At 64.8% G+C, this 56460-nt stretch carries 53 protein-coding genes and 1 other RNA gene (2 of these 54 cut by a window edge); 28 read left to right on the top strand and 26 right to left on the bottom strand.

Going from position 1 to position 56460, the window contains the following annotated elements; translation table 11 throughout:
* Both QTI66_RS15535 and QTI66_RS15530 read right to left on the bottom strand, forming a co-directional pair.
* Window positions 1–521, bottom strand: partial view of a TIGR01777 family oxidoreductase gene (locus tag QTI66_RS15535; protein ID WP_286560683.1) — the beginning only. Its footprint begins 976 nt before the window's first position; only the first 521 of its 1497 coding nucleotides appear in the window; it begins with the start codon at window positions 519–521; the stop codon falls past the left edge of the window.
* A gap of 2 nt (window positions 522–523) precedes the next feature.
* Window positions 524–1186, bottom strand: coding sequence for a DUF4166 domain-containing protein (locus tag QTI66_RS15530; RefSeq protein WP_286560682.1), 663 nt, complete (start codon window positions 1184–1186; stop codon window positions 524–526).
* A 188-nt stretch (window positions 1187–1374) separates the two neighbouring features.
* On the opposite strand from QTI66_RS15530, the gene QTI66_RS15525 reads away from it, so the two are divergent.
* On the top strand, window positions 1375–3183 hold the full coding sequence (locus tag QTI66_RS15525; RefSeq protein WP_286560681.1) for a sensor histidine kinase: 1809 nt from the start codon (window positions 1375–1377) through the stop codon (window positions 3181–3183).
* Window positions 3180–4550: a sigma-54-dependent transcriptional regulator gene (locus tag QTI66_RS15520; protein ID WP_286560680.1), complete on the top strand. Its 1371-nt coding sequence runs from the start codon at window positions 3180–3182 to the stop codon at window positions 4548–4550. Before QTI66_RS15525 ends, QTI66_RS15520 begins: the two co-directional genes overlap by 4 nt.
* A gap of 37 nt (window positions 4551–4587) precedes the next feature.
* On the opposite strand, the gene QTI66_RS15515 is transcribed toward QTI66_RS15520, so the two are convergent.
* Window positions 4588–5709, bottom strand: coding sequence for a helix-turn-helix domain-containing protein (locus tag QTI66_RS15515; protein ID WP_286560679.1), 1122 nt, complete (start codon window positions 5707–5709; stop codon window positions 4588–4590).
* Window positions 5710–5902: 193 nt separating this feature from the next.
* Here QTI66_RS15515 and QTI66_RS15510 point away from each other — a divergent pair, with 193 nt between their 5' ends.
* The 7 genes from QTI66_RS15510 to QTI66_RS15480 all read left to right on the top strand — a co-directional run bounded on the left by QTI66_RS15510 (window position 5903) and on the right by QTI66_RS15480 (window position 13599).
* Window positions 5903–6373, top strand: coding sequence for a (2Fe-2S)-binding protein (locus tag QTI66_RS15510; protein WP_286560678.1), 471 nt, complete (start codon window positions 5903–5905; stop codon window positions 6371–6373).
* Window positions 6374–6389: 16 nt separating this feature from the next.
* The gene (locus tag QTI66_RS15505) at window positions 6390–8831 is read left to right on the top strand and encodes a xanthine dehydrogenase family protein molybdopterin-binding subunit (RefSeq protein WP_286560677.1); all 2442 of its coding nucleotides are present in this window, start codon (window positions 6390–6392) and stop codon (window positions 8829–8831) included.
* A 20-nt stretch (window positions 8832–8851) separates the two neighbouring features.
* A complete protein-coding gene (locus tag QTI66_RS15500) occupies window positions 8852–9640 on the top strand; it encodes an FAD binding domain-containing protein (protein WP_286560676.1) in 789 nt (262 codons plus the stop codon).
* A gap of 194 nt (window positions 9641–9834) precedes the next feature.
* The gene (locus QTI66_RS15495) at window positions 9835–10761 is read left to right on the top strand and encodes an AAA family ATPase (RefSeq protein ID WP_286560675.1); all 927 of its coding nucleotides are present in this window, start codon (window positions 9835–9837) and stop codon (window positions 10759–10761) included.
* Window positions 10762–10814: 53 nt separating this feature from the next.
* Window positions 10815–11966 carry a vWA domain-containing protein gene (locus tag QTI66_RS15490; protein ID WP_286560890.1) on the top strand — a complete coding sequence of 384 codons (1152 nt, stop codon included), beginning with the start codon at window positions 10815–10817 and terminating at the stop codon, window positions 11964–11966.
* A gap of 32 nt (window positions 11967–11998) precedes the next feature.
* Window positions 11999–12568: an SRPBCC family protein gene (locus tag QTI66_RS15485; RefSeq protein ID WP_286560674.1), complete on the top strand. Its 570-nt coding sequence runs from the start codon at window positions 11999–12001 to the stop codon at window positions 12566–12568.
* Between the two features lie 20 nt (window positions 12569–12588).
* A complete protein-coding gene (locus tag QTI66_RS15480) occupies window positions 12589–13599 on the top strand; it encodes an XdhC family protein (RefSeq protein WP_286560673.1) in 1011 nt (336 codons plus the stop codon).
* A gap of 25 nt (window positions 13600–13624) precedes the next feature.
* Here QTI66_RS15480 and mnhG read toward each other — a convergent pair whose 3' ends face one another.
* The 21 genes from mnhG to gyrA all read right to left on the bottom strand — a co-directional run bounded on the left by mnhG (window position 13625) and on the right by gyrA (window position 35915).
* Entirely contained in the window at window positions 13625–14005 is a 381-nt protein-coding gene (mnhG, locus tag QTI66_RS15475) for a monovalent cation/H(+) antiporter subunit G (RefSeq protein WP_286560672.1), read from the bottom strand.
* The gene (locus tag QTI66_RS15470; RefSeq protein WP_286560671.1) at window positions 14002–14280 is read right to left on the bottom strand and encodes a K+/H+ antiporter subunit F; all 279 of its coding nucleotides are present in this window, start codon (window positions 14278–14280) and stop codon (window positions 14002–14004) included. The genes mnhG and QTI66_RS15470 overlap by 4 nt, the downstream gene beginning before the upstream one ends.
* Window positions 14277–14768, bottom strand: a complete 492-nt coding sequence (locus QTI66_RS15465; RefSeq protein WP_286560670.1) for a Na+/H+ antiporter subunit E — start codon at window positions 14766–14768, stop codon at window positions 14277–14279. The genes QTI66_RS15470 and QTI66_RS15465 overlap by 4 nt, the downstream gene beginning before the upstream one ends.
* Window positions 14765–16483, bottom strand: a complete 1719-nt coding sequence (locus tag QTI66_RS15460) for a monovalent cation/H+ antiporter subunit D (RefSeq protein WP_286560669.1) — start codon at window positions 16481–16483, stop codon at window positions 14765–14767. Before QTI66_RS15460 ends, QTI66_RS15465 begins: the two co-directional genes overlap by 4 nt.
* On the bottom strand, window positions 16480–16824 hold the full coding sequence (locus QTI66_RS15455) for a Na+/H+ antiporter subunit C (RefSeq protein ID WP_286560668.1): 345 nt from the start codon (window positions 16822–16824) through the stop codon (window positions 16480–16482). The genes QTI66_RS15460 and QTI66_RS15455 overlap by 4 nt, the downstream gene beginning before the upstream one ends.
* The gene (locus QTI66_RS15450) at window positions 16824–19787 is read right to left on the bottom strand and encodes a monovalent cation/H+ antiporter subunit A (protein ID WP_286560667.1); all 2964 of its coding nucleotides are present in this window, start codon (window positions 19785–19787) and stop codon (window positions 16824–16826) included. Before QTI66_RS15450 ends, QTI66_RS15455 begins: the two co-directional genes overlap by 1 nt.
* 66 nt (window positions 19788–19853) lie before the next feature.
* Entirely contained in the window at window positions 19854–20228 is a 375-nt protein-coding gene (gene crcB, locus QTI66_RS15445) for a fluoride efflux transporter CrcB (protein WP_286560666.1), read from the bottom strand.
* A 4-nt stretch (window positions 20229–20232) separates the two neighbouring features.
* Complete coding sequence (locus tag QTI66_RS15440) at window positions 20233–21546, bottom strand: TRAP transporter large permease (protein ID WP_286560665.1); 1314 nt, start codon at window positions 21544–21546, stop codon at window positions 20233–20235.
* An 8-nt stretch (window positions 21547–21554) separates the two neighbouring features.
* Complete coding sequence (locus QTI66_RS15435; protein WP_286560664.1) at window positions 21555–22088, bottom strand: TRAP transporter small permease; 534 nt, start codon at window positions 22086–22088, stop codon at window positions 21555–21557.
* 35 nt (window positions 22089–22123) lie between these two features.
* Window positions 22124–23089 (bottom strand): TRAP transporter substrate-binding protein, encoded by a 966-nt coding sequence (locus tag QTI66_RS15430; protein ID WP_286560663.1) that lies wholly within the window; start codon window positions 23087–23089, stop codon window positions 22124–22126.
* A gap of 153 nt (window positions 23090–23242) precedes the next feature.
* Window positions 23243–23596: a ComEA family DNA-binding protein gene (locus QTI66_RS15425; RefSeq protein WP_286560662.1), complete on the bottom strand. Its 354-nt coding sequence runs from the start codon at window positions 23594–23596 to the stop codon at window positions 23243–23245.
* A 120-nt stretch (window positions 23597–23716) separates the two neighbouring features.
* Window positions 23717–24895 carry a lipopolysaccharide assembly protein LapB gene (gene lapB, locus QTI66_RS15420; protein WP_286560661.1) on the bottom strand — a complete coding sequence of 393 codons (1179 nt, stop codon included), beginning with the start codon at window positions 24893–24895 and terminating at the stop codon, window positions 23717–23719.
* Window positions 24885–25184, bottom strand: coding sequence for a LapA family protein (locus QTI66_RS15415; protein WP_286560660.1), 300 nt, complete (start codon window positions 25182–25184; stop codon window positions 24885–24887). The genes lapB and QTI66_RS15415 overlap by 11 nt, the downstream gene beginning before the upstream one ends.
* A 39-nt stretch (window positions 25185–25223) precedes the next feature.
* Window positions 25224–25538, bottom strand: a complete 315-nt coding sequence (locus tag QTI66_RS15410) for an integration host factor subunit beta (protein ID WP_286560659.1) — start codon at window positions 25536–25538, stop codon at window positions 25224–25226.
* A 68-nt stretch (window positions 25539–25606) separates the two neighbouring features.
* Complete coding sequence (gene rpsA / locus QTI66_RS15405; RefSeq protein WP_286560658.1) at window positions 25607–27295, bottom strand: 30S ribosomal protein S1; 1689 nt, start codon at window positions 27293–27295, stop codon at window positions 25607–25609.
* Between the two features lie 250 nt (window positions 27296–27545).
* Window positions 27546–29564 carry a bifunctional 3-phosphoshikimate 1-carboxyvinyltransferase/cytidylate kinase gene (locus QTI66_RS15400; protein WP_286560657.1) on the bottom strand — a complete coding sequence of 673 codons (2019 nt, stop codon included), beginning with the start codon at window positions 29562–29564 and terminating at the stop codon, window positions 27546–27548.
* A 4-nt stretch (window positions 29565–29568) separates the two neighbouring features.
* Window positions 29569–30450 (bottom strand): prephenate dehydrogenase, encoded by an 882-nt coding sequence (locus QTI66_RS15395; RefSeq protein ID WP_286560656.1) that lies wholly within the window; start codon window positions 30448–30450, stop codon window positions 29569–29571.
* 11 nt (window positions 30451–30461) lie between these two features.
* Window positions 30462–31580, bottom strand: a complete 1119-nt coding sequence (gene pheA / locus QTI66_RS15390; protein ID WP_286560655.1) for a prephenate dehydratase — start codon at window positions 31578–31580, stop codon at window positions 30462–30464.
* A gap of 5 nt (window positions 31581–31585) precedes the next feature.
* A complete protein-coding gene (gene serC / locus QTI66_RS15385) occupies window positions 31586–32653 on the bottom strand; it encodes a 3-phosphoserine/phosphohydroxythreonine transaminase (RefSeq protein ID WP_286560889.1) in 1068 nt (355 codons plus the stop codon).
* A 50-nt stretch (window positions 32654–32703) separates the two neighbouring features.
* Window positions 32704–33273, bottom strand: a complete 570-nt coding sequence (locus QTI66_RS15380; RefSeq protein ID WP_286560654.1) for a DUF2059 domain-containing protein — start codon at window positions 33271–33273, stop codon at window positions 32704–32706.
* On the bottom strand, window positions 33270–35915 hold the full coding sequence (gyrA, locus tag QTI66_RS15375; protein WP_286560653.1) for a DNA gyrase subunit A: 2646 nt from the start codon (window positions 35913–35915) through the stop codon (window positions 33270–33272). Before gyrA ends, QTI66_RS15380 begins: the two co-directional genes overlap by 4 nt.
* Window positions 35916–36139: 224 nt before the next feature.
* Between gyrA and ompA the strand changes: the two genes are divergently transcribed.
* The 16 genes from ompA (at window position 36140) to ntrC (ending at window position 52711) form a co-directional block, all read left to right on the top strand.
* On the top strand, window positions 36140–36790 hold the full coding sequence (gene ompA / locus QTI66_RS15370) for an outer membrane protein OmpA (RefSeq protein WP_286560652.1): 651 nt from the start codon (window positions 36140–36142) through the stop codon (window positions 36788–36790).
* A 94-nt stretch (window positions 36791–36884) separates the two neighbouring features.
* A complete protein-coding gene (gene ubiG, locus QTI66_RS15365) occupies window positions 36885–37604 on the top strand; it encodes a bifunctional 2-polyprenyl-6-hydroxyphenol methylase/3-demethylubiquinol 3-O-methyltransferase UbiG (RefSeq protein WP_286560651.1) in 720 nt (239 codons plus the stop codon).
* Complete coding sequence (gene gph, locus QTI66_RS15360) at window positions 37604–38311, top strand: phosphoglycolate phosphatase (protein WP_286560650.1); 708 nt, start codon at window positions 37604–37606, stop codon at window positions 38309–38311. Before ubiG ends, gph begins: the two co-directional genes overlap by 1 nt.
* A 12-nt stretch (window positions 38312–38323) precedes the next feature.
* Window positions 38324–38710, top strand: a transfer-messenger RNA (tmRNA) gene (gene ssrA, locus QTI66_RS15355).
* A gap of 244 nt (window positions 38711–38954) precedes the next feature.
* Entirely contained in the window at window positions 38955–40553 is a 1599-nt protein-coding gene (locus QTI66_RS15350; RefSeq protein ID WP_286560649.1) for a class I SAM-dependent methyltransferase, read from the top strand.
* Between the two features lie 60 nt (window positions 40554–40613).
* Window positions 40614–42323: a gamma-glutamyltransferase gene (ggt, locus tag QTI66_RS15345; protein ID WP_286560888.1), complete on the top strand. Its 1710-nt coding sequence runs from the start codon at window positions 40614–40616 to the stop codon at window positions 42321–42323.
* Between the two features lie 5 nt (window positions 42324–42328).
* Window positions 42329–43057: a 16S rRNA pseudouridine(516) synthase gene (locus tag QTI66_RS15340; protein ID WP_286560648.1), complete on the top strand. Its 729-nt coding sequence runs from the start codon at window positions 42329–42331 to the stop codon at window positions 43055–43057.
* Between the two features lie 125 nt (window positions 43058–43182).
* Window positions 43183–44133, top strand: coding sequence for a YVTN family beta-propeller repeat protein (locus tag QTI66_RS15335; protein WP_286560887.1), 951 nt, complete (start codon window positions 43183–43185; stop codon window positions 44131–44133).
* Window positions 44120–44929 (top strand): polysaccharide deacetylase family protein, encoded by an 810-nt coding sequence (locus QTI66_RS15330; protein ID WP_286560646.1) that lies wholly within the window; start codon window positions 44120–44122, stop codon window positions 44927–44929. The genes QTI66_RS15335 and QTI66_RS15330 overlap by 14 nt, the downstream gene beginning before the upstream one ends.
* Before the next feature lie 12 nt (window positions 44930–44941).
* Entirely contained in the window at window positions 44942–45943 is a 1002-nt protein-coding gene (locus QTI66_RS15325; RefSeq protein ID WP_286560645.1) for a sterol desaturase family protein, read from the top strand.
* 71 nt (window positions 45944–46014) lie between these two features.
* Complete coding sequence (locus QTI66_RS15320; RefSeq protein ID WP_286560644.1) at window positions 46015–46884, top strand: EI24 domain-containing protein; 870 nt, start codon at window positions 46015–46017, stop codon at window positions 46882–46884.
* On the top strand, window positions 46881–47681 hold the full coding sequence (locus QTI66_RS15315) for a competence/damage-inducible protein A (protein ID WP_286560643.1): 801 nt from the start codon (window positions 46881–46883) through the stop codon (window positions 47679–47681). The genes QTI66_RS15320 and QTI66_RS15315 overlap by 4 nt, the downstream gene beginning before the upstream one ends.
* Before the next feature lie 149 nt (window positions 47682–47830).
* Entirely contained in the window at window positions 47831–49246 is a 1416-nt protein-coding gene (gene glnA / locus QTI66_RS15310; protein WP_286560642.1) for a type I glutamate--ammonia ligase, read from the top strand.
* Between the two features lie 270 nt (window positions 49247–49516).
* Window positions 49517–50014 (top strand): hypothetical protein, encoded by a 498-nt coding sequence (locus tag QTI66_RS15305; protein WP_286560886.1) that lies wholly within the window; start codon window positions 49517–49519, stop codon window positions 50012–50014.
* A gap of 35 nt (window positions 50015–50049) precedes the next feature.
* Entirely contained in the window at window positions 50050–51126 is a 1077-nt protein-coding gene (glnL, locus tag QTI66_RS15300) for a nitrogen regulation protein NR(II) (protein ID WP_286560641.1), read from the top strand.
* 22 nt (window positions 51127–51148) lie between these two features.
* Window positions 51149–52711, top strand: coding sequence for a nitrogen regulation protein NR(I) (gene ntrC / locus QTI66_RS15295; RefSeq protein WP_286560640.1), 1563 nt, complete (start codon window positions 51149–51151; stop codon window positions 52709–52711).
* An 18-nt stretch (window positions 52712–52729) separates the two neighbouring features.
* On the opposite strand, the gene QTI66_RS15290 is transcribed toward ntrC, so the two are convergent.
* Complete coding sequence (locus tag QTI66_RS15290; RefSeq protein WP_286560638.1) at window positions 52730–53230, bottom strand: hypothetical protein; 501 nt, start codon at window positions 53228–53230, stop codon at window positions 52730–52732.
* A 146-nt stretch (window positions 53231–53376) separates the two neighbouring features.
* Window positions 53377–54150 (bottom strand): exodeoxyribonuclease III, encoded by a 774-nt coding sequence (xth, locus tag QTI66_RS15285; protein WP_286560637.1) that lies wholly within the window; start codon window positions 54148–54150, stop codon window positions 53377–53379.
* Between the two features lie 320 nt (window positions 54151–54470).
* Between xth and QTI66_RS15280 the strand changes: the two genes are divergently transcribed.
* The 3 genes in view from QTI66_RS15280 to QTI66_RS15270 are tightly spaced (each overlapping or abutting the next) and all read left to right on the top strand, a layout consistent with a single transcriptional unit that may run on beyond the window.
* A complete protein-coding gene (locus QTI66_RS15280; protein ID WP_286560636.1) occupies window positions 54471–55412 on the top strand; it encodes a restriction endonuclease in 942 nt (313 codons plus the stop codon).
* Window positions 55409–56197 (top strand): sensor histidine kinase, encoded by a 789-nt coding sequence (locus tag QTI66_RS15275; protein ID WP_286560635.1) that lies wholly within the window; start codon window positions 55409–55411, stop codon window positions 56195–56197. Before QTI66_RS15280 ends, QTI66_RS15275 begins: the two co-directional genes overlap by 4 nt.
* Window positions 56185–56460: the beginning of a response regulator gene (locus QTI66_RS15270; RefSeq protein WP_286560634.1), read on the top strand. 312 nt of this gene lie beyond the right edge of the window; 276 of the gene's 588 nt are visible here — the first part of the coding sequence; the start codon lies at window positions 56185–56187; its stop codon lies off the right edge, out of view. The genes QTI66_RS15275 and QTI66_RS15270 overlap by 13 nt, the downstream gene beginning before the upstream one ends.

Raw genomic sequence — 56460 nt, 5'->3', positions numbered from 1 at the left:
GTGGGTTGCATGCTGGCCATCCTTGCGATGCGGTTCAGCGCGATCACTGCGAGCGTGTTGCGAACGCTCCACGCTACCACGCCAATGCCGTAGGCTGTGAATAGCCATGACACCCATCCGTGCGGCACCAGCGCCAGCTCTGAGGGCTGCCGGGCCCAGCCAAACCACACCGGCGCGAAGAGGCCGATGAAGAGCCCATAGCTGATCGTCAGGAGCGTGTGCAGTGCGCGCTCGAAAGGCGGCAGCCGGCGCGTGCGGTCTTCTTCCAGGAAGTCGGCCAGCGTGATCGCCACCTCCGTCAGCAGCAGCGCGGCCAGGCCGAAGGCGAAGGCGCCGCGCCATTCGAACCAGCTTAGTCCGATGAACACGATGCCGTAGATGGCTTCGCGCGCCGCGTGCAACGCGAGTTCGCGCCGCGCCGACACGCGTTGCGGCAACCGGGCCGCGAGTTCGTGATGCCAGAGATTGTCGAAGGCGCCCAGCAGCGCCTGGACGGAGAGCAGGGTGAAGACAAGGGACATGATCAGCTTTCGCAGGCAACGGGGTCGGTGAAGACACCGGATTGGAAGAAGGTCTGGCCCCACAGCGGATGCACCATGGTCAGCGTGAAGCGGAACAGGCCGCCGCCGAGGTCGGTGTGCACGACGCGGCAGGTGCCGGGTGTCAGCAGCATCGGCACGCCGATGCGCCAGCGGCCACGCACCAGGGCGAACCGGCGGCTCTGGAAGACCAGCGATCCCGCTTCCTCGAAGACGTCCAGCGTCATCGTCAGGCCGCCGTCGGTGCGTTCGCGCAGGCCGCCGTCGGGGCCCATCTCCTTGGTGGAGCGAACCATGCGGTCGCCGCCAAGGCTGGCGCGATGGAAGCAGCGCTCCCACACCATTCCGCCCTGGGGGTCGCCGTGCACGCGGACGGTGGTTGGCATGTCCGAGGCGTTGGTTCGCGTCAGCGGGCCGCCGAAGGCATGCGCCATCCGCGCGAAGAGGCGGCCGATGGGCGAGCAGCGCAGTTCCAGATGGCCGGCATAGGCCGTGTCACCGTGGGCCACCCCGAAGCGGCGTTGCACATTGGCCGGCAGCCGTGCCCAGCCCTCGGCGCCGACCAATGCGGGCAGGTCGAGCGGGGCAGCCACAGGCGTCGGCGTGCTGCGAAACAGGTGGGGCAAGAGGTTCGACAGGGCGGTCATCGTGAGGCTCGTTCGGGTTGCGGATGCCACCCTTATTGCCAAAATCGGGCCACCTCCGATGGCGCACGCAAGTCGTTGATTTCATTGAAGATCGACTTTCGAACTGCATACTTCGTATACAGTGCGCAAAGCCCGGGTCGTCAACGTCGTTGACAGGCGATCCGCGGCCCAACCCAAGCTCGCTGCACATGCTGATTCACGTCTTTCTGGCCTTTGCCCTGTTCGAAACGCTCGCGCTCATTGCCGTGCTGCTGGTGTGGGCCGACAGGGTGGCGGGCGCCCGCTTGCTGGCGATGTTCCTGGCCGGCATCGCGGTGTGGATCACGGGAAACGAGTTGCCCAACTGGTTCGGCCCGCAGGTCGAGGCGGCTGCGCTGGCGTTGCTCGGTACCGCGCCCTTGACCTCGGCCTTCTTCTTTCACTTCTGCGTGGTGTTCTGCCGCGTCGACATCGGCCGCGCGGGCGTCGTTGCGGCCTATGCGCTGGGCGCGGCGGGCTCGCTGATCGCCGAGATCCTGGTGCCCGGCCAGATCGTGCCGCAGCGCTACGTGGGCTGGATCGCCGTCGCCAACACGGTCGGCTGGGCCGCCAGCATGGCGTGGGTCATCCTGGGCATCGGAGGCATCTCGGTGCTGCTGACTGCGCTCATGCGTTCGCGGCCGCCGGCGCGCAGCCAGATCGCCGCTGTCACCGCTTCTTGCCTTTGGGGCATGGTGTGCCTGACGGGCTACGGCATGGCGGTGCTGGATTGGCCGGTGTATCCGTTCCCGCTGCTGGGCTTGCCGCTCTATCCGCTGATCCTGGTCTACGGCATCCTGCGCTACGGCGTCTTCGTGGCGAATGCGTGGGCACGGCGTGCGCTGGTGTGGGCGCTGCTGCTGGCCTTGGCCGCAGCCATCGTGGCCTTGATGCCGCTCCTGCCCATCGAATCGCGATGGCTCGGCGGCTTGGCCGTCGCGGCTGGATGCCTTGCATTGAACGGGCCGGTGCGGCGCTTTGCCGAGCGGCTGATCTATCCAGGCGGCGAGGTCACGGTGGCCGATCTGGGTCACTGGCGCCGTGCGCTCCAGGGAGCCGAAACGCCGCAGGCCTTGGCGCAGCAGGCGGCGACGCTGCTCAGCCATCGCATCGGCACGCAGGTCGAGGTGCGCATCGGCGACGCGGCGCTGCACGACGATGGCACGCCGCAACTGCACTGCACCCGCTCCGGCGGCGCATGGACGACGACCCTGCACGGCTGGGACGCCGCGCCGCCCGGTCCGCGCCATGTGGCCGAACTCTTCGGCAGTGTGGTCGAAGAAGCAGCATCGAACGTCGAGCAGGCCCAGCAGATCGCAGCACGCGAACGCGAGCGGCAATTGCAGGCGCGGCTGGCCGAACTCGGCTCGCTCGCGGCCACTGTGGCACATGACATCCGCAATCCACTCAACATCATTGCGATGGCTGTTGCCGGCGCGCCCAGCGACACGCGGCGCGAGGTGGCGGACCAGGTCGCCCGCATCTCCCACCTCACACGCGACCTGCTGGACTACGCCAAACCGTGGAAACTCGCGCCCGCCCGTATCGACCTGGCGGCCCATGTGCGGACCGCGGCGATGCGCTTGCCCGACGTGAGCCTGGGCGCAGGGCTGAACGGTCCATGGATGATCGAAGCCGACCCGCGCCGCGTCGACCAGGCGCTGACCAACCTGTTCGAGAACGCGCGCACGGCGGTCGCGTCCAGCGACAACGGCGCGGCGACACAGGGCCACGTGCACATCGACGCCGAAGCCCGGGACGGCGACGTGCTGCTGCACGTGTGCGACAACGGGCCCGGCGTGCCGGCCGAGATCCGCGACCGCCTGTTCGAGCCCTTCGCGTCCCGCAGCCCCGGCGGCACGGGGTTGGGCCTGGCGATCGTGGCCCGCATCATGAACGCGCACGGCGGCTCGGTCGCGCTGACCGAGCGCGCGCCGTGGCGCACCTGTTTCACCTTGACCTTTCCGGGAACGCCATGACCGATGCACCCGAAACCGGCAGCGTGCTGCTGGCCGACGACGAACCCGCCTTCCAGCGCCTGGGCGGCAACTTCCTGCGCGACCTGGGCCACGAGGTCACCGTTGCCGGCGATGGCGAGCAGGCGCTGGCTGCTTTCGACAAGCACAAGCCCGAACTGGTGCTGCTCGACCTGGCCATGCCCCCGCACATGGATCCGCAAATCGGCCTGGAGCTGATCCCGCGATTTGCACGCGTGCCCGTGGTCGTGCTCACCGGCCACGGCGAGCACGACCTCGCCCTGCGCGCCACGGAACTCGGTGCCTGGGACTTCCTGACCAAGCCCATCGACCCCGACATGCTGCGCATCGTCGTGGCCCGCGCGCTGCGCAAGGCGCGGCTGGACGCCGAACTCGCCCTGCTGCGCGCGGAGCAGGCCACGGACGACCTCGGCATGGTGGGGCAGGCGCCGGCCACGATGCAGTTGCGCGCGCTCGTGCGCCGCGTGGCGCAGACCACGGTCAGCGTGCTGGTGCTGGGGCCCACGGGCACGGGCAAGGAATTGGTCGCCCGCGCCTTGCACGCCTGCAGCGCGCGCAGCAGCGGCCCCTTCGTGGCGATCCACTGCGGCGCGCTGTCGGCCGAATTGCTGGAGAGCGAACTCTTCGGCCACATGAAAGGCAGCTTCACCGGCGCCTACCGCGACCAGCCGGGCCTGGTGGAAGCGGCACACGGCGGCACGCTCTTCCTCGACGAAGTGGGCGAGATGCCGCCGCCCATGCAGGTCAAGCTGTTGCGCTTCCTGCAGGAAGGCTCTTTCGTGGCGGTGGGCGGGCGGGTGCAAAAGCATGCCGACGCCCGCGTGGTGGCCGCCACGCACCGCGATCTGGAGGCCATGGTGCGCGAGGGCACTTTTCGCGAAGACCTGTTCTACCGCCTCAAGGGCGTGGTGCTGCGCACGCCCGCGCTGTCTGAGCGCCCCGGCGACGTGCCGGTGCTGGCCACGCGCTTCCTGCACCGCGTCGCACCGCGCGCGGGCCTGTCAGCCGGTGCGCTGGCATGGCTCACGGCGCGCGAGTGGCCCGGCAATGTGCGCGAACTCAAGGCCATCGTCGAATCCGCCGGTGCGCTGCTCTTGCCTGACCAGCGCGAGGTCGATGCGCAACTGTTGCGCCTGGCCAGCGGCGACATGGGCGATGACGCGCGGCCCGAACCTGCTGCATCGTCCCAAGGCATCGGCCCGCTGGACGCGGCGATCAACGAACTGGAACTGCGCCTGGTCCGCGATGCCATGACGGCCGCGGGCGGCAATCAATCCGAAGCGGCGCGGCGCCTGGGCATCTCGCGAGTGGGGTTGATCAAGAAACTGACGCGGCTGGGCTTGCGCTAGCGAATGCGCTGGGCGCTACTTGGGTCAAGCCGACGCCTCACCCCTGCCTGCGCACGTGCCACAGCTTCCGGTAAACCGTCGCCCTGCTGATCCCCAACGCGCGCGCTGCCTCGGCCACGTTGCCCCGCGCGTCGTCCACCGCGCGCCGGATCAGATCTGTCTCCACCTCGCGCAGCCTCGGCCTGGCCTCCGCCGCTTCCGGCTCCGACCGGCGCCCCGCCAACTGCACGCGTGCCCGCACGCGCAAGCCGGACCACAAGGGCACTTCCAGCGCCACGTCATCGCGCTTCGCGGCGTCAAAGAGCATTCCAAGCGGCATCGCGAACAGGTCGTTGCTGTGAAGCGCCACCTGCGAGCGAAGAATGGGCTGGTGCAGCATCTGGCGGGCGGCCGCATTGGCGCCGACGACGTAGCCTTCGGCGTCCAGGCACAGCAGCCCCATCGCCTCCGCGCCGATGGTGTAGCCCGGCCATGCCAGGTGCAACAGCAGCGCGCAGCGGTGCTGCTGAACGAGCGCGTTCTCGATGCTGCGCGCCGACATCTCCGCCAAGTGGCGAAGCTCGGGCCGCTCGACGACGCTGACGCCCGTCAGGTCGAGCATGCCGATGCATGCGCCATCCGGTCCGAAAAGCGGTGCGCCGGCGCAGCTGTAGATGCCGGTGTCGTCAAAGAAATGTTCGCCCCGGTGCAGCCACACCGATTCGTGCTCGGCCAATGCCGCACCGATGGCCGAGGTGCCCACTGCCTGCTCCGACAAGTCGACGCCGATGCGGGCAATGTCCAGCGCGCGCCGTCCCTGGGTGTCGGACACCACGGGCAGGGCGCCCACGTCCACCACGATGCCGCGCGCGTCGGTCAGGATGGGGAAGTAGCGCGTGTCGGCCAGCGTGCGCGACAGGCGGTCGAGCACGGGTCGCGCGGCAGTCACCAGTTGGCGGTTGCGCTCGCCGATTTCGCGTGCCTTCTGCCGGGACACGGCGTCGAAGCTGATGCGCTGGCGCGGTTGGCGGCCGGCCGTCAGGCATCGTTCCCATGAACGGGTGATCCACGGTTCCACCTGCGCGCCGCGCGGCGCTTCGCCTTCGATCCACTCCCGGCGCGCTTGCTCGATGGTCGCCATGCGTTCGGGCAGGTGCTGGGGGAGGGCAGAGGTGAGCATTTGCTAGCTGTTTTTCAGGATGGGCCCCGCAGTCATTGCGAAGTCGTGGGGCCGGCGGTGGCTTGTTTCATTTTGAGAATTTCGGCGGCGCAGCGCAATGTGTCCAGGGTTTTGCCCAGGATCACAGTGTTGGGCGGCGTCCAATATGCCATTCGCCAACAAGCCATCACCTACTACGTACGGAGACAGCCAAATGCAGGTTCCCCTCACAGTCAACGGTCAGGCAGTCACGATCGACGCGCCGCCCAACACGCTGCTGGTCCACGCCATCCGGGAGCATCTCCAGCTCACCGGTACCCATGTCGGATGCGACACGGCGCAGTGCGGCGCCTGCACCGTCCACGTGAACGGTCGCGCGGTCAAGTCCTGCAACGTCCTGGTGGCGCAGGTCCAGGGAGCCGAGATCACGACCATCGAAGGCATCGCCCAGACAGACGGCACCATGCACCCCATGCAGGCCGCCTTCAAGGAATGCCACGGCCTGCAATGCGGCTTCTGCACGCCCGGCATGGTCATGAGCGCCATCGACCTTTGCAAGAACCATCCGAACGCGAGCGAGACCGAAGTGCGCGAGCTGCTCGACGGCAACCTGTGCCGCTGCACGGGCTACCAGAACATCGTGAAGGCCGTGCAGATGGGCGGCAAAGCAATGGCTTCGGCCTGAAGAAGGAGCACACATCATGGGTGCATCCGACTTCTCGAAACTCCCGCACATCGGCGAGGCGCTCCGTCGCAAGGAAGACTATCGCTTTCTGACCGGCCGGGGCCAGTACACCGACGACGTGGTCATGGCCAAGCAGACGCATGCGGTGTTCGTGCGCTCGCCGCACGCTCACGCAAAGATCAACTCGGTCGACATCGAGGCCGCCAGCAAGATGCCCGGCGTGGTCGGCATCTTCAGCGGCAAGGACATCGACGGAAAGATGGGCGGGCTGCCCTGCGGCTGGCTCATCAACAACCCCGACGGCACGCCGATGAAAGAGCCGCCGCACCCCATTCTCGCCATCGGCAAGGTGCGCTACGTGGGCGACCACGTTGCGATGGTCGTCGCCGAAACGCAGGAGCAGGCGAAGAACGCCGCCGAGGCGGTAGTGGTCGACTATGACGTGATGCCTGCCCTCGTGCACGTGGCCGACGCGGCGAAGAAGCAAAGCGGCGTCACCCTCCACGACGCAGCGCCCGACAACCAATGCTACAAGTGGACGCTGGGCGACAAGGCGCTGGTCGATGCCGCTTTCGCCAACGCCGCGCATGTCACCAAGCTGGATTTGGTCAACAACCGCCTGATCCCCAACCCGATCGAGCCGCGCGTGGCCATCGGCAGCTACAACCGCGCGACCGAGGAATACACGCTCTACGTCGCCAACCAGAACCCGCACGTCGAGCGCCTGCTGATGACGGCCTTCGTGCTGGGCCTGCCCGAGCACAAGGTGCGCGTGATTGCGCCGGACGTGGGCGGCGGCTTCGGCTCGAAGATTTACCTCTATGCCGAAGACGTAGCGCTGACCTGGGCGTCCAAGCAGCTGAACCGCAGCATCAAGTGGGTGGGTGACCGCTCGGAGTGCTTCCTGTCCGACGCGCATGGCCGCGACCATGTGAGCCACGCCGAAATGGCGATGGACAAGGACGGCAAGTTCCTCGCGATGCGCGTGCACACCGACGCCAACTTGGGCGCCTACCTCTCGACCTTCGCGACGGCGGTGCCAACGATCCTCTACGCCACGCTGCTGGCGGGCCAGTACACGACGCCGCAGATCTACGTGGAAGTCGACGCCTGGTTCACCAACACCGCGCCGGTCGATGCGTACCGCGGGGCCGGGCGCCCCGAAGCAACTTACCTGCTGGAGCGCCTGGTCACGCGCTGCGCCTGGGAAATGAACCTCGCGCAAGACGAGATCCGCAAGCGCAACTTCATCACCAGCTTCCCGTACCAGACGCCGGTGGCGCTGCAATACGACACGGGTGACTTCCACGCCGCGATGAACAAGGCGAACGAACTGGCCGAAGTCAGTGGCTTTGCCGCGCGCAAGGCCGCCACCGAAGCCAAGGGCAAGCTGCGCGGCATCGGCTACTCCAGCTACATCGAGGCCTGCGGCATCGCGCCGTCGAACATCGCCGGCGCGCTCGGTGCGCGTGCGGGCCTGTTCGAATGCGGCGAGATCCGCGTGCACCCGACCGGCAGCGTGACGGTGTTCACCGGCTCGCACAGCCACGGACAGGGACACGAAACGACCTTCGCGCAAGTGGTCGCCGCACGCCTGGGCATCCCGGTCGAGAACGTCGACGTGGTGCACGGCGACACGGGCCGCGTGCCCTTCGGCATGGGCACCTACGGTTCGCGCTCCATCTCGGTGGGCGGCGCCGCCATCATGAAGGCGCTCGACAAGATCGAGACCAAGGCCAAGAAGATCGCGGCGCACCTGCTGGAAGCCAGCGACGCCGACATCGACTTCGCCAATGGCGAGTTCACCGTGAAGGGCACGGACAAGAAGCTTCCCTTCGGCGCGATTGCCCTGACGGCCTATGTGCCGCACAACTACCCGCTCGACAAGCTGGAGCCGGGCCTGAACGAAACCGCCTTCTACGACCCGACCAACTTCACCTTCCCGGGCGGCACCTACATCTGCGAAGTCGAGATCGACAAGCAGACCGGCGAAGTCAAGGTCGACCGCTTCACCGCGGTGGACGACTTCGGCACCATCATCAACCCGATGATCGTGGAAGGGCAGGTCCACGGCGGCCTCGTGCAAGGCATCGGCCAGGCGCTGATGGAAAACTGCGTGTACGACAACGAAGGCCAGTTGCTCACCGGCAGCTTCATGGACTACGCCATGCCGCGCGCCGGCGACTTCCCGCAGTTCAAGCTCGACACCGTGTGCACGCCCTGCACGCACAACCCGCTGGGCACCAAGGGTTGCGGCGAAGCGGGCGCTATCGGATCGCCGCCGGCCGTCATCAACGCGGTGCTCGACGCGCTGGCGCCGCTGGGCGTCAAGGACTTCGACATGCCCGCCTCGCCGCACCGCGTGTGGGAAGCCATGCAAAAAGGCAGCACCACGCCGACGCAACAGCCCGAAACCCCCGCGATGACCGCCAGCACGCAAGGCCGTCCGGCCGCCTGAACACAGAAGGAAACCACAACATGTACGCCTTCACTTTCGAACGTCCCGCGACGGTGGCCGACGCGGTCAAGCTGGCGGCGGCCGGTGGCAAGCCGCTCGCCGGCGGCCAGACGCTGCTCGCTTCCATGAAGCTGCGGCTCTCGGCGCCTGATCAACTGGTCGACCTCGCCGGCATCAAGGAACTCACCGGCATCAAGAAGGACGGCAACACGCTGGTCATCGGTGCGATGTCGCGCCATGTCGACGTGGCCACCAATGCCGATGTCAAAGCCGCGTTCCCCGCGCTCGCGTGGCTCGCTGAGCACATCGGCGACCGGCAGGTGCGGGCCATGGGCACCATTGGCGGCTCGCTGGCCAACAACGATCCGGCCGCCTGCTACCCGAGCGCGGTGCTGGGCTCGGGCGCGACGGTCGTGACCTCGCAGCGCGAAATCGCGGCAGACGACTTCTTCCAGGGCCTGTTCGCCACGGCGCTCAAGGAAGACGAGTTGATCACCGCCGTGCGCTTTCCGGTCCCCAAGCGCGCGGTGTACGAAAAGCTGCGCCAGAAGGCGTCGCACTTTCCACTGGTGGGCGTGTTCCTCACGCAGTCCGACAGCGGCGCCGTGCGCGTGGCCGTCACTGGCGCGGGCAACGGCGTGTTCCGTCACAAGGGGCTGGAAGACGCGTTGACCAAGAGCTTCACCCCCGAGTCGGCCGCCAGCGTGAAGATCGATTCGGGCGAGCTCAACAGCGACCTGCATGCGTCGGCGGCGTATCGGGCGAACCTGATCAGCGTGCTGACGCAACGCGCCGTCGCGAAAGCCTAGTGTGCTGTCCCACAAATAACTGTGGGACAGTGCACTAGCCGCGCCCAGGCTGCGCGCACGTCGTGCCGCAACGCCAGCCATCCGATCGGGGCAACACGAGCGGCCGGGCAATGCCGGTTGCGCCGTGTTCCCCGTCGAACTTCCTTCCAAGCGCGCTCCACGAGCGACCGCGCGAATCGCGGTAAAAAGACGGTATGACATCTTCCACGCCGGCCGCTCCCTTCTCTTCCATCGACGCGGTCGCGCAGGCGCTTCAGGCGGCGGGCTACTTTGCCGATCGCCGGCTGGCGACGGCGGTGTTCCTGGCGCTCAAGCTGCAGCGGCCGCTGTTGCTCGAAGGCGAGCCGGGCGTGGGCAAGACCGAACTTGCCAAGGCGCTGTCGGTCGCACTCGGCAGGCAACTGTTGCGCCTGCAGTGCTACGACGGCCTGGAGCAGCGCGAGGCGCTCTATGAGTGGAACTACGCCGCGCAACTGTTGCACATGCGCGCAGCGGAAGCCCTGCACGTGGCACGCGACATCGAGTCGGAGGTCTACCAGCCGCGCTACCTCGTGCGCCGGCCCTTGCTGCAGGCGCTGGAAACGCCGCCGCCCGGCGCCGTTCTGCTCATCGACGAAGTCGACCGCGCCGATGAACCCTTCGAAGCCTTCCTGCTCGAATACCTTGGCGAGTACCAGGTCAGCATTCCCGAACTGGGGACGGTGCAGGCCATCGTGCCGCCGGTGACCATCCTCACCAGCAACCGCACGCGTGACCTCAACGATGCGGTCAAGCGGCGTTGCCTCTATCACTGGCTCGACTATCCCGAGCGCGACCGCGAACTGGCCATCGTCCGTGCCCAGGTGCCGCAGGCGGGCGAGGTGCTGTCGGAACAGGTGGCGAACTTCGTGGGGCGCCTGCGCAGCATGCCGCAAGGCACCGCCTTCCAGCGATCGCCCGGTATCGCCGAAAGCGTCGAGTGGGCGCGGGCGCTGGTGGCGCTCGACACGCTGGAACTCGATCCTGAAGTGGTGGTCGACACGGCCGGCATCCTGTTCAAGCAGCGCGACGACGTGGCTGCGCTCACGCAGGCCGTGGCCGGCGATCTGCTCAAGCCGGAAGCGGAAGACGCGACACCGTGACCGGCTCCGTCCAGCAGCTCGGCGACGCGCGGCGCGGCAAGCTGGCCGGCAACATGACGGCCTTCGGGCGTGCGCTGCGTCGCGCGGGCGTGCGCACCGACGCGGCGCGCATCGCCTTGGCCGCGCAAGCCGCCATGCTGGTCGGCGTTGAAACCCGGGCGGATCTGTGCGCCGCCATGGAAGCCGTGATGGTCAGCCGCGAGCAGGACCGCATGGTGTTTCGAGAACTGTTCGAGGCCTGGTTCCAGGACCCCGAACTCGCCAACAAGATGCTCGCGCAGATGCTGCCCAGCGCCGAGGGCAAGATGGAGCCCGTCAAGCGCCGTCCGCGCGTGCGCGAGGCGCTGGCCGCCCCCAAGCCGCCCAAGCAGGCCGCCCAGACCGATCGCGAAGTCCAGTTCGACGCCGCCATGACGGCCAGCGACCGCGACCGCCTGCAGCACGCCGACTTCAACGCGCTGGGTGCCAGCGAATACCTGCTGGTCGAACGGTTGGCGCGCGACGTCACCTTGCCAGTGCCTTCGATCCCCGCGCGCCGCCTGCGCGCGGCTGGCATGGGGCGCCGCCCGCATTCGCGCATGCATTGGCCGGGTGTCTTGCATGAAGCCGGGCGCACCGGCGGCGAACTGGTTCGCCTGCCCCGGCTGTCGCGGCGCGATCAGCCCTTGCCGCTGCTGGTGCTGGTCGACGTGTCGGGCTCGATGGAGCGCTATGCCCGGTTGCTGCTCGCCTTCCTGCACGCCGCCACGCGCCGCGCGGGACGCCGCGATGTGTTCGCCTTCGGCACGCACCTGTCCGACCTGACGCCGGCATTTCGCCTCGCCGACACCGACGACATGCTGGTGGCCGCCAGCGCGGCCATCGACGACTTTGCGGGTGGCACGCGACTGGGCGCGTCGCTGGCCCAACTGCGCGCGAAGCATGCGCGCCGACTGACCGGGCGGCGCACGCTGGTGCTGGTCATCAGCGACGGCCTGGACACCGGCGAGCCGGAGATGCTGGAGCAGGAACTGCTCTGGCTCAAGCGCCACGCGCGGCGCGTGCTGTGGCTCAACCCCTTGCTGCGCTTCGAGGGCTACGCCCCCCTTGCCCGCGGTGCGGCCATGTTGCACCGCCATGCAGACGCGATGCTGGCGGTCCACAATCTGAATGCCCTCGAACAACTGGCCACGAGTCTCGCCGCGCTCATGCGTGCGGGCCGCTGACAAGAACGACACCGCACACAAGGAAGAACAACATGGACATGCAAGGTACACGGCAGCTGGGCGTCACGCAGCAGCAGGCATGGGAGGCGCTCAACGACCCCGAGACGTTGAAGAAGTGCCTTCCGGGCTGCGACAAGTTCGAGAGCACGGGCGAGAACCAGTACGCCGTCGGCATGGCCGTGAAGGTGGGGCCGGTGTCGGCCAAGTTTTCCGGCAAGGTCACGCTCAGCGACATCCAGCCGCCGAGCGGCTACAAGCTGGCCTTCGAGGGCCAGGGCGGCGTGGCGGGATTCGGCAAGGGATCGTCGAGCGTCTCGCTAGTGCCCAACGATGCCGGCTGCGAACTCGCCTACACGGTGCAGGCGCAAGTGGGCGGCAAGATCGCGCAGCTCGGACAGCGCCTGATCGATGGTGCGGCCAAGTCGATGGCCGACGATTTCTTCAAGCGTTTCGACAACGAAATGCAGGAACGCTACCCGCCGCCTGCAGCTGCAGCTGCGCCCGCTTCGGCGGCTGACACGATGTCGCAGAAGGCACCCGCAGAATCGCCGGGCTGGTGGGCGCGTCTGCTTCGCTGGCTGGGCATCGGCCGCAAGGATTGAATTCAGGGAGAGAAAGTCAAATGGAAAATCTGGACGTCATGGTCTTGCGCACGCTGCGCGACTGGCGCACCGAAGGCCGGCGGGCACTGCTCACGACGGTGGTGCGCACCTGGGGCTCGTCACCCCGGCCGGTCGGTTCGATCATGGCGCTGGCGGACGACGGCGCGGTGATTGGCTCCGTGTCCGGCGGCTGCATCGAAGACGACCTTATTGCGCGCTACAGCCGCGCCCACGGCGCCGCGCAGGACATGCCCAGCGGCAAGCCGGTGCTCGTCAAGTACGGCATCACGGCGGACGAGGCGCATCGCTTCGGCCTGCCGTGCGGCGGCACGCTCGAACTGCTGATCGAATTCGACCCCGAGCCCGAATCGCTCAAGACGCTGGTCGCAGCGCTGGAGGAAGGGCGCCTCATGCAGCGCACGGTGTCGCTGGCCGATGGCAGCGTGAAACTGGCGGAATCGAAGGCGCCTGCGGAGCTCACGGTGAACGAGGTCGAACTCGTCAACACCTTCGGGCCGGAATACCGCATGCTGCTGATCGGCGCCGGCCAACTCGCCGAATACTTGGCCACCATGGCGCGCTTCAGCGGCTTTGCCGTGACGCTGTGCGACCCGCGCGCTGAATACCACACGACCTGGTCCATCCCCGGCATTGCCCTCAGCACCGAGATGCCGGACGACGCCGTGAAGGCCTTCAAGCCCGACCGCCGCACCTGCGTGGTCGCGCTCACGCATGACCCCAAGCTGGACGATCTTGCGCTGCTGGAAGCCCTGGAAAGCGAAGCCTTCTACGTGGGCGCCATCGGTTCGCGGCGCAATGCGGACGCGCGCCGCGCGCGGATGATCGAGCACTTCGACCAGACTGCCGAATCGCTTTCGCGGCTGCGGGGGCCCATCGGCATTTATGTAGGGAGCAAGACGCCGCCGGAGATTGCGGTGAGCGTCATGGCTGAGATCATTGCGGTGAAGAACGACGTGCGGTTGCCGCGGGAGATCGAAGTCGCGCACGCGAAGGCGCTGCAGGACGCCTGAACGGCATCCGCACCGGCTTGGCGATTCAGCGCCGGTCGGTGGTCTTCGGCGAAACCGACGCCGGCGGCACCTGCAGGCCCGAATCCTTCGTCCGCTCGCGAAACAGCGCCGCCCGCATCAGGAAGATGGTCGTCACCGGGGCCGTGACCGCAACGAACAGCGCAATCAACACCGCGTGCAGGAACAGGCTGAACCCCTGCACCGAGAAATAGACGATGGTCGCGATCGTCATGCACCACACGCCCACCGTCGCCCCCAGCGTCGGCGCGTGAATACGCCTGAAGAACGTCGGCAGCCGCACCAGCCCGAAAGAGCCGATGGCCGCGAACGCAGCCGACGCCACCACGAAGACCGCCGTCGCAATTTCGGCCCACAGCGGCAGGGGCCCGATGATGAAGTCGTTCATTCGATCACCTCGCCGCGCAGCAGGAACTTGGCCAGCGATGTCGAGCCCACGAAGCCGAAGAGCGCGATCAGCATCGCCGCCTCGAAGTACACGCTGCTTGCGTAGTTGATGCCCAGCACCAGCATCATCAGCATGCCGTTGATGTAGAGGCAGTCGAGCGCCATGACGCGGTCTTGCGCCGTCGGGCCGATCAGCAAGCGCGCCAGTGCGCACAGCATGCCGACGGCCAGCAGGAAGAGGGCCAGCTTCACGGCCCAGAGCAGGAAGGGCGTCATGACTCGAAGATCTCCATGAGGGGCCGCTCGTAGCGTTGCTTGATGAGGGCGATGAAGGCCGCGTCGTCGCGGTGGTGAAACACGTGGATGATGAGCGAGCTGCGATCAAAGGCCAGCTCCGCCCACGCCGTGCCGGGCGTGAGGCAAAGGATCATCGCCAGCATGGCCAATGCATAGGGGTCGCGCATGTCCAGCGGCACGGTGACGAAGTGCGAGGAGATGTCCCGCGTGCGGCGCGTGAGCAATAGCCGCGTCACCTCCAGCGCCGACTCCACCAGGTCGACCACGATGTGGCCAGTCAGCCCGATCAGCGCCCTTGGCCTGCGCACGCTTGCCCAAGCCGGGCGAAGGCTGCGCGTGAGCAGCGGCACGCCCACCGCAAGGATGGCGGCCAGCAGCAGCGTGGCCGGATGAATCGACTGGTTGAGCAGGATCCACACGACGAACAGCACCATCGACAAGGGCGGCGAGGGCATCCAGCGTTTCATGGCGTGCCTTTCGCGGGAGAAGCGGTCGAAGGGGTCTTGGCCGGCGACGGAACCTGCCGCGCATTCATTACCGCACGGCGATAGGCGGTCGGCGCATCCAGGCCCCGCGCCGTGGCCGTGGCGTGTTCCATCACGCGCTCGGCCTGGATCGACAGCGCAAGGCAGGCGGCCAGCAGCGCCGCCACGGGCAACACCTCGACCGCGCGCAAGGCGGGCAAGGAACTCTGCGGCGCCGTCCAGAAGTGGCGGATGCCGGCACGGCTCAACGCGATCAGCGTGAAGAGGCCCGACACCAGCACCAGCGCCGCAAAAGCCCACGCCGATGGGCTGATGGCCGGGGCGTCGAACACACTCGACAGCATCGCGAACTTGCCCACGAAGCCCGAGAGCGGCGGCAGTCCCGCCAACAGCAGGGTGCAGGCCACGAAGCTCAGGCCGAGGAAGGCGACGCCGGCCGGAATGGCGCGGCCGTAGAGCGCCTGCTGTTCGTCGTCGAGGTTGACCTCTTCCAGCGGCTTCAGGTCTTCCGCCAGGAAGGGCGCGGTGCCGTGCGCTTCGTGCGCCGCGATGCTGGCGCCCGCGTTGCGCCAGCGCTCGACCATGTCGATCAGCAGAAAGAAGGCGCTGGCAGCCAGCGTCGAATTCAGCAAGTAGTACAGCGCGCCCGCCCACACCGCGGGCTGCGACAGCCCCACGGCCGCCAGCAAAATGCCCGCGGACATCAGCACGCCGAAGCCCGCCAGGTTGGACAGGCGCTGCGTGCCGATGACGCCCAGCGCACCCACGAAGAGCGTGGCCAGACCGATGGCGATCAGCACGTTGTGGCCGAAGCCGATGGCGCCGCCCGTGGCGCTGGCGAACAGCACCGTCCACAGCCGAAGGATGGTGTAGACCCCCAGCTTGGTGAGCAGGGCAAACACCGCGCTGACCGGCGACACCGCGGCGCTGTAGGCCGGCACGAGCCAGAAGTTGAGCGGCCAGGCGCCCGCCTTGGCAAAGAAGGCAACGCCCAGAATGGCCGCGCCCGCATGCACCAGTCCGCGCTCGGAAGGATCGAGCGCCGCGATGCGCATGCCCATGTCCGCCATGTTGAGCGTGCCCGTCACGCCGTAGAGCATCGATGCGCCGATGAGGAACAGCACCGAGGCGGCAAGGTTGATCGCGATGTAGTGCAGCCCGGCGTGCACGCGCAACTTGCCCGATCCGTGCAGCAGCAATCCGTAGGAAGCCGCCAGCATCACTTCGAAAAACACGAAGAGGTTGAACAGGTCGCCCGTGAGAAAGGCGCCGTTGAGCCCCATGATCTGCAACTGCAGCAGCGGATGGAAATGCACGCCCGCACGGTCCCAGCGCGAGGTGGAGTAGATGGATGCGGCAAAGGCCACCACGCCCGTCAGCGTCACCATCATGGTCGACAGGCGATCGGCCACCAGCACGATGCCGAAGGGCGAGCGCCAGTTGCCCGGCAGGTAGACGCCGATGGAGCCCGGGCCGCCGCCGGTGTCGGGCGCATTCACCCAGCGCAGCAGCGCCAGCGCCACCAGCAGGCCGACGAGCCCCGAGATCACCGTCAGGACCGACTTGGTGCGGCGGTGGCGCTCTTCGAGCGTCAGCATCAGCGCGGCGGTGAGCATCGGCACCAGGATCGGCGCGGCCACCAGGTGCGGCATGGTAGCGTCGAGCATGCGGTCGAGGAAGGCGAAGACTTCGTTCATGTGTCGCCTTCTTCGCCGTCGACGTGGTCGGTGCCGTTCAGGCCGCGCGAGGCGAGCACCACCACGAGGAACAGGGCCGTCATCGCAAAGCCGATCACGATGGCCGTCAGCACCAGCGCCTGCGGCATCGGGTCGGCCGTGTTGGCCATGGTCGACGTGATGCCCGCAATGAGGATGGGTTCACTGTCGACCTTCAGGCGCCCCATGCTGAAGATGAAGAGGTTCGCCGCATAGGACACCAGCGTGAGGCCCATGATGACCTGGAAGGTGCGCGGGCGCAGCAGCAGGTACACGCCCGACGCGGTGAGGAAGCCGATGGCGATGGCGAGCACGGCTTGCATCAGGTACTCGCCCCCGCAGTGGCAGTCGTCGCTTCGGCTTCGCGCGCTGCTCGTTCCTCCTCGGCGCGTTCTTCCTGCTCGCTGACCCAGCGATGGCTTCGAATCGATTGGTGGGCGAGCGCGGTCAGGATCAGCATGGTGGCGCCGAGCACGAGCGTGAACACGCCCATGTCGAAGAAGAGCGCGCTCGGCACGTGCAACTCGCCCAGCACCGGCACGTGCAGGTGTGCCGTGTGCGTGGTCAGGAAGGGATAGCCCAGCACCACCGCGCCGCCACCCGTGGCCAGCGCGAGCAACAGCCCCACGGCGATCCAGCGTCGTGGATAGATGCGCAGATGCTCTTCGACCCATTCGGTGCCCGAGACGATGTATTGCAGCAGCAGCGCCACCGACATCACGAGGCCCGCCACGAAGCCGCCGCCCGGCTGGTTGTGGCCGCGCATGAAGAAATACACCGACACCAGAACCGACAACGGCAGCAGCAGGCGCACCAGCACGGCCGGCACCATGAGGTAGCCCACGGCCGTGTCGTGCGCCAGCCGCGGATTCACCAGGTCGCTGCTGCCATCGTCCGGCTGCGCGCGTTGCTGCGGCGGAAGGGCCATCGACTCGATGGCGGGCCGAAAGCGCCGAAGCAGCGCATAGACGGTCAGCGCGACGATGCCCAGCACCGTGATCTCGCCAAAGGTGTCGAAACCGCGAAAGTCCACCAGCATCACGTTCACGACATTGGTGCCGCCGCCGTCCGGCAGCGCGTGCTCCAGGAAGAAGCCCGAGATGCTCTGCGGGAACGGGCGCGTCATCATCAGCCAGGACAGCGCCGCCATGCCCGTGCCGGCTGCGCCGGCCGTGAGCAAGTCGCGGCTGCGCCGGGCCCATCGGCGCAGTCGCACGCCCACCGGTTGTTCAGTCGCCTTGCGCAGCGGCAGCCAGCGCAGGCCGAGCAGGATCAGCACGGTGGTCACGACCTCCACGACGAGTTGCGTCAACGCCAGGTCCGGCGCAGAGAACCAGATGAAGGTGATGCAGCAAACCAGGCCCGCCGCCGATGCCAGCATCAGTGATGCAAGTCTGTGGAACTTGGCCTGCCAGGCAGCCGCCACCGCGCAGGTCGCGCCGATGACCCAGGTCATCGCGAACATCGGCGAAAAGGCGATCAACTCCGCGTTGCCGCGCGATGCCGGCGCAAACCACAAGGATGCGCAGGCACCCGCGATGGCCAGGAGCACCATGATCAGCAACTGCATCTGCAGGCGCCGCGTGCCGAGCATCCGGCGGCCGCGACGGCCCGTTTCGCTCAGGCGGGCCAGCATGTTTTCAAAAAGACGCTGCCCGTCGAAGCGATGCAACAGCGGCGTGACCTCGAGCCAGCCGTGTGCGCGCATGCGCCGCTGCACGAAATAGATGATCGCCCCCCCGGCCAGGGCCACAAAGCTCATGGCCAGCGGCAGGTTGAAGCCGTGCCACAGGGCCAAGCTGTAGTCCGGCAACTCGCCACCGACCACAGGCGACGCAGCCGCCGCAAGCAACGGCCCCACCGACCATGCCGGTGCAACGCCCACCACCAGGCAGATCAGCACCAGAAGCTCAACCGGAACGCGCATCCAGTGCGGCGGCTCGTGCGGCTTGCGCGGCACTTCGTCGCCACACGGCGGCCCGAAGAAGACATCGACCGACAGATGCAGTGAATAGGCCACGCTGAACATGCCCGCCAGCGTGGCGATGAACGGCAAGGCCACGTCGACCCACGGGTTCGCGTCGATGAACACCGTCTCGGCAAAGAACATTTCCTTCGAGAGAAAGCCGTTGAGCAGCGGCACGCCCGCCATCGATGCGCTCGCAATGATTGCGAGCGTGCCGGTGATCGGCATGAGCTTGATGAGGCCGCTGAGCTTGCGGATGTCGCGCGTACCGCTTTCGTGGTCGATGATGCCGGCCGCCATGAAGAGCGAGGCCTTGAAGGTCGCGTGGTTCATCACGTGGAACACCGCCGCCACGGCCGCCAGCGGGCTGTTCAGCCCCAGCAGCAGCACGATCAGGCCCAGGTGCGAGATGGTCGAATAGGCCAGCAGCGCCTTGAGGTCGCGCTGGAACATCGCCACGTAGCCGCCCAGCAGCAATGTGATGGCACCCGCACCGCCAACGAGCCAGAACCACGCCTCGGTGCCCGAGAGCACGGGCCACAGGCGCGCGAGCAGGAACACGCCCAGCTTCACCATCGTGGCCGAATGCAGGTAGGCCGAGACCGGCGTGGGCGCCGCCATGGCGCGCGGCAGCCAGAAGTGAAACGGAAACTGCGCACTCTTCGTGAACGCGCCGAGCAGGACCAGCACCAGCATCGTGAGGTACAGCGGATGCGCCTGAATCGCCTTGCCCGAGGCCAGCACCTCATCGAGCTCGTAGCTTCCCGCCATGCGCCCGAGCAACAGCACGCCCGCCAGCAGGCACAGCCCGCCCGCGCCCGTCACCGTGAGCGCCATGCGTGCGCCGCGCCGTGCGTCGCGCCGGTGATGCCAGTAGCCGATCAGCAGGAACGAGAAGAGGCTGGTGAGTTCCCAGAACACCACCATCTGGACGATGTTGCCCGAGAGCACCACGCCCATCATCGAACCCATGAAGGCCAGGAAGAACGAGAAGAAGCGCGGCACCGGGTCAGACGGCGACATGTAGTAGCGCGCATAGAGCACCACCAGCGCACCAATGCCGAGCACGAGCATGCTGAACAGCCACGAGAAGCCGTCCAGCCGGAAGATGAGATTGAGCCCCAGGGCGGGAATCCAGGTGATCTCCTGGCGGATCACGTTGCCATTGGCAATCCCCGGAAAGAGCCACGCCATCTGAATGGCGCAACCGAGCGCGACGAGACCCGCCAGCGTGGACTCCCGATTGCGGGCGTCGGACGGCAACAAGGCAGCCAGGACGCTGGCGAGAAATGGAAGCGCAACGGCAAGGACCAGTGGCATTGCGGTCGATTCTATCGACCGGCTCCTTGGCGCTGGCTTAAATGAGCCGGTGGAGGCTCGGGAAAATCAGCCCGCGAACATCCTCACGCTGCGCACGCCGAGCCATGTCAGCACGAGCGAGCCACCGAGGTGCGCCGCAGCGGTGAGAAGCGCAACGCCGATCCGGTCTTCCAGAAGCATCGTGACCACCTCGGCCGAGAAGCTGGAGAAGGTGGTGAGTCCACCCAGGAAGCCGGTGACGATGGCCAGGCGCCAGATGGGCGAGAGTTCGGGTATGAACTGGAAGGTCGCGATCATGATGCCGATGAGGTAGCCGCCAATGAGATTGGCCGCCAGCGTGCCCCAGGGCATGACGCCGACGCCCAGCCAGAGCCCGAGCCCCCAGCGCGACAGCGCGCCCAGTGATGCACCAAGGGAGATCGCAATGACGGCAGGAAGCATCCCGCTATTTTTCCACGCCCATCACCATGTTCGGCAACACGGTCACGATGCTGGGGAACAGCGTGATGATCGCGATGCATACCACCAGGCAGAAAAAGAACGGAATCGCGGCCTTGGCGATCACGTTGCTGTCCTTGCCCGTCATGTTCTGCAGCACGAAAAGGTTGAAGCCCACGGGCGGCGTGACTTCGGCAATCTCGACCAGCAGCACGACGAAGATGCCGAACCACACCAGGTCGAAGCCGGCCTTCTGGATCATCGGCAGCACCACCGCGCTGGTCAGCACGATCATCGAGATGCCATCCAGGGCCGTGCCCAGCACAAGGTAAACCACCACCAGGGCGCTGATGAGCGCGTAGGGCGACAGGTGCATGCTGTCCACCCATTCGGCCAGTTCGCGCGGAATGCCGGTGAAGGCCATCGTCTTGGTGAGGAAGGCGGCGCCGGCCAGGATGAACATGATCATGCAACTGGTGCGCGTGGCGCCCATCAGGCCGTCCTTGAAGTTCTGCCACGTCAGGCTGCGGCCCCACGCCGCAATCCCCAGCGAGCCCAGCACGCCGAAGGCCGCGCATTCCGTGGCCGTGGCCCAGCCCGCGACCAGCACCCAGACGATGAAGACGATCAGGAGGCCGCAAGGAATCAGGTTGCCCGACAGGCGGATCTTTTCCTTGAAGCTGGTCGGCGGATCGGCCGGCGGCACCTGGTCGGGGTTGCGCAGGCTCCACCAGCCGATGTAGCCCGAGAACAGCAGCATGAGCAAGAAGCCCGGCAGGAAGCCCGCCAGGAAGATGCGGATGATGGAAGCATCGGCCGCCACCGCGTAGACCACCATCGTGATCGAAGGTGGAATCAATATGCCGAGCGTTCCGGCCGTTGCAAGCGATCCGATGGCAAGCTTCTCGTTGTAGCCGCGGCGCTTGAGTTCAGGCAGCGCCACCTTGGCGATGGTGGCGCAGGTGGCCGCGGAGGAGCCCGAGACGGAGCCGAACACGCCGCAGCCCAGGATGGTGGTGTGCATCAGCCGGCCGGGCACGCGGTTGAGCCACGGGCGCAGGCCTTCGAACATCTCTTCGCTCAGCTTGGTGCGAAACAGGATCTCGCCCATCCAGATGAACAGGGGCAGCGCCGCCAGCTCCCAGCTCGCATTGCTTTCCCAAAAGGCGGAAAACAGGTTCTTGCCCGGCAGCGTGTTGGTGAAGAAAGCCTGACCGACCCAGCCGACGATGGCCAGCGTCATCGCAATCCACACGCCGCCGGCCAGCAGCACCAGCATGATGACGAGCAGCAAGGCGCCCATGAGAAGTGTTTCGAGCATGGGCGTGATCAGATGTCGGAGGAAAAATCGCCGGCCGCGTGCCGCTCTTCGACCGCGCGCTGGTAGCTCGGCTTTTCGCCGCGCACCACGCCGACCAATTCGTCGATCAGCGCGATCATGAACAGCCAGCAGCCGATGACGAAGGTCGATTGCGGAATCCAGATGGGAATCACGAGCAGGCCCGTGGCCATTTCGGCGAACTCATAACTTTCCCAGGTGAAGCTGGTCGCCCACCAAGTGAGATAGCCGACCGCCACCGTGGCGATCAGCAGGCAGGTGACGTCGAGCGCGCGCCGCGTCTTGAGCGGCACGGCCTCCAGCAACAGCGTCACCCGCACGAAGTCGCCATGGCGAAAGGCATTCGCCATCGTGAAGAAGGAAGCCGCCGCGCAAAGCCATGCCACCGCATCGTTGAGGCCGCTCACATGCCAGTTCATCTGGCGGCCGACGCCGGCCACGATCATCAGCACGAAGATCACGAAGACGCAGAAAGCGCCGATGGCGCCAGCGCCGCTGTACAGCCGATCCAGTAGCCGGCGCATGGGTCAGGCCTCCCCCGGGAGGCGAAGCGAGGTCATCACTTCTTGTAGGCGTCGACGATGGCCTGGCCATCGGCGCCCGCAGCCTTGAGCCAGTCGGACTGCATGATGCCGCCGACCTGGCGCATGTCGGCGTCGAGCTTGGCCGAAGGCTTGTGGATCTTCATGCCGCGTTCGGCGAGCAGGCGCTTGTATTCGTCGTTCTTTTCCTGCGCAACCTTCCAGCCACGCGCTTCGGCTGCGGCCGCGGCCTTGGTCAGTGCTTCCTTCGTCGCCGGGTCGAGCGCGTCGAATGCCTTGGCATTCACCAGCACGGCGTTCTTCGGGATCCACGCCTGCGTGTCGTAGAAGTTCTTGATGTGCTCGTAGGTCTTGGTGTCGTAGCCGGTGGAGCCCGAGCTCATGTAGCTCTCGATCACGCCCGTGGCCATGGCGGCGCTGAGTTCGGCTTGCTGGATCTGCACCGGCTGCGCGCCGATGAGCTCAGCGATCTTGGCCGTTGCCGGGCTGTAGGCGCGCCACTTGACGCCACGCAGGTCGGCGACCGAGCTGATTTCCTTCTTGACGTAGATGCCTTGGGGTGCCCACGGCACCACGAACAGCACCTTCATGCCCTGCGCAGCTAGGAGCTTGTCCATGGCGGGCTTGGAGGCGGTGTAGAGCTTTCTGGCATCCGCGTAGGTGGTCGCCAGGAAGGGCACGCCGTCGAGTGCGTAGACGGGGTTCTCGTTCGCAAAGTTGGCCAGGAGGATTTCACCGGCCTGGGCTTGGCTGCTTTGCACCGCGCGCTTGATCTCGGGCGCCTTGAAAAGCGATGCGTTGGCATGCACCGTGATCTTGAGCTTGCCGCCCGTCGCCGCGTCAACGTCCTTGGCGAACTGCGTGATGTTCTCGGTGTGGTAGTTGGTCGCCGGATAGGCGGTGGGCAGGTCCCACTTGGTCTGCGCAAACGCGGTGGCGCCAAACGCCAAGCCAACCAGGGCGATGCCGAACTTGTGATGCATGAGCTCTCCAGGACGATTCGAAATGAAAGGTGACTGGAAGCATACTGTGCAAGTATCAGGCCACTGCTGAGGCCTTTCCCTGCATCGACTGGAGGGCCCCAATGCAAAACGGGCCACACGTCGGTGGCCCGTTCTGATCGCGCCTGGCGCGGTTTACTTGGCTGGGGCAGCGGCGGGTGCTGCTGCCGCGGTCTTGGCCGGCGCCGGCTTGGCGGCAGCGGCAAGTTGCGGCGAGGTGGCGGTCTTGAAGGGCTCGCCATTCACGGTGAGGCCTTCACCGGACAGCTTCTCGGCCTTCTTCGTCTTCACGCCCTTGACGCGTGCCATCAGGTCTTCCCAGCTCTTGAACTCGCCCTGCTTGCGGGCATCGAGGATGCGCTGCGACATGGCCGGGCCCACGCCCTTGAGTCCATCGAAGTCGGCGGCGCTCGCCTTGTTGACTTCAACCGCTGCAAAGGACACGGCGGCAGACATCATGGCCAAAGCGGCCAGCAATTTCTTGAACATTGATTCACTCCCTCATACTTGCTTTTCTTGGAATTGAAGCGGTGATGCCGCTTCGCCGCCCGCAACGCGCGGACGGCCTTCGCTCAACGAGTTGGTTGAGTGATGCGTTGACAGGCAGCGCTAAAGCTCTTCGACGCGCCTTGGCGGATAGCTGTCCCACGCCTGGCAACCGGGGCAGTGCCAGAAGTACTGGTGCGCCTCGAAGCCGCAGGCTGCGCAGCGATAGCGCATGAGGGGGCGAACCGCCTGCTCCAAAGCACGTTGCACGGGCGGATGCAGGGCCTCGCGCTCGAAGCGCTCACCGGCGAGCCAGCGCGTGGCCGCCACGAGCGAAGGGTGATGCTGCAAGTGGGCGATGTAGCTGTCGCGAGGCTGCGGCGCGGCACTGGTGTCGGCTTCTTCGTCAACGATGGACGTGCCGCCCAGGGCAACGATGGCTTCCACCACGTCGATCGATGGCGAGGCTGCATAGCGCCGCTGCAGCAGCGCCAGTGCTTCGCCCGAACGCTGCGAAGCGACGGCCGCTTGCTGCAACAGGGGTGCATAGAGCGGCAGCGCCAGCGGCGCCGTTTCCGCCAGCGACACCAGCGTCTCGAAAGCTTTGGCCGGCTCGCCGTTGCGCAACTGGAGCGCGGCCGTGTCGATGGCGGGCCGAGGCGCCGCGGGTGCCAGCTGGGCCGCCTGGTCCAGCAAACGGCCCGCTTCGTCCAGCGCGCCCTTGGTCACCTGCTCCGACGCTTGTTCGCACAGGTAGTGCGCGCGCCGCGTGCTGTAGCTGGCCTGATCCGATTCGTCGAGCTTCTGTGCCACCGCGGCGGCCTGCGCCCATTCACGCGAGCGCTCGTAGATGGCCAGCAAGGCCAGCCGCGCTTCGTTTTCATAGCGCGTGCCCTCGAGCTTTTGCAAGGCGGCTTCGGCGCGGTCAAGGAGGCCCGCGCGCAGGAAGTCTTGGGACAGCGCATGTTGTGCGCGGTCGCGGTCCGTGCGGCTCAGGTCGCCGCGCGAAAGCAGGTGTTCATGCACGCGCACCGCCCGCTGGTATTCGCCGCGCCGGCGAAACAGGTTGCCCAGCGCAAAGTGAAGCTCCTGGGTGTCGGGGTCGTTCTGCACCGCTTCGATGAAGGCATCGATGGCTTGGTCCTGCTGTTCGTTGAGCAGGAAGTTCAGGCCGCGAAAGTACGCCTTTGGCGCTTGCCGGTTCTCGAGTCGAAGTTGTCGCAAGTCGAAGCGCGATGCCAGCCAACCCAGCACAAAGGCCAGCGGCAGCCCCAGCAGGAGCCAGCTGAAGTCAAAGTCCATGGTGGCGCGCGACGGGCAGATCGTTGCCGGCAGGAGCCGGCGATGTGGGCACCACGGCGGGCGGCGGATTGCGCGTGGCGGCGGAGCGGTGCTTCCACCAGCCTGGCAGCATGCCCAGCGCGCCAACGACCAGGCCGCCGGCGAACGCCACCAGCACGACCAGCACCAGCGGCGCACGCCAGTAGGTGCCGAAGAAGAAGTACACGGTCGCGTCGTGCTGGTTGTTCAGCGCGAAGGCAAACAGCGTAAAAAAAATGGCTGCCTTGAGCAGCCACAGGATGTATTTCATGAACGCTTCCGGTGGGCCGGAAGGATTCTACGTTTGTGATCAGCCTTTGCGGCTTTCCGCATCGAGCTGCGCCGTGCGCTCGTCCACCGCCTCGCGCAGGGCCTTGCCCGGCTTGAAGTGCGGCACGCGCTTTTCCGGCACCTGAACGCTTTCGCCCGAACGCGGGTTGCGTCCGATGCGCGGTGGCCTGCGGCTCACCGAAAAACTGCCGAAGCCACGAATCTCGATCCGGTTGCCGCGCACCAGCGCATCACCCATCGCATCGAGGATGGTCTTGACGGCGTATTCGGCGTCGCGGTGCGTGAGCTGCGCGAAGCGGGCGGCGAGTTCTTCAACGAGATCGGAACGGGTCATGTGCAGTGTTTATACAAAAAAAAAGGGACAGGGCGGCCCCGGGGCCAACCCTGTCCCGTCGTGACAGCTTACTTGTCGCTGTTGTTGTCCAGCTTGGCGCGCAGCAATGCGCCCAGGCTCGTCGTGCCCGCGTTTTCGCGTGCCGACTGCTGGCTCAGCGAGGCCATGGCGCCTTGTTCGTCAACCATGTCCTTCTGCTTGACCGACAGCTGGATGTTGCGGGTCTTGCGATCCACATTGACCACCACGGCCGTGACTTCGTCGCCTTCCTTGAGCACGTTGCGTGCATCTTCCACGCGATCGCGGGAGATTTCGCTGGCGCGCAGGTAGCCGATGATGTCGTCGCCCAGGTCGATTTCGGCACCGCGTGCGTCCACCGTCTTGACCTTGCCGGTGACGATCTGGCCCTTGTCGTTCACCGTGGTGAACGTCGTGAACGGATCGCTGTCGAGCTGCTTGATGCCCAGGCTGATGCGCTCGCGGTCGACGTCGACTGCCAGCACGATCGCTTCGACTTCCTGGCCCTTCTTGTAGTTGCGAACGGCGGTTTCGCCGGCTTCGTTCCACGAGAGGTCGGACAGGTGAACCAGGCCGTCGATGCCGGCAGCCAGGCCCACGAACACGCCGAAGTCGGTGATCGACTTGATCGGGCCCTTGACGCGGTCGCCGCGCTTGGTGTTTTGCGCGAACTCTTGCCACGGGTTGGCCTTGCACTGCTTCATGCCCAGGCTGATGCGGCGCTTGTCTTCGTCGATTTCGAGGACCATGACTTCGACTTCATCGCCCAGCGAGACGATCTTGTTCGGAGCGATGTTCTTGTTGGTCCAGTCCATTTCGGAGACGTGCACCAGGCCTTCGATGCCGGGTTCGAGTTCGACGAACGCGCCGTAGTCGGCAATGTTCGTGACCTTGCCGAACAGGCGGGTGCCTTGCGGGTAGCGGCGCGAAACGCCCATCCAGGGGTCGTCGCCCATCTGCTTGAGACCCAGCGAGACACGGTTCTTTTCCGTGTCGAACTTGAGGATCTTGGCGGTGATTTCCTGACCGGCTTGCACCACTTCGCTCGGGTGACGAACGCGGCGCCATGCCATGTCGGTGATGTGCAGCAGGCCGTCGATGCCGCCGAGGTCGACGAACGCACCGTATTCGGTGATGTTCTTGACGACGCCGCGAACGACTGCGCCTTCCTTCAGGGTTTCCATCAGCTTGGCGCGCTCTTCGCCCATGCTGGCTTCGACCACGGCACGGCGCGACAACACGACGTTGTTGCGCTTGCGGTCGAGCTTGATGACCTTGAATTCGAGGGTCTTGTTTTCGTACGGGGTCAGGTCCTTGATCGGACGCGTGTCGATCAGCGAGCCCGGCAGGAATGCGCGGATGCCGTTGACCAGGACCGTGAGGCCGCCCTTGACCTTGCCGCTGGTGGTACCCGTGACGAAGTCGCCGGATTCCAGGGCCTTTTCGAGGCTCATCCACGAAGCGAGACGCTTGGCGGTGTCACGCGACAGGATCGTGTCGCCGTAACCGTTTTCGACGCTGCCGATGGCAACGGAAACGAAATCGCCGGCCTGGACTTCGAGTTCACCCTTGTCGTTCTTGAACTCTTCGATCGGCACGTAGGCTTCGGACTTGAGGCCTGCGTTGACCACGACGTGGTTGTGCTCCACGCGCACGACTTCGGCGGTGATGACCTCGCCGGTGCGCATTTCAGAACGCTTCAGGGATTCTTCGAATAGGTCGGCAAAAGATTCAGACATGTGTTTTTTCCTTCCGTCACGCAGGGTTTGCAGCGGCACCATTGCTGCTGGCTTGAGGTCTGGAGACGGCGGTTTGGGCTTGGGGCCCGGTCAGGTTGAACAACCAGCAAGCCGGTGCGCTGTCGCGCGGCGGGGACCTGCTGGACGGTATGCCTTCAGCCTGGGGCTTCGGGCGAATCTCCCAAGCGGGCTTGGGAGATTGCACTTCAAGACGCTCAAGCGGACTTGAACGTCTTGTTTTTCCAACCGGTCAGGCGGGCCTGAACGGTTGTTTTTGCTTCCACCAGTCCAACACCTGATCGACCGATTGCACGACCGATTGTTCGGAGTTGTCCAGGAGGTGGGCATCCTGCGCCGGTTTGAGGGGGGCGACGCTGCGGGATGAATCCCTGGCGTCACGCGCCTCCAAATCGGAGCGAAGACTGTCAAGTGTAACTGAAATCCCCTTTGAAATCAACTGCTTATAGCGTCGCTCGGCCCGGTGGGCGGCGCTCGCTGTCAGGAAGACCTTCAGGGAGGCGTCGGGGAAGATGACGGTACCCATGTCGCGGCCATCGGCGACGAGGCCCGGCAGGCGGCGGAAGCGCTTTTGCAGGTCGACCAGGGCGGTCCGGACCGCCGGCAGGGCTGAAACGCGCGAGGCGTTCATGCCCGATTCTTCGGTGCGGATGGCGTCCGTCACGTCTTCGCCGGCCAGCAAAACCTTGCCTTCGCTGAACACCAGCGGCAGGTTGCGCGCCATCTGGGCGATGCGCTCCTCGTTATCGGGCGTGGCGGTGAGGCCGGCGCGTGACATCGCCAGACCGGTGACGCGGTAAAGCGCGCCCGAATCGAGGTAGTGATAGCCCAACTGGCGCGCCACTTCCATGGCCAGCGTGCCTTTGCCGGAGGCCGTCGGGCCGTCGATGCAGATCACCGGCACGGTGGCCGGCGTGCTCACCGAGAACAGCGCCTCGAAATAATCCGGGAAGGTCTTGGCGACGCATTTCGGATCGAGGATGCGCACCGGCACGCCCGCCGGATTGAAAGCTGCGAGCGAAAAGCACATGGCAACCCGGTGGTCGTCATAGGTGTGAATGCTCGCCGGACGCCAGCCGCCTGCGGCCAGAGGGTAGACGCGGAGGAAGTCCGGCCCGGATTCGACCGTCGCGCCCAGCTTTTGCAACTCGGCGGCCATGGCGTCGATGCGGTCGGTTTCCTTGACGCGCCAGCTGGCGATGTTGCGCAGCGTGCTCGGCCCGTCGGCGAACAGCGCCATCACGGCCAGCGTCATGGCGGCGTCCGGGATGTGGTTGCAGTCCATGTCAATGGCGCGCAAGGGCCATCCTTCACCCGGCGCGCCGCGCGAGATTTCGAGCCAGTTGGGGCCGCTTTCGATACGCGCACCCATGGCCCGGGCGGCTTCGACAAAGCGGATGTCGCCCTGGATCGAGTCGGCGCCCACGCCCTCGATGCGGATGCCTTGCGTGGCTTGGGTCGGCGTCGCAATGGCGCCCAGCGCAATGAAGTAGCTCGCCGACGATGCGTCCGCCTCGATGTGGATGCTGCCGGGCGAGCGGTATTCGCTGCCTGCGGGAATCGTGAAGCGGCTCCATTCCTCGCGCCGGACGTGGATGCCGAAGCGCGCGAGCAGGTTCAGGGTGATCTCGATATACGGCTTGGAGATCAGCTCACCCATCACCTCGATGACGATGTCCCGGCTTGCCGCCAGCGGCAGGGCCAGCAGCAAGGCGGTCAGGAACTGGCTGGACACATCGCCGCGAACGCGAATCGGCGCGTCCAGTCGCAAGCTGTCGCGGTCCACCGGACGGATGCGCAGCGGCGGATAGCCCGGATTGCCGAGGTAGTCGATATCGCAGCCAAGCTGGATGAGCGCATCGACCAGGTCACCGATGGGGCGCTCGTGCATGCGCGGCACGCCGCGCAATTCGAACTCGCCACCCAGCAGGCTCAAGGCAGCCGTCAACGGACGCATGGCCGTGCCGGCGTTGCCCAGGAAAAGATCGGCCTGCCGCGTCTTCAGCGCGCCACCCAGTCCGGTGATGCGCGTGACGCCGCCGGCCTGCTCGACACCGCACCCCAGTTGGGTCAAGGCGGCGAGCATGACGCGCGTGTCGTCCGAATCGAGCAGGTCGTGGACTTCGGTGGTTCCTGCCGCCAGGGCAGCGAGCAGCAGCACGCGGTTGGAAATGCTCTTGGAGCCGGGCAGATGCACCGTGCCACCGGCCGAGACCAATGCCGGGAGGTCAATGAAAGCTGTGTCGAACATGGAATCAGTTGTCTGGCGACTCGGTGCTGCCCATCTGCCAGCGGCTGCGAACGCGGCTGGAGGCGGCAATCGCGTGCTCGAGGGCCTGCTGGTTCCCGGAACTCATCAGCGCTTCGAGTTCACTCAGGGATTGACGAAAGGCCTGCGACTGGCGCAGAACCTGCTCGCGGTTGGCCAGCAGCACGTCGCGCCACATGGTCGGATCGCCCGCCGCGATGCGTGTGAAGTCACGAAAGCCCGGTCCGGCGAGTTCAAGGAAGCGTTGGCCGTCGGGCTGCGCCGCGAGGCCGTTGATGAAGGCGAAGGCCAGCAGGTGCGGCAGGTGGCTCACGGCGGCAAAGGCGGCGTCGTGGGCCTCGTGCGTCATCGTGCTCACATGGGCGCCGATGCCGGTCCATGCCTGCGTGGCACGCTGGATGTTGGAACGAAAGGTGGCCTTGATGGGTGTCAGCACGACCTGGCGCCCGGTGAACAAGCTGGCGTCTGCGTGCTCGACGCCTGCCGCTTCCTTGCCCGCGATCGGATGCGCCGGAACGAAGTTTCCGAGCCGGCCCTGCAAGCCACTGCGCGCTGCCTCGATGACGTCACCCTTGGTCGAGCCGACGTCCATCACCAGCGCGTCGGTGCCGATGCCGTGCCGGATGGCCTTGAAGGTGGCCTCCGAGGCGGCGACCGGGACGGCGATCAGCACAATGTCGGCGCCGGACACGGCCAGCAGCGCGGACGGTGCGGCCACGTCGATGACGCCCAGTTGCTTGGCGCGCTCGGTGGTGGACGGCGACTTGCTGTAGCCCACCACGCGCTTGACCAACTTCGCGCGCTTGAGCGCCAGCGCGAAAGAGCCGCCCATCAGGCCGCAGCCGATCAGTCCCAGTTGCTCGAACATTGCTGCGCGCCTCAAGCCTTGACGGGATAGGCGCCCAGCACCTTGTAGAAGGCGCACAGGCCGCGCAACTCCTCCAGCGCCGCCGCCACGTTGGGCTGCGACGGATGGCCGTCGAGGTCGATGTAGAAGTAGTACTCCCACTGGCCGGTGCGCGCGGGGCGCGACTCGAAGCGCGTCATCGACACCTTGTTGGTCTTGAGCGGCACCAGCAGGTCATGCACCGCGCCCGGCCGGTTGGGCACCGACACCACGAGGCTGGTGCAATCGCGGCCCGAGGCCGGCGGCATGGCCAGGGTCTGGGGCAGGGCGATGACGGCAAAGCGGGTGCGGTTGTAGGCGTCGTCCTGCACCGCGTGGGCCACGATGTGCAGCCCGTATTGCGTGGCCGCCCGCTCGCTGGCCAGACCGGCCCAGGCGGGATTGGTCGCGGCCAGGCGGGCGCCCTCGGCATTGCTGGAGACGGCGCGTCGTTCCGCATGGGGCAGGTGCTTGGCAAGCCAGGCCTGGCACTGCGCCAGCGCCTGCGGATGCGCCAGCACGGCCTCGACGCCTTCGAGCGAGTCTTCCTTGCGCAGGAGGTTGTGGCGGATCAGCAGGCTCACTTCGCCGACGACGTGCGTGGGCGAGTGCAGGAACATGTCCAGGGAGCGGGTGACGACGCCCTCGTTGGAGTTCTCGACACCGACCACGCCGTATTGCGCACTGCCGCTGGCCGTGGCGTGGAACACCTCGTCAAAGCTGGCGCAATAGATCAGGTCGGCGGCGCCGCCGAAGTACTCGATGGCCGCCTGCTCGCAGAAAGTGCCTTCGGGCCCGAGCACCGCCACGCGCTGCGGCGATTCGAGCGCCAGGCAGGCCGACATGATCTCTCGCCAGATGGCCGAGACATGGGCGGCCTTCAGGGGGCCGGGGTTGCTGTTTTCCATCTTCGCGATGACTTGCGCCACGCGGTCGGGGCGGAAGTAGGGCGAGCCTTCGCGCTTCTTGACTTCACCGACGAGTTCGGCGACGTGCGCCCGCTCATTCAGGAGCGCAAGCAGGCGCTGGTCCAGCGAGTCGATCTGCACGCGCAGATCGGCCAGGCTGGAGGATGGATCGGAAACGGGGGGCGGCGGTGCGGGAGCAGTCATGCGGTTCAAGCGTGAGATCGCTCGAATTCTCGCATGTAGCCCACCAAAGCCTGCACGCCAGCCAGCGGCATCGCGTTGTAAATGCTGGCCCGCATGCCGCCGACGGACTTGTGGCCCTTCAGTTGCAGCAAGCCGGCCTCGCGCGCGCCCGCAAGAAAGGCCTCGTTGCGGCTTTCGTCGGCCAGTTGGAACGGCACGTTCATGCGCGAGCGGCAATCCGGCGCCACCTTGTTCGAATAGAACGAGGAGTTGTCGATGCACTCGTACAGGAGCCGTGCCTTGTCGGCATTGCGCTTTTCCATCGCCGCAATGCCGGTCAGCGAGCCTTCGGTCTGCGCCAACAGCCACTGGAAAGTCAGGCCCGCCACGTAGATGGACCAGGTCGGCGGCGTGTTGTACATCGACTGATTGTCGGCGACGGTCTTGTAGTTGAACGCGCTCGGGCAGATGTCCAAAGCGTGGCCCAGAAGGTCGTCGCGAACGATCACCAGCGTCAGGCCGGCGGGTCCGAGGTTCTTCTGCGCCCCGCCAAAGGCCAGGCCGACGCGCCGCCAGTCGATGGCGCGAGACGCCACGTGCGACGAGAAATCGATCACCAGCGGCGACGTGCAGCCCAGCGCCGCGAGGTCGGGCAACTGCTGGAACTCGACGCCGTTGATCGTCTCGTTGGTGCACACGTGCACGTACGAGGCGTTGTCGCTGATTTGCCAGGTGGCAGGGTCAGGCAGGCGCGTGTGCCCATCGGCCGCATTGGTGGCGGCGATGTGCACGTCGCAATAGCGCTGCGCCTCTTTCTGCGACTTCTGGCTCCAGCTGCCGGTCACGACGAAATCGGTGCGCGCGCCGCGCGACAGGTTCATCGGCACGATGGCGTTTTCGCCCAGTCCGCCACCCTGCATGAACAGGATGTGGAAGTGTTCGGGAATGGCCAGCAACTGGCGCAGGTCGGCTTCGGCCTGCGTGGAGATGGCGCCGAACTCCTTGCCGCGATGGCTCATTTCCATGACGCCCATGCCACTGCCCTGCCAGTCGAGCATTTCGGCGGCGGCGCGTTGAAGCACCGCCTCCGGCATCGCGGCCGGGCCGGCGGAGAAGTTGTACGGGCGTTGGCCCGGCTTCAGGCTCACTTCTTTGCGGGGGCCTTGGCAGGCGCCGCAGCACCTTGCGTCGGCGCGCCCAGGGCCTTGGCCACGCTGGCGTCGAGTGCGCGAATCTTCGGCTCGACGGTGGCGCGCGTTTCGGACACGAGCTTTTGCGTGAGCGCAGTCTGCATTTGCGGATTCAGTTCCTGGTACTTCTTGCTCAGGGGCGAGTTGATCCAGGCGACCAGTTGCTTGAGTTCTTCTTCGCTGAAGTTCTGCTCCAGGATCGGGCCCAGCGTGCCGGGGGCGAGTTGCACGGCCTTGTCGCGCACCATCGGGTAGGTGTCGTCGAAGTACTTCTTCAACTCGACGTCGGCGGCCTTGGCGGCGGCTTCTCGCTTTTCAGCGGGAACCTGGGTTTGAAGATAGCCTGAGCCTGCCTGCGCGATCGGGTCGCTTGCCTGCTGGACCAGCGCACGGGCCAGCGCTTCGACGCCGGGGCGCTGCAGTTCCAGGAACTGCTTGACGAGCGCGGCTTTGCCGTCTTGCGCCCAGGTCAAGGACGAAGCGGTCAAGGCAGCGGCCAGCAAGACAAGTTTGAAATTTTTCACTGAGGGTTCTCCGTAGAAGGTGATGAATTGTCGTCGGCACCGGATTCGGTGTCGCCGTTGGCGTCGTTCTCGACGATCCGTTGAAGTCCGCTGAGCTTGGCGCCCTCGTCGAGGCCAATCAGCGTGACGCCTTGCGTTGCGCGTCCGAGTTCGCGAATCTCGGCGACACGGGTGCGAACCAGCACGCCCTTGTCGGTGATCAGCATGATTTCGTCGTCCGCATGCACCAGCGTTGCAGCCACGACCTTGCCGTTGCGCTCACTCTGTTGAATCGCGATCATGCCTTTGGTTCCCCGGCCGTGTCGCGTGTACTCGGTAATAGTCGTACGCTTGCCGTAGCCATTCTCGGTGGCCGTGAGCACGCTTTGCTGCTCGTCCTCGGCCACCAGCATGGCGATCACGCCCTGGCCTTCTTCCAGCATCATGCCGCGCACGCCGCGGGCATTGCGGCCCATGGGCCTGACGTCATTCTCGTCGAAACGCACGGCCTTGCCGCCGTCGCTGAACAGCATGACGTCATGCGCGCCGTCCGTGAGGGCCGCGCCGATGAGGTAGTCGCCCGGATCGAGGTCCACGGCAATGATGCCGGCCTTGCGCGGGTTGTTGAATTCGTCGAGCGCGGTCTTCTTGACGGTGCCCATCGACGTGGCCATGAACACATACTGGTCGGCCGGGAAGGTGCGTTTTTCGCCGGTGATGGCAAGCACCACGTTGATCTTTTCGCCCTCTTGCAGCGGGAACATGTTGACGATGGGGCGCCCGCGCGAGCCGCGCGAACCCGCCGGCACTTCCCAAACCTTGAGCCAGTACAGCCGGCCGCGGTTGGAGAAGCACAGGAGGTAGTCGTGCGTGTTGGCGATGAAGAGCTGGTCGATCCAGTCGTCTTCCTTCGTCGCCGTGGCCTGCTTGCCGCGCCCGCCGCGCTTTTGCGCGCGGTATTCGCCCAGCGGCTGGCTCTTGATGTACCCGCTGTGCGAGAGGGTTACGACCATGTCGGTCGGGGTGATCAGGTCTTCGGTCGACAGGTCGAAGGCGCTGTGCTCGACCTGGCTGCGGCGTGCGCCCAGCTTGGTCTGGCCGAATTCCTGCTTGATGGACTTGAGCTCGTCGCCAATGATGGTCGAGACGCGCGCGGGCTTGGCAAGGATGTCGAGCAGGTCGTCGATCTCGGCCATGACGTCCTTGTACTCGGCGACGATCTTGTCCTGCTCCAGGCCGGTAAGGCGCTGCAGGCGCATCTGCAGGATTTCCTGGGCCTGCGTGTCCGACAGGCGGTACAGGCCGTTGGAAGCCATGCCGAATTCAGCCTCGAGGCCTTCGGGGCGGTAGTCGTCGGCATTGATGGTGCCGCCGTCGACGCGGGTGCGGGTAAGCATCTCGCGAACCAGCTTGCTGTCCCAGCTGCGGGCCATCAACTCGGCCTTGGCGACCGGGGGCGTCGGCGCGTTGCGGATGATGGCGATGAACTCGTCGATGTTGGCCAGCGCAACCGCCAGGCCTTCCAGCACGTGGCCGCGTTCGCGGGCCTTGCGCAGGGTGAACACGGTGCGGCGCGTCACCACTTCGCGGCGGTGCTGCAGGAAGACCTGGATGAGGTCCTTCAGGTTGCAAAGCTTCGGCTGGCCGTCGATGAGCGCGACCATGTTGATGCCGAAGGTGTCCTGCATCTGCGTCTGCTTGTAGAGGTTGTTGAGCACAACCTCCGGCACTTCGCCGCGCTTGAGTTCGATCACCAGGCGCATGCCGGACTTGTCCGACTCGTCCTGGATGTGGCTGATGCCTTCGAGCTTCTTTTCGCGCCACAGCTCGGCCATGCGCTCCTGCAGCGTCTTCTTGTTGACCTGGTAGGGGAGCTCGTCGACGACGATGGCCTGGCGCTGGCCCTTGTCGATGTCCTCGAAGTGCACCTTGGCGCGCATCACGACCTTGCCGCGGCCGGTGCGGTAGCCGTCCTTGATGCCGTTGATGCCGTAGATGATCCCGGCGGTGGGGAAATCGGGGGCTGGCACGATTTCCATCAAGTCGTCAATGCTCGCTTCCGGGTTTGCTAGCAAGTGCAAACAAGCGTCAACAACTTCGTTGAGGTTATGCGGCGGAATATTGGTGGCCATGCCCACCGCGATACCGCCGGCGCCATTGACGAGCAAATTGGGCAGCTTGCTCGGCAAAACGAGCGGCTCTTTTTCAGAGCTGTCGTAATTCGGCCCGAAATCAACAGTTTCCTTGTCGATATCCGCCAGCATTTCATGCGCAATTTTCGCCAAGCGAATTTCGGTATAGCGCATCGCGGCAGCCATATCGCCGTCGACGGAACCGAAATTGCCCTGGCCATCCACCAGCATGTGGCGCATGGAGAAGTTCTGCGCCATGCGCACGATGGTGTCGTAGACCGACTGGTCGCCGTGCGGGTGGTACTTGCCGATGACGTCGCCGACGATACGGGCCGACTTCTTGTACGGCCGGTTCCAGTCGTTGTTGAGTTCGTGCATGGCAAACAGCACGCGCCGGTGCACCGGCTTGAGGCCGTCACGGGCGTCGGGGAGGGCGCGGCCCACGATCACGCTCATGGCGTAGTCGAGGTAACTGCGGCGCATCTCCTCTTCGAGACTAATAGGAAGTGTTTCTTTGGCGAACGAGGTCATTGAGGCAAGGCCGGCAGCGAGGACCCGAAATTTTACGTCCTCGGGGGTGTCGCACCGCCGCAACACAAAGCCGGTATTCGGCCTTTGTCCTACGCTTCCACGCCTCGTTCCAGCCTGTTTGCCAAAGACCCTATGGCACAATCAACTCAGCGTTTTGGGTGGTGGTCACTTAAAGCGTCCTTGATTCGCAGCGCGGCTGCGGCTTTTTCCCCAAGAGGAGAACCATGAAGAAACTGAATAAAGTGGCGATGATGTTTGCAGTCGCTGCGCTCGCCACTGCCGCCGGCGCGCAGACCCGTGTCACCGCTGCTAACGGCGGAACCGTGATCGACAACTGGCAAAACGGCACTGGCGAACTGGTGTGGAAGAACGGCACGAACGAACTGTGCTGGCGCGATTCGACCTGGACGCCTGCTACGGCCGCTGTTGGCTGCGACGGCGCCTTGGTCCCGGCACCCCCGCCGGCTCCGGCTCCTGCTGCTGCACCGCCCGCTCCCCCGCCGCCCCCGGTTGCAGCTTCGAAGGTGACCTTCGCTGCTGACGCATTCTTCGACTTCGACAAGTCGGTTCTGAAGCCTGAAGGCCGCGCCAAGCTGGACGACCTGGTTTCGAAGATCCGCGACGTCAACCTCGAAGTGATCATCGCCGTTGGCCACACCGACTCGATCGGTTCCGACGCGTACAACCAACGTCTGTCGGTCCGTCGTGCCGAAGCCGTCAAGGCCTACCTGGTCTCGAAGGGCATCGAACGCAACCGCGTCTACACCGAAGGCAAGGGCGAGAAGCAACCTGTGGCGGACAACAAGACCGCCGAAGGCCGCGCCAAGAACCGTCGCGTGGAAATCGAAGTGGTTGGTACCCGCGCCAACAAGTAATCCGCAAGGATTCTCAACTGACCCCGCTTCGGCGGGGTTTTTTGTCTGAGCCCCGCCCTGCGGGGCTTTTTCTTGCCCGTTTCATAATCGCGCAATGAGCAATAACCTGAATGCGGATCCGGCCGAATTGGCCAAGTTCTCCGAACTGGCCCACCGATGGTGGGACCTTGAAAGCGAGTTTCGTCCGCTGCACGAAATCAATCCCTTGCGGCTGGACTGGATCGACGGCATCGCCCCCATTGCCGGGCGCCGCGCGCTGGACGTGGGCTGCGGCGGCGGCATCCTGGCCGATTCGATGGCCAGGAAGGGTGCGGACGTCTTGGGCATCGACCTGGCGGAAAAGCCCCTCAAGGTGGCTCAGTTGCACGCGCTCGAGGCGGGCACCCCGAACATCAAGTATCGCCACGTGGCCGCCGAGGCGCTGGCCGCAGAGCAGCCGGGCAGCTTCGACGTCGTGACCTGCATGGAGATGCTCGAGCACGTGCCCGAGCCCGCGTCGGTCGTCCGGGCCTGCGCCACGCTGGTCAAGCCGGGTGGGTGGGTCTTCTTTTCCACCATCCATCGCAACCTGAAGGCCTTCATGTTTGCCATCGTTGGTGCCGAGTACGTGCTGGGCATGCTGCCCAAGGGCACGCACGAGTACAAGAAGCTCATCCGTCCGAGCGAACTGGCGTCCTACTGCCGGGCGGCCGGGCTCGACTTGCGCCACACGCGCGGCATGGAACACAACCCCATCACCCGCCGCTACTGGTTGAGTGCCGACACCAGCGTGAACTATCTTTTTGCCACCCAGAGGCCCGAGGTGAACGCGTGATGACGGGGCGTGACATCCAGGCGGTTCTTTTCGACCTCGACGGCACCCTGATCGACAGCGCTCCCGACCTCGGTGCAGCCGCCGACAAGATGCGAACCGACCGTGGCATGCCTTCGCTGCCGCTCGACGACTACCGCCCGATGGCCGGATCCGGCGCACGCGGCATGCTGGGCATCGCCTTTGGCATCACCCCCGACCATGCCGACTTTCCCGAATTGCGTGAAGAGTTCTTCGTGAACTATGAGCGCGCGATGACGGTGCGCACGGTGATCTTCGAGGGCGTTCCCGAACTCATCGGGCATCTGGTGGCGCGCGGGCTGCCCTGGGGCGTGGTCACCAACAAGTCCGTGCGCTTCGCCGCGCCGCTGACGGCTGCCATCCCCTTGTTCGGGACGTCTGGCGCCCTGATCTGTGGCGACACGACGCCTCACGCCAAGCCGCACCCCGAGCCTTTGCTCGAAGCGGCACGGCGCCTGGGCGTCGATCCCAAGCGCTGCATGTATGTGGGCGACGACGCGCGCGACATGCTGGCGGGCCGGGCCGCCGGCATGCGCACGGTGGCGGCCACCTATGGCTACCTGGGCGCCGAGGCCGACACCACCCTCTGGAACGCGGACGCCAGCATTTCGACGCCTTCCGCGCTGCTGGCCCTCCTGTCGGAAGTGAATTTCGGCCATGAGCCCTTGAAGAGCGCCGCAAGCGCCTAAAATGAAAGGCTTGGGGCTGCATTGGTTTCGACGTGGGTTCGGAATCGCAGCGGGGCATGTCGAGCTGAATGCGCTCGTAAAACAGATTCAAACAAACTAACTGCAAACGACGAACGTTTCGCACTCGCTGCTTAATTGCCAGTGAGCTTTGCAACAGCAGGCCGATGGGCTGGGCAAGGGGGTGACAGAGCAATCTGAATCCTCCCGGCTGCAAAGATAATTACATGGGCTGGCTTCGATCCGGGTACCTTGGGTCGGGGCGAGAAAATAGGGTGCTGGCGTCCGGTTTAGCGTGTGACTGCGCGACTCCGGAAGCGAGACTCAAATCAGATCACTAAACATGTAGAACTGCGCGAAGAAGGCTTGCGGACGGGGGTTCAAATCCCCCCAGCTCCACCACTCACTCACGCCTGAAAAGGCCCGCTGCGCGGGCCTTTCAGCGTTCTGGCGCCGCCCAAGGCAGTGAACGGCGAGCGTAAGTTCATTCAGGTCAACAGCACCTTCCTCGCATGGCGCCAGACCTTGGCAGACCACAGCCGCGCATCTTCGAGCTGCCCCGGCGCGCCCGCCTCCGACACGACCTTATAGTGGCGCATCAGCGGCAGCGCAGGGCGGCCGCGCCTGCCTCAAGGCGAAGGACACCATGCCGGATTCAGTGACCAGCGTGCTCAGCCGCTTCTACGATGCGGTGCCATACCATTCGCACCCTTTTCCGCAGACCGCGGCGGAGCACCTCGAGGCGGTCGCCTACCTGTTTGGCCTCGATGCGCCGCCGCCAGCCCGGGCGCGTGTGCTGGAGCTCGGTTGCGCATCCGGTGGCAACCTGATCCCGTTTGCAGCGCGCCATCCGCACGCCCAGGCGGTGGGAGTGGAACTGTCGCCGCTGCAGGCGGCGCAGGGCGTGCAAGCCGTCGAGCGTGCGGGCCTGACGAACCTGGACCTGCGCACCTTCGACATCGCCGACATCGACGCGTCCTTCGGGCAGTTCGACTACATCATCTGTCACGGCGTCTACAGCTGGGTGCCCGCGTCGGTGCAGGAGGCCATCCTGCGCGTGTGCTCGCAGAACCTCGCGCCCGACGGTGTGGCCTATGTCAGCTACAACGTCTATCCGGGATGGAAGTCGCGCGAGATCGTGCGCGACGCCATGATCCTGCGTGGTGCGCCGCGCGACGAGCCCGATGAAAAGCTTTCCTATGCGCGCGGCATGCTGGAATTCCTGGATCAGTCCGCCAAGGCTGACAGCGTGCTCAAGAAGACGCTGGAAGAAATGATGCCCATCGTGCGCAACGCGGACGCGGGCTACCTCATCCATGAGTTTCTTGAGCCGTGCAACGCGCCCTGCTATTTCAAGGAGTTCGTGTCGCGCGCCAACGACCAGGGGCTGGCCTACCTGGCCGACTCGGAGCCATCGACGATGTTCGTGCAGAACTACGGCGAAAAGGTGCGCGATCCGTTGCTGCGCGAGTGCGGTGGCAGCCAGGTCATGATGGAGCAATACCTCGACTTCCTGGTCAATCGCTCGTTCCGGCAGACCTTGCTCGTCAAGCAGTCGCGCTCTTCGCAGATTCGCTACCGGCTCGATCCGGCGCGGTTGCGCTCTCTGGAATACGCGGGCGTCTTTTTTGCGGAGGACGGTGGCGCGCTCACCCTGGATGCGCGCGAGCAGCCATGCCACGCGCTGCGCAACCTCAAAGTGACGCTGCGCCTGCCGGTGCACAAGGCGGTGGCGCAGGTGCTCGATGAACATTACCCTGCCTCGGTGTCGATCAACACCTTGATGGTCGCCGTCTCGGCGCGCATCAACGAGTCGCGCGCTGCGGTCGAGGCCTTCGTCATGTCGATGCTCGAAGAGTTGCTGATCATCGGTGCCGTGCGCATTCGCTGCAGCCCCGTCGATGCGGCCGTCCACGTGCCGGAGTTTCCGCGCGCGCTGGCTTCCGTGCGCGCCGATCCCGGCTTGGCGCTGGCGGCGGCGGCGCAGGCCCACGCCTGCAACCAGTGGCATGAGCAAGTGCCGCTGTCCATCCTAGAGCGTTGCCTCTTGCCGCTTCTGGATGGAACAAAATCGCATGATGTGCTCGCCGAGTTCCTGGCCGGCGAGGCGCGGGCGGAGCGGCTTCGTTTCATCAAGGACGAACAACCGCTGACGCAGGAAGACGCGCTGCGTGACTTCACGCGGCAGCAGGTGGCCCTGGCACTCAAGGACTTGAGGCGCAAGGGATTGTTGGCGGCCGATTGACGGCCAAGGTTTCTCTCAATAATCAAGATCAAGGAGGCAACAATGAGATTTTCTGGAAGCATGCGGGCCATCGTCACGGTGGCGTTCACCGTGGGTTGTGGCGTCGCCACGCACGCCGCGTCGGTGGCGCCCGTGGCCGCGGAAAACGGCATGGTCGTCAGTGCGCAGCACCTTGCGACGCAGGTCGGCGTGAAGGTGCTCAAGAGCGGCGGCAACGCCGTCGATGCGGCCGTTGCCGTGGGCTACGCGCTGGCCGTGGTGTATCCGGCAGCCGGCAACCTGGGCGGCGGTGGCTTCATGACACTGCAACTGGCGGACGGCCGCAAGACCTTCCTGGACTTCCGCGAGAAGGCGCCGCTGGCCGCCACGGCGAACATGTATCTCGACAAGGACGGCAACGTCGTCAAGGGCTTGAGCACCAATGGCCACCTGGCCGTCGGCGTGCCAGGCACCGTGTCGGGCCTCGAGTTTGCCCGCGAGAAATACGGCACGATGAAGCGCGCCACGCTGATTGCCCCGTCCATCCAGCTGGCGGACAAGGGCTTTGCGCTCGAGCAGGGCGACATCGACCTGCTCGCGACGGCCACTGACGATTTCAGGAAAGACCCGGCAACCGCCGCCATCTTCCTGAACAAGGGGCAGCCCTTTGCCGTGGGTCAGAAGCTGGTGCAGAAAGACCTCGCCAAGACACTGCGCAGCGTCAGCGCAAAGGGCGTGGACGGCTTCTACAAGGGACCGGTGGGCACGGCCATCGTCGCATCGAGCAAGGAGGGCAAGGGCATCATCACGCAAGCCGACCTCGATCAGTACAAGACCCGCGAACTGGCGCCGGTGGAATGCGACTACCGTGGCTACCACGTCGTGTCCGCGCCGCCTCCCAGTTCCGGCGGCGTCGTGATCTGCGAGATGCTCAACATCCTCGAAGGCTACCCGCTCAAGGACCTCGGCTTCGGCGCCGCGCAGGCGGTGCACTACCAGATCGAAGCCATGCGCCGCGCCTACATGGATCGCAACAGCTACCTGGGCGATCCGGACTTCGTGAAGAACCCGCTCGACCGCCTGCTGGACAAGGGCTACGCCCAAAAGATCCGCGCCGTGATCGACCCCAGGAAGGCCGGCGTGTCAAAGGACATCAAGCCCGGCGTTGCACCGCATGAAGGCAGCAACACCACGCATTACTCCATCGTCGACAAGTGGGGCAACGCGGCGTCGGTGACCTACACGCTCAACGACTGGTTCGGGGCCAAGGTCACCGCAGCCGGGACAGGCGTGCTGCTCAACAACGAGATGGACGACTTCACCTCGAAGGTCGGCGTGCCCAACATGTTTGGCCTGGTCCAGGGCGAGGCCAACGCCATCGCGCCAGGCAAGCGTCCCCTGTCGTCAATGAGTCCGACCATCGTCACGCAAAACGGCAAGCCGGTACTGGTGGTGGGCACGCCTGGCGGCAGCCGCATCATCACGGCGGTACTGCACACGATCCTCAACACGGTCGATTACGGCATGGACGTCCAGGAAGCTGTCGATGCGCCGCGCTTCCACCAGCAATGGTTGCCCGATGTGACCAACGTCGAAAGTTTTGCGCTCAGCCCCGACACGCGCAAGATCCTCGTGGACATGGGACACAACCTGGGCGTGCCGCAACCGGCCAACCACGTGGCTGCCATCCTCGTGGGTGCGCCTTCATTGGGTGGCAAGCCGGTGGGCAACAACCGCTTCTACGGCGCCAACGATCCGCGGCGCAACACGGGCTTGGCCTTGGGATATTGAGACAAGTGCAACTGCAGGAAATTCTTTTCACGCAAGGCTTCGGCACCCGGCGCGTTTGCGCCGGGCTGGTGCAGCAGGGGCTGGTAACGGTCGAAGGCAAGGCGGTCACCGACTCGACCGCCGACTTCGACCCGCAAGGCCTCCAGTTCACCGTGCAGGGCAAGGCCTGGGCGTATCACGAAAAGGGCTACGTGATGCTTCACAAGCCCGCCGGTACCGAGTGCTCGCAAAAGCCATCGACCTATCCGAGCATCTACACCTTGCTGCCTTCCCCCTTGCGCCTGCGTCCCAACAAGGGCGCGGTGCAGGGCCTGCAGGCCATCGGCCGCCTGGACCAGGACACGACCGGCCTGTTGCTGCTCACGGACGACGGGCAGTTCATCCACCGGATGGGCTCGCCCAAGCACCATGTGCCCAAGGTCTATGAAGTGACGACGAAGCACCCCATCGACGATTCGCAGGTGGCAAAGCTGCTCGCGGGCGTCGTGCTGGACGACGATCCCAAGCCGGTCAAGGCGGCCGCGTGCGAGGCCGTGGACACGCATCATTTGCGTCTGACGCTCACCGAAGGCAAGTACCACCAGGTCAAGCGCATGGTGGCGGCGGTGTCCAACCGGGTCGAGGCGCTGCACCGCTCGCAGATCGGCTCGCTCGCCATTCCGCCGGACATGGCACCCGGCCAATGGCGGTGGCTGGAACCAGAAGAAGTCGAGATGTTGAGAAAGTCCCGGTGAGGCGGCTGTAACGGTCATCGGGCAGGGGAGGCCGGCCGTTAAAATTGCCGGGCACTCTATCGGAAACTCCCTTGCGTATCACTGCTCTACTGAACGGCCGCGTTGCGGCCTTTTTCCTGTCTGCAATGGCGATTGGCGTTTCAGCCGCAACCCCGCCGCTCGACAAGACCCCGCCGCCCATCTTCGTGCTCAATTCGCTCGACGCCTCTGTGAGCGTGATCGATCCGGTGAAATGGGACGAAACGCTGCGCATTCCCACCGGCAAGGAGCCGCACCACCTCTACCTGACGCCCGATGAGCGCTCGGTCATCGTGGCCAACTCCGCCGGCGACTCGCTCACCTTCCTGAACCCGCGGACCGCCGAGGTGCAGCGCGTGGTCTACGGCATCATCGACCCGTACCACCTGCGCTTCTCGCCCGACATGAAGTGGTTCGTCACGGCCGGCAATCGCCTGAACCACGTGGACATCTACAGCTGGGATGGCAAGGACGTGAAGCTGGTCAAGCGCATTGCCACCGGCAAGACGCCCAGCCATATCTACATCGACGGCAAGAGCACCACCGCCTACGTCACGATGCAGGACAGCGACGAGCTCATTGCGGTCGACCTCGCCACGCAGGCCGTGCGCTGGCGTGTGCCCACCGGCCCGATGCCGGCCGACATCTTCGGCGTGAACGGCGACAAGACCCTGCTCGTGGGCCTGACCGGCGGCGACGGCGTGCAGGTGTTCGACGTCTCGGGCCCCACGCCCAAGGCCACGGGCAAGATCCAGACCGGCAAGGGCGCGCACGCGTTCCGCGCCATGGGCGACGGCAAGAGCGTGCTCGTGAGCAATCGCGTGGCCAATTCCATCAGCCGCATCGACACCACCAGCCTGCAGGTCATCGACACCTACCCGGTGCCCGGCGGCCCGGACTGCATGGACGTGTCGGCCGACCGCAAGACGATCTACGTGACCTCGCGCTGGGCCAAGAAGCTCAGCGTCATCGACGTTGCCTCGCGCAAGGTCGTGCGCCAGGTCAGCGTCGGGCGGTCGCCGCACGGCGTGTGGACGCTCGACCATGCGTCGCGCTGACCGGCCGCTGGCGACGCTGGCCGTCGGCCTGTGCGTGGGCCTTTGCGTGGCCGCGCCGGTCGTGCACGCGCAGGCCAGCTGCGACAAGCCGGTCTACCTGACTTTCGACACGGGCCACATGGGCATCGCGCCGCTGGTGGCGGACGTGCTCAAGCGCCAGAACGTCAAGGTGACTTTCTTTGCCGCCGCCGAACGCACACAAACCGACGGCGACAGCCTTGATAACCATTGGGCGCCCTGGTGGAAGGCGCGGGCCGCTGAAGGCCACGAATTCGCCTCGCACACCTACGACCACGTGGTGTGGCGTGGCGACGAAAAAAGCGTGGAAACGCGCTTTCGGGTCCGGCCCACCGCGGGTGCCTTTGCCAACCGCGAGTTCAGCTGGAGCGCCGAGCAGTACTGCGCCAACATCGCCAAGGCGTCGGAGCGCCTGGAGCACGTCACCGGCAAGAAGCCGCTGCCGCTGTACCGCGCTCCGGCCGGCAAGACCTCGGCCAAGCTGGTGGCGACGGCCAGGGCCTGCGGCTTCGAGCAGGTGGGCTGGTCGCCGGCAGGCTTCCTGGGGGACGAACTGCCCAGCGACAAATACCCCAACGACAAGTTGCTTGCGCAGGCGCTGGAAAATATTCGCAGCGGCGACATCCTGCTGGCGCACCTGGGCATCTGGTCGCGCAAGGATCCGTGGGCGCCGGCCGATCTGGAACCGCTCATCGTTGGCTTGAAGGAGCGTGGCTTCTGCTTTCAGACGCTGCGCCAGCATCCGGACTATCGGGCGTGGATTGCCGCGCACCCTTGAAGGATTGACGGGATGGAGTGGTTCACAGACCAGTTTGCGGCACTGCAGGGCTGGCTTTTCGAGCTCATCGTGGAGCCGGCGGTCTACGCAGTCGGCCTTGGCGGCTGGGTCGAAGATGCCTTCGACGCCACCGGCTGGCTCTTGGTCGGCCTGATCCAGATCGGCGTGCTGCTGGCCATCATCGGGCCGCTGCAGCGCTGGCGGCCGGTGGAGCGGGTGGTCGATCGCGCCGCCGTCCGCACCGACATCGTCTACACACTCATCCACCGGCTGGGGCTGTTCCGCCTCGTCATGTTCTTTGCGCTGCAGCCTTTCTTCGACGAAGTCGTCGGGCCGCTGCGCACCGCCGGCTGGGGCACATGGCAGCTCGATGACCTCTGGCCGGGCGTGACCGACGTGGCCTGGGTGAGCTTTGCGATCTACCTGGTGGTGCTCGACTTCGTCGACTACTGGGTGCACCGCGGCCAGCACCAGCTTCAATGGTGGTGGAGCCTGCACTCGCTGCACCACTCGCAGCGGCAGATGACGATGTGGAGCGACAACCGCAACCACCTGCTGGACGACGCCTTGCGCGACGTCATTGTCGTGCTCGTGGCGCAGATCATCGGCGTGCCGCCGGGCCAGTTCATTGCGATCATCGCGGTCACGCAACTCAGCGAAAGCCTGCAGCACGCCAACCTGCGCCTGAGCTTCGGGCGGCTGGGCGAGCGCCTGTGGGTCAGCCCGCGCTTTCACCGGTTGCATCACAGCATCGGCATTGGCCACGAGTCACCCGGCAAGCCTGTGCCCCACGGCGCCGAGCCGCCCAAGCCGCGGCTTGGCGGACACAACTTCGGCGTGCTGCTGCCGTGGTGGGACGTGCTCTTTGGCACGGCCAACTTCGAACAGCGCTATGACCCGACCGGCATTCGCGACCAGGTCGAGCCCGCTGCGGACGGCCGCTTGCGCGACTACGGGCGCGGTTTCTGGGCGCAGCAGTGGCTGGGCCTCAAGCGCTTGGCCGGGCGCGCCTGAGAAGCGCAATACGACAGCCGAAAGGATCGAAAACAGCTCTCGGCGGCCGGCTCCGGCTATCCTCCCGGTCGATGCGTCTTCTTCTTGATTCCTTTTGGCGCGCGGTCGCCTACTGCCTGCATCCGCGGGTCATCGTCCTTTCGCTGGCGCCGCTGCTGGTCATGGGGCTGCTGGCTGCGGGCCTGGGCTACTTCTACTGGGCGCCGGCCGTGGCGTGGACCCGCGAGGCGCTGGACGCCTGGCCGCTCCTTTCAAGCCTCTGGGGCTGGATCGAACGCGCTGGCGCCAGCGACGTCAAGGCCGTGCTGGCGCCGCTTGCGGTGGTGTTTGCCGCGACGCCGATCATCGTGGTGCTGGTGCTGCTGATCGTCGCGGGCTTCATGTCTCCCGCCATCACGCGGCTGGTGGCCGAACGCCGTTTTCCTTCGCTCGAAAAGAAGAAGGGCATCTCATTCATCGGCGGGCTGTTCCGCTCGCTGGTCGCGACCATCCTGGCGATGCTGGCGCTGGTCGTGTCGATGCCGCTGTGGCTGGTGCCGCCGCTGGTGCTGATCCTTCCGCCGCTCATCTGGGGCTGGCTGACCTACCGCGTGATGAGCGCAGACGCGCTGGCCGAATTTGCCAACCCCGAGGAGCGTGACGCCGTGCTGCGCGCGCACCGTTGGCCCCTGATGGGCATCGGCGTGCTGTGCGGCTACCTGGGAGCGGCGCCCAGCATCGTGTGGGCCTCCGGGCTCCTCTTCGCGGCCGCGTTCTTCGTGCTCGTGCCGCTGGCCATCTGGATCTACACGCTGGTCTTCGCCTTTTCGGCGCTGTGGTTCGGGCACTACTGTCTCGACGCGCTGGCCAAGCTGCGTGCCGCGCGCGCCGCGGCGGCGCCGCAGGACGCGCTGGTCATCGAAGCCAACCAGGCCGCATCAACCCAATGGGGATCCCCATGAATCGAACATTCGGCCTGATCGTCATCGGCGACGAGATCCTCTCGGGCAAGCGGCTGGACAAGCACATGCCCAAGGTCATCGAACTGCTGGGTGCGCGTGGCCTCACGCTGGCCTGGGCCGAGTACGTGGGCGACGAGCCCGAGCGCATCACCGCGGCATTGCGGCGCGCCTTTGCCTCGGGCGACATCGTGTTTTCCACCGGCGGCATCGGCGCGACGCCGGACGACCACACGCGCCAGTGCGCCGCCAAGGCGCTGGGCGTGCCGCTGGCGCTGCACCCCGAGGCCGAGGCCCTGATCCGCGAGCGCATGCAGGACACGGCGCGCGAGCAGGGCGTGCCCTACGAGGCAGACCGCCCGGACAACATCCACCGCCTGAATATGGGCGTGTTTCCAGCGGGCGCGACCATCATCCGCAACCCCTACAACAAGATCCCCGGCTTCAGCACCGGAGATGTGCATTTCGTGCCGGGCTTCCCCGTCATGGCCTGGCCGATGATCGAGTCGGTGCTCGAAGACCGCTACGCGCACCTTTTTGAAGTGGGCCGCGCCATGGAGAAATCCGTGATCGTCTACGGCGCCATGGAAGCCACGCTCACGCCGCTCATGGAGTCCATCGAGCGGACCTTCACGGGCGTCAAGGTCTTCAGTTTGCCCAGTGTGGACCACCCCGAATACGGCCGGCACATCGAACTCGGCGTCAAAGGCAGTCCGGGCCAGATCGAAGCCGCCTACACTCTGCTGCTCGACGGTTTGCACGGCTTTGACGCGCGCCTGGGGCCTGAATTGGTGCGATAGCCACGCTGGCACCAAAACGGGTCACAAATGCACACATATAGTGCATCAAGCGTCAACAAGTCTTTCCGCGATACTTCAAAGCCAATGGCACAGAACCTGCATCCTGTGCTCCACAACCTTCTAACAACCCATCCAACCAGGAGAATTTGATGGCAAAGACCGTCGCCGATGTACTCAAACTCGTCAAGGAAAACGAGGTCAAGTTCGTCGACTTCCGCTTCACCGATACCCGCGGCAAGGAACAGCACGTGACCGTGCCGGTCTCGGCCTTCGACGAAGACAAGTTCACGTCGGGTCACGCTTTTGACGGCTCGTCGATCGCAGGCTGGAAGGGCATCGAAGCCTCGGACATGCAGCTCATGCCCGACCCGAACACGGCCAACATCGATCCCTTCTTCGAAGAAACCACGCTGATCCTGACCTGCGACGTGATCGACCCGGTCGACGGCAAGGCCTATGAGCGCGATCCGCGTTCGCTGGCCAAGCGCGCCGAGGCCTACATGAAGGCTTCGGGCCTGGGCGACACGGCCTTCTTCGGTCCGGAACCCGAATTCTTCGTGTTCGACGGCGTGCGTTGGCAAAACGACATGTCGGGCTGCTTCGTGAAGATCGATTCCGAAGAAGCCTCGTGGAATACGGGCAAGGAATTCGAACACGGCAACACCGGCCACCGTCCCGCCACGAAGGGTGGCTACTTCCCGGTTCCCCCGGTCGACAGCTTCCAGGACATGCGTTCGGAAATGTGCCTCGTGCTCGAAGGCCTGGGCATCCCGGTCGAAGTGCACCACCACGAAGTGGCCAACGCCGGCCAGATGGAACTGGGCACCAAGTTCAGCACGCTCGTGCAACGCGCCGACTGGGTCCAACTGCAGAAGTACGTGATCCACAACGTGGCCCACGCCTACGGCAAGACCGCCACCTTCATGCCCAAGCCCATCGTTGGCGACAACGGTTCGGGCATGCACGTGCACCAGTCGGTCTGGAAGGACGGCAAGAACCTGTTCGCAGGCGACGGCTACGCAGGCCTGTCTGACTTCGCGCTGCACTACATCGGCGGCATCATCAAGCACGCCCGTGCGCTGAACGCCATCACGAACCCCGGCACCAACAGCTACAAGCGCCTGGTGCCCGGCTTCGAAGCCCCGGTGAAGCTGGCCTACTCGGCCAAGAACCGCTCGGCCTCGATCCGCATCCCGTTCGTGGCCAACCCGAAGGGCCGCCGCGTCGAAGCGCGCTTCCCGGATCCGCTGATGAACCCGTACCTCGGTTTTGCCGCGCTGCTGATGGCCGGCCTCGACGGCGTCGAGAACAAGATCGATCCGGGCGAAGCCGCGAGCAAGGACCTCTACCACCTGCCGCCGGAAGAAGACGCGCTGATCCCGACCGTGTGCCACAGCCTCGACCAGGCGCTGGAATACCTGGACAAGGACCGTGCGTTCCTGACCAAGGGCGGCGTGTTCACCGACTCGTACATCGACGCGTACATCGACCTCAAGATGCAGGAAGTCACGCGCTTCCGCATGGCGACGCACCCGGTCGAGTTCGACATGTACTACTCGCTGTAATTGGCGCGCCCCCAGGCTGCGCCGCACCATGTGCGGCTCCGCCAACCCCCGACCGGGGGCGATACCAGCGGCCCGGCAAAGCCGGTTCCGCGGTATCCCTGGAAGGGGCAGCAACAGTTCGCTGTGGGTCGGAGGTGCACGGCGAGTGGCCTGAATGCGTTAAAAGGGGTGGCTTTTGGGCCACCCTTTTTCCTTTATGGGGACCATGTTTCTGGCATGAAGAGCGAATTGCATCAAAATGCGTCAACCGCCAGACACTCCTCAATGATCATGAAGATTCGTCACTATTTCTTGTTTGCTGCTTCGCTCGCCGTCATGCATGCCCATGCGCAGGAGCGCGTCTGGCGGTGTGGAAATGAATACACCAACAACGCCACCGTGGCGCAGCAACGCGGTTGCAAGGTCATGGAAGGCGGCAACGTCACGGTGGTGCAGACGCCGCGTCCGGCCGTGGCGGCCAACACGGGTTCCGCCGTGCGCGCGCCGGCCGGCAGTCCGCGCGTCGACAGCTCCGACCAGCGGGCACGCGACGGCGAGGCGCGCTCGGTGCTCGAATCCGAATTGCGCAAGGCAGAGGCCAAGCGCGCCGACCTGCTCAAGGAATACAACAACGGCGAGCCCGAGAAGCAGGGCAGCGAAAGCAAGAACTACCAGAAGTACCTGGACCGCGTGGCCGACATGAAGGCGGAAATCGCCCGCACCGAAAGCGACATCGCCGGCATCCGCCGCGAGATCGGCCGACTGCCGGCACAAGCCACTGCCAACTGATGATGGCGGTGACCCAGAGGCCGTTGGCCTGAGCCATGGCATTCGGCAAGGCCGCATCCAACGCAAAGCGCTTCCAGTCATTCGACCTGCTGGCGACGCTCATTGCCGTCGTCAAGTCCGATGGTGCCGTGCTGTTTGCCAACGCGGCGCTGGAAGACGCGCTCGGCACTTCGCGGCGCACGCTCGAAGGCTCCCAGTTCGGCGCATGCTTCAGTGAACCGCAGGTGCTGCGCACCGCCATCGATGGCACCAGCGCGCACGACTTTGCCACCTTGCGCTATGAGGCGTTCCTGCGCCGCGTCAACCATGAGTTGATGCCCGTGCAGGTCACGCTCGCGCAGACTGACAAGAGTGGCGAACTCATCATCGAGATGTCGCCACTCGAGCAGCAGGTGCGGCAAGACCGCGAAGAGCGGCTGCTCGACCAGGCCAAGGCCAACAAGGAACTCATCCGCAACCTCGCGCACGAGATCAAGAACCCGCTGGGCGGCATTCGCGGGGCGGCGCAGTTGCTGCAGATGGAGGTCGAATCGCGCGACCTCATCGAATACACGCAGGTCATCATCCATGAGGCGGACCGCCTGCAAACGCTGGTCGACCGTCTGCTCGCGCCGCACCGCAAGCCCCACGTGGTGGGTGACGTGAACATCCACGAAGTGTGCGAGAGGGTGCGCTCGGTGATTCTTGCGGAGTTCCCGCGCGACCTGCACATCGAGCGCGACTTCGATCCGTCGATTCCCGAGTTTCGCGGCGATCGCGAGCAACTCATCCAGGCCACGCTCAACATCACGCACAACGCGGCGCAAGCACTGGCCGAACGCCGCGCCGCGGGCGATGCGCAAATCACTTTCAGGACCCGCGTCGCTCGACAGGTTATCTTCAATAAGCAGTGGTATCGATTGGCATTGGAATTGCATGTCATTGACAATGGACCGGGCGTGCCGGACGCGATCAAGGACAGGATCTTTCTCCCTCTCGTTTCGGGCAGGGACGGAGGAACCGGTCTCGGGTTGACGCTGGCACAAACCTTCGTGCAGCAGCATCACGGCGTGATCGAGTGCGACAGTGTCCCGGGCCGAACCGATTTCAAGATACTGATACCGCTGCCGTAGCAGCAAAGGCAAAAGGAGCTGCATGAAGCCGATCTGGATAGTTGACGACGACCAATCGATCCGCTTCGTACTGGAAAAAGCGCTGTTGCGCGAAGACCTGCCCACGCGCAGCTTCACCAACACGCGCGAAGTGCTGGCGGCGCTCGAAGTTGCCGCCGATGACGAGATGCAAGGCCCGCAAGTCCTGGTGAGCGACATTCGCATGCCGGGCGGTTCGGGCCTCGACTTGCTCGACAAGATCAAGGAAAAACATCCGGGCCTGCCTGTCATCATCATGACGGCGTACTCGGACCTCGACAGCGCCGTGTCGGCCTTCCAGGGCGGAGCGTTCGAATACCTTCCCAAGCCATTCGACTTGCCGCGCGCAGTCGAACTGATTCGCCGTGCGGTCGATGAAAGCCAGCGCGAAGAAGTGGCGGAAGAACGCATGGTGGATGCGCCCGAGATGCTCGGGCAGGCGCCTGCGATGCAGGACGTGTTCCGCGCGATTGGCCGCTTGTCGCAAAGCAACGTGACCGTGCTCATCACCGGTGAATCGGGCTCGGGCAAGGAACTGGTTGCACGTGCATTGCACAAGCACTCGCCGCGTGCCAACGGACCCTTCGTTGCCATCAACACGGCTGCGATTCCGAAGGACTTGCTCGAGAGCGAACTCTTCGGCCACGAGCGCGGCGCCTTCACCGGCGCGCAGACGATGCGGCGCGGACGCTTCGAACAAGCCGAAGGCGGCACGCTCTTCCTCGACGAAATCGGCGACATGCCCTTCGACTTGCAGACGCGCTTGCTGCGCGTGCTGAGCGATGGTCACTTCTATCGCGTTGGTGGACACAACGCCGTCAAGGCCAACGTGCGCGTCATCGCGGCGACGCACCAGGACCTGGAGCAACGCGTCAAGGTCGGCGGCTTTCGCGAAGACTTGTTCCACCGCCTCAACGTGATTCGCTTGCGATTGCCCGCGTTGCGCGAGCGTCGTGAAGACGTGCCTTCGCTCACGCGCCACTTCCTGCAGCAAAGCGCCAAGCAACTCGGCGTGGACCCCAAGCGCATCTCGGATGCAGCATTGACGCAGCTGTCGACCTTCGGCTTTCCGGGCAACGTCCGCCAGCTGGAGAACATCTGCCATTGGCTCACTGTGATGGCGCCCGCACAACTGATCGAACCGAAGGACTTGCCACCTGAAGTGCTCGCCGGTGCGACCACCGAGATGCCGATGGCGCCACCGTTGACCACGGTGCCACAGAGCTTTCCACCGTCGATGCCTGAGCGGGACATGCCGATGGGTGCTGCCTCCGCTTCACCCATTTCCGTGCCTGCGCCGCTCGTTCCCGAGAGCACCTCTGCGCCAATAAGCACTTCGAGCGATTGGGAGACGGGACTTGAACTCGAAGCGCAAGCGCTATTGGCGGCAGGCCGTCACGACGTGTGGGACGCGTTGTCGCGCCGCTTCGAATCGCGACTCATCCTGACGGCGCTGGCCAACACGCGGGGCCGCCGCATCGAGGCCGCGCAAAAGCTCGGCATCGGGCGCAACACCATCACGCGCAAGATCGCGGACCTGCACCTCGATCGCGACGCGACGGATTAGTTGACTGGCTGCTGGGGTTCAGCGGCTGCGCTGACCCAGCGTCAGCGTGTCGAGCTGGAAGTTGCCGCTCTTGTCCCACAGCCAAGTTTCGACATAGGTGTGGGCGCCGACCTTGCCCGGGTTGGGCAGGGGCGAAGTGGCCTTGATGAGGTCCGCAATCATCGGCGGCACCTCGGGCGCGTGCGAAGGCGTGCGGCTGAAGGTGACGGCCGACACGGTGCCATCGGCTTCCACATGCGTCTCCACCACGACCACGGCGTAGACCAGCGGCGGGATCTTGCCCTTGTAGATGCGCTTGGGATACTTCGTGTAGATGTAGCGTGCGCCGATCTTGCGGTAGGCCTTCACCGCCGGCGTTTGCATGGTGATCGTCGGATCCGCAGGCGCTGTCGCTGCCGGTGCCTCGGTTGGGCCGGGCAGGTCGTCCTTGCCGGGGCCGGGCTTCATGTCGGTGCACGCCGACAGCATCAAGCCGATGAGCAAGGCACAGGGTGCAATTCGAAGTGGGGTGTGGGTCATCACGGTTCGACGGGCATTGTGCGCCGACATGATCGCTTTGCACACCTCGACACCTGCCGGCCAAGCGTTGGCGCGATGCAAGATTTGGGTCAAGCCGTTTCCGTTGCCCGGCCCATGCAATGGTTGCCTGGCCACCAAGCCGCTCTTCAAAGCTCCAGGATCACCGGCGCGTGGTCGCTGGGCTTGTCCCACTTGCGTGGCACGCGGTCGATCACGCAACTTTTCACCTGCGGCACCAGCGGCTGGCTGACCAGGATGTGGTCGATGCGCAGTCCGCGGTTCTTCTGGTAGCCCAACATGCGGTAGTCCCACCACGAGTAGCTTTTTTCTGGCTGCTCGAACAAGCGAAAGCTGTCGGTCAGGCCGAGGTCGAGCAGTGCCTTGAAATGGTTGCGCTCTTCGGTGGTGTGGTGGATGGTCTCGCGCAGGCCGATGGGGTCGAAGCTGTCGCGGTCTTCCGGCGTGATGTTGAAGTCACCGAGCAGCACCAGGTTGGGATGCGCCGCCAGTTCCTGCCGCAGCCAGTCGCGCAGGCCGTCGAGCCAGCGCATCTTGTAGGCGAACTTGTCCGTGCCCGGCGCCTGCCCGTTGACGAAGTAGCCATTGACCACCCGCAGCGCGCCGGCGGGCGTGTCTACCGTGGCGCTGATCACGCGCGAATGCTCGTCGGTGAAGCCGCCGAGGTTGCGCATCACGTCGCGCGCCGGCGCGAGGCTCAGGATCGCGACGCCGTTGTAGGTTTTCTGGCCGAACACGGCGGCTTCGTAGCCTGCGGAGCGCAGCACGTCGATGGGGAACTTGTCGTCCGTCATCTTCAGTTCCTGCAGGCAGAGCACGTCGATGGGATTGGCCGTCAGCCAGTCGAGCACGTGCTGCAGGCGGGCGGTCAGGGAGTTGACGTTCCAGGTGGCTATGCGCATAGATTGCCTAACTTATTGATTTTTATAAGAATAAATTTCCATATCGACTCGAATACCCAACCTCATACCCGAAACCATCGCCGCTTGCGTGCGAACTGTCCGTTCGGCTCGCGTCGTGTTGGAAGAATCGTAGCGTGCGACTACAGCGGGACGGGCCTGAAGCCGCTTCCTCATCGGTGCCTGATGGCCGCCGACCGGAGCCCCGATGCTAGCTAGTTCTGCGGGGATGACGCGTCAGCCCAAACCGCTTGGCTGCAGGCGTTTCAGAGCCTCGTTCGGCTAGCATCGTCGGAAATTGCGTTCCACGCGAAGGAGAATGGATGACCGGAAATTCAACTAGAAAGCCGAAAACGAAAACTCTTCACTCGTTGCGTCCCGACGAATTCGAGAACCTAGTTTTTGATCTCATGGTATCGAGGGGGATGCACAACGTCTGCTGGCGGACTCCAGGGGCGGATGGTGGACGAGATATCGAGGGCCAATCTGTCCACAGGGATTTCTCAGGTTCGCAAACAATAGACAAATGGTTCGTTGAGTGCAAGCGATATAAAAGCTCTGTTGATTGGCCAACAATCCATCCAAAGCTTGCGTATGCTGATTCCATGCAAGCAGACTATTTGCTGCTCTGCACTAGTTCAAAGTTCACACCCGCCGCAACGACGCAGGCTGACACTTGGAATGCTGCCAAGCGTAAGCCATACATACGTCTCTGGCCTCATCAGGAACTCCTTCTTCAACTGCGCCCGTATCCCGACCTACTTGTAAAGTACGGGCTTGAAGGAGCGGTGGAGACCCCTGGGCCCTCTATCCTCGCCATCGCATTGGCGCTTTCCAAGGCTGTCTCCAGTCATTATTCACGGTTAATCTTTCAGGATAGCAGCCCCGACCGAATGATACAGGCGGCGCAATCTCTCGCCGATCTTCTTAAAGGGCGAATTCAGGACTTGGAACGACAGGGAAGAATCGCGCCGATCCGAGGCAATCGAAAAGCCCAGGAAATTGAGGGTGTTGTTTTTTCTGGAAATTTCTTCGAACTAGATGAACTCGCGCTCAGTGCTTTGCTTGCCTATCTGGCGGCGCTTCTGCCAAAATCAAAAATCACAGCAACGGACTTGGGCGATGGACTGTGCAAAATAGAGAGCGATGGCGATATCAGTCAGGTGGTTGAACGGTATCGCTCAACGTTCCAAAGTGTCGCCCTTTGGGGGGACATCGAGTATTCTGAGAAGACAAATACGATTTTACTGAGGCAACGAGCATGAATTCTGACGGAAAACGCGACAGTTCAAACGAGGCGACGGAAGCGCTGAGTCCAGCGTCCGAGCAGCGAGATGTTGGGCCATTGTTCTTGGCCAACTTCGTTCACCAAGTCGTTAATCCCATCAATGGAGTAATTGGGACTCTGGACAATATCACTGATGGTACATACGGAGGTACGACAGTGATACAGAAGATAAACGCTTCACGTGCACAACTGGAGCAGTGCGTAACTCTGATCCGCAACCTAGCCTATCTGTCCGATTTTTTCTTCGAGACGTCCGGAAAGGAGGCACTGCGCCAGCCGCGCCAAGGTGGAGTAAGCATAATTCCACAGGTGGTGATTGAGGCCCTTCAGTTCTTCCAAATTGCAGCGGAGAAGCGGGGCATTCGATTTCACGTGAACGACACCACGCAATATAGGATCTTGGTCCGCCCTGAATTGTTAAAGCAAGTGTTCCTCAATCTATTTGATAATTGGTTGAAATACGGGGCTCACAATCAAACAATCAATATCGAACCAAAAACGAACCGAAAAGGAGAACTAACGGTTGAAATGGAAGGGGAGAGTATTGGCTTTAAAAACAATGAGGCAGAGAGCTTGTTTGATCTCGGCTTCCGGTCTGATGCTGCGCAAAACAAGGTTGCTCAAGGATCGGGGATTGGCCTTTACATCTGTCGAAAAATTATGACGGACGTTGTTCTGGGCAATATTACCGCCGAGCACAACACCAAGACAGGTAAATCAAAATTCCGACTCACAATTCCGCAGATCAAATGGCAACCTTAAAGATACCAACTCAGTACGATCAGAATAGAATTCTGATTGCCGATGACGAGCCTGAACATCTGGAGTGGCTGGTAGACTTTTTGGAGCAAAAGAACTTCTTCGTTACTGTCGTCACCAACGTAAAAGAAGCGGTTCGGGCTAGTGAAGAGCATCGATTCCGAGCATATATTTTGGATTTGAATATCCCACTGAGTGGTTGGCCTGCGCCCTTTCCGGCAAGTGACACCTTCGCCGAGTATCCCGGATTGCATATCGTCCGAACT

Origin of the sequence: Variovorax brevis (genome assembly GCF_030317105.1) — a bacterium.
Lineage (GTDB): Bacteria > Pseudomonadota > Gammaproteobacteria > Burkholderiales > Burkholderiaceae_C > Variovorax > Variovorax brevis.
This window is presented reverse-complemented; position numbering and strand designations above follow the sequence as displayed.

Coding starts and splice junctions, on each gene's coding strand:
- QTI66_RS15415 (WP_286560660.1), bottom strand. CDS start 25,184: ATGAAATACATCCTGTGGCTGCTCAAGGCAGCCATTTTTTTTACGCTG.
- pheA (WP_286560655.1), bottom strand. CDS start 31,580: ATGACTGCTCCCGCACCGCCGCCCCCCGTTTCCGATCCATCCTCCAGC.
- QTI66_RS15465 (WP_286560670.1), bottom strand. CDS start 14,768: ATGAAACGCTGGATGCCCTCGCCGCCCTTGTCGATGGTGCTGTTCGTC.
- QTI66_RS15530 (WP_286560682.1), bottom strand. CDS start 1,186: ATGACCGCCCTGTCGAACCTCTTGCCCCACCTGTTTCGCAGCACGCCG.
- ntrC (WP_286560640.1), top strand. CDS start 51,149: ATGAAGCCGATCTGGATAGTTGACGACGACCAATCGATCCGCTTCGTA.
- xth (WP_286560637.1), bottom strand. CDS start 54,150: ATGCGCATAGCCACCTGGAACGTCAACTCCCTGACCGCCCGCCTGCAG.
- QTI66_RS15510 (WP_286560678.1), top strand. CDS start 5,903: ATGCAGGTTCCCCTCACAGTCAACGGTCAGGCAGTCACGATCGACGCG.
- QTI66_RS15505 (WP_286560677.1), top strand. CDS start 6,390: ATGGGTGCATCCGACTTCTCGAAACTCCCGCACATCGGCGAGGCGCTC.
- ggt (WP_286560888.1), top strand. CDS start 40,614: ATGCGGGCCATCGTCACGGTGGCGTTCACCGTGGGTTGTGGCGTCGCC.
- QTI66_RS15425 (WP_286560662.1), bottom strand. CDS start 23,596: ATGTTCAAGAAATTGCTGGCCGCTTTGGCCATGATGTCTGCCGCCGTG.
- QTI66_RS15330 (WP_286560646.1), top strand. CDS start 44,120: ATGCGTCGCGCTGACCGGCCGCTGGCGACGCTGGCCGTCGGCCTGTGC.
- gph (WP_286560650.1), top strand. CDS start 37,604: ATGACGGGGCGTGACATCCAGGCGGTTCTTTTCGACCTCGACGGCACC.
- QTI66_RS15275 (WP_286560635.1), top strand. CDS start 55,409: ATGAATTCTGACGGAAAACGCGACAGTTCAAACGAGGCGACGGAAGCG.
- QTI66_RS15315 (WP_286560643.1), top strand. CDS start 46,881: ATGAATCGAACATTCGGCCTGATCGTCATCGGCGACGAGATCCTCTCG.
- QTI66_RS15430 (WP_286560663.1), bottom strand. CDS start 23,089: ATGCATCACAAGTTCGGCATCGCCCTGGTTGGCTTGGCGTTTGGCGCC.
- QTI66_RS15350 (WP_286560649.1), top strand. CDS start 38,955: ATGCCGGATTCAGTGACCAGCGTGCTCAGCCGCTTCTACGATGCGGTG.
- QTI66_RS15490 (WP_286560890.1), top strand. CDS start 10,815: ATGACGGCCTTCGGGCGTGCGCTGCGTCGCGCGGGCGTGCGCACCGAC.
- QTI66_RS15395 (WP_286560656.1), bottom strand. CDS start 30,450: ATGTTCGAGCAACTGGGACTGATCGGCTGCGGCCTGATGGGCGGCTCT.
- QTI66_RS15435 (WP_286560664.1), bottom strand. CDS start 22,088: ATGCGCCGGCTACTGGATCGGCTGTACAGCGGCGCTGGCGCCATCGGC.
- QTI66_RS15290 (WP_286560638.1), bottom strand. CDS start 53,230: ATGACCCACACCCCACTTCGAATTGCACCCTGTGCCTTGCTCATCGGC.
- lapB (WP_286560661.1), bottom strand. CDS start 24,895: ATGGACTTTGACTTCAGCTGGCTCCTGCTGGGGCTGCCGCTGGCCTTT.
- mnhG (WP_286560672.1), bottom strand. CDS start 14,005: ATGAACGACTTCATCATCGGGCCCCTGCCGCTGTGGGCCGAAATTGCG.
- QTI66_RS15485 (WP_286560674.1), top strand. CDS start 11,999: ATGGACATGCAAGGTACACGGCAGCTGGGCGTCACGCAGCAGCAGGCA.
- QTI66_RS15500 (WP_286560676.1), top strand. CDS start 8,852: ATGTACGCCTTCACTTTCGAACGTCCCGCGACGGTGGCCGACGCGGTC.
- QTI66_RS15400 (WP_286560657.1), bottom strand. CDS start 29,564: ATGTTCGACACAGCTTTCATTGACCTCCCGGCATTGGTCTCGGCCGGT.
- ubiG (WP_286560651.1), top strand. CDS start 36,885: ATGAGCAATAACCTGAATGCGGATCCGGCCGAATTGGCCAAGTTCTCC.
- QTI66_RS15525 (WP_286560681.1), top strand. CDS start 1,375: ATGCTGATTCACGTCTTTCTGGCCTTTGCCCTGTTCGAAACGCTCGCG.
- ompA (WP_286560652.1), top strand. CDS start 36,140: ATGAAGAAACTGAATAAAGTGGCGATGATGTTTGCAGTCGCTGCGCTC.
- rpsA (WP_286560658.1), bottom strand. CDS start 27,295: ATGTCTGAATCTTTTGCCGACCTATTCGAAGAATCCCTGAAGCGTTCT.
- QTI66_RS15305 (WP_286560886.1), top strand. CDS start 49,517: ATGAAGATTCGTCACTATTTCTTGTTTGCTGCTTCGCTCGCCGTCATG.
- QTI66_RS15280 (WP_286560636.1), top strand. CDS start 54,471: ATGACCGGAAATTCAACTAGAAAGCCGAAAACGAAAACTCTTCACTCG.
- QTI66_RS15515 (WP_286560679.1), bottom strand. CDS start 5,709: ATGCTCACCTCTGCCCTCCCCCAGCACCTGCCCGAACGCATGGCGACC.
- QTI66_RS15470 (WP_286560671.1), bottom strand. CDS start 14,280: ATGACGCCCTTCCTGCTCTGGGCCGTGAAGCTGGCCCTCTTCCTGCTG.
- QTI66_RS15455 (WP_286560668.1), bottom strand. CDS start 16,824: ATGCAAGCCGTGCTCGCCATCGCCATCGGCTTCCTCACCGCGTCGGGC.
- QTI66_RS15495 (WP_286560675.1), top strand. CDS start 9,835: ATGACATCTTCCACGCCGGCCGCTCCCTTCTCTTCCATCGACGCGGTC.
- QTI66_RS15440 (WP_286560665.1), bottom strand. CDS start 21,546: ATGCTCGAAACACTTCTCATGGGCGCCTTGCTGCTCGTCATCATGCTG.
- gyrA (WP_286560653.1), bottom strand. CDS start 35,915: ATGACCTCGTTCGCCAAAGAAACACTTCCTATTAGTCTCGAAGAGGAG.
- crcB (WP_286560666.1), bottom strand. CDS start 20,228: ATGCTTCCTGCCGTCATTGCGATCTCCCTTGGTGCATCACTGGGCGCG.
- QTI66_RS15450 (WP_286560667.1), bottom strand. CDS start 19,787: ATGCCACTGGTCCTTGCCGTTGCGCTTCCATTTCTCGCCAGCGTCCTG.
- QTI66_RS15480 (WP_286560673.1), top strand. CDS start 12,589: ATGGAAAATCTGGACGTCATGGTCTTGCGCACGCTGCGCGACTGGCGC.
- QTI66_RS15410 (WP_286560659.1), bottom strand. CDS start 25,538: ATGACCCGTTCCGATCTCGTTGAAGAACTCGCCGCCCGCTTCGCGCAG.
- QTI66_RS15520 (WP_286560680.1), top strand. CDS start 3,180: ATGACCGATGCACCCGAAACCGGCAGCGTGCTGCTGGCCGACGACGAA.
- QTI66_RS15325 (WP_286560645.1), top strand. CDS start 44,942: ATGGAGTGGTTCACAGACCAGTTTGCGGCACTGCAGGGCTGGCTTTTC.
- glnL (WP_286560641.1), top strand. CDS start 50,050: ATGGCATTCGGCAAGGCCGCATCCAACGCAAAGCGCTTCCAGTCATTC.
- serC (WP_286560889.1), bottom strand. CDS start 32,653: ATGCCGGAGGCGGTGCTTCAACGCGCCGCCGCCGAAATGCTCGACTGG.
- glnA (WP_286560642.1), top strand. CDS start 47,831: ATGGCAAAGACCGTCGCCGATGTACTCAAACTCGTCAAGGAAAACGAG.
- QTI66_RS15335 (WP_286560887.1), top strand. CDS start 43,183: ATGGCGATTGGCGTTTCAGCCGCAACCCCGCCGCTCGACAAGACCCCG.
- QTI66_RS15320 (WP_286560644.1), top strand. CDS start 46,015: ATGCGTCTTCTTCTTGATTCCTTTTGGCGCGCGGTCGCCTACTGCCTG.
- QTI66_RS15460 (WP_286560669.1), bottom strand. CDS start 16,483: ATGAACGAAGTCTTCGCCTTCCTCGACCGCATGCTCGACGCTACCATG.